The sequence below is a fragment of the Oceanispirochaeta sp. M1 genome (assembly GCF_003346715.1).
GTDB lineage: Bacteria > Spirochaetota > Spirochaetia > DSM-2461 > DSM-2461 > Oceanispirochaeta.
This window is the reverse complement of sequence record NZ_QQPQ01000025.1, coordinates 1-57,671: the sequence shown is the minus strand read 5'-3', so window position 1 is coordinate 57,671 and position 57,671 is coordinate 1. Positions and strand designations below refer to the sequence as shown.

Genomic DNA, 57,671 nt, shown 5'->3' with positions numbered 1-57,671 from the left:
AACAACTTCTCCCATCAGTGAGAAAGCCGGAACTGCCAGTATTGATGTCAGAATCAGGAATAAAGTGATTTTTTTCATTCATTTACTCCTTTCCATGCTGCGATCTGTACACCGGTTTTAGAGGGGCGAAGCACCATATGGAGTTTACCAGCGGCACCCTGAACTTCTACATATGTATCATTCTCAGTCAGAAGATTCTTGAAATAGGTTTTGATTTCCCATGTTTCAGAGAAAATAGAAGCATCTTCAGCCATTACAGGTCTCTGCTGAAGAATAAGCGGATTATCGAGGACATATCCTGCTTTATTTAGTCCTGACCACAGAAGATTGATCTGTGTTTCGGATTCTAGAATTTCTCCATCAAAAACAAATGGCAGAACTGAACTCTCAACAAGTGCTTCAGTCTGTCCTGCATTCATCATTTCAATGACTGCCAATACGTCATCATCTTTGACTCCTGAGCCTAAACCTGCACATGAGGTCATCAGGGCTACCAGAAGCAAAAGGGCAATAAATTTAATACTTTTCATGTTTTTAATTATATCTCCGTGGGTGTAACAAAACAATTAAGAGTTGATATTTTTAAAGAAAATCGTGATTAGGGTAGAGAAGCACTGTAGCTGCTCAGCATATTCTGAAACAATTCTACCTCTTTACCGGCCAGAGTTTTTCCGGGAGGGAATTTCATCATGGATGGATTGATATGTGTTCCGTTGTAACGGACTTCGTAATGAAGATGAGGTCCCGTAGACATTCCTGTAGTTCCGACATAACCGATGGTCTGCCCCTGATCAACAATTCGTCCACGTCTGATTCCTCTTCCGAAGGCCGACATATGGGCATACATGGTTGTATAACCGTTTACGTGGCGGACCCGAACATGGTAACCGAAAACATCGTTGTATCCGGCATATGTTACAGTTCCGTCTCCTGAAGATTTAATGGGAGTCCCTTTGGGTGCCCCGAAATCGATTCCTTTATGTACAGAATTGAACCCTGTGATAGGATGAGTTCTGCGTCCATATCCGGATGTGATATAGGCACCGTTTATAGGTGTTTTTAAAAGGGTTTTCCGTACGGTCTGTCCGTTTTCATTATAAAAATCGGCTTTTCCATCGGTATTCTCATAGCGGAAGATCTGCAGATCCTGATTGCCTGTTTTCATTGATGTAAAAAGAATATTACCCGTATCAACAACATTACCCTCTTCATCATAAATTACTTCATAGGTAACGGAAAGCTGGTCTCCTTTATGAATATCTCTCTGAAAGTCTATATCAAAAGAATAGAGCTGAATCAGATCCATAATGACATTATCCTGCATACCGCTGTCCAGACAGGAGGCATAGAGGCTTGAATCAACGACAGTATCAATAGAGACAGGATAGGCATTCAGTTCTTTGTAGTTTTCTGTTACCTGAAAACCGTCTCCTCCACTGCGTGAGACAAGAATATCACGGTCTATGGAGAAAGGAAGCATGATGCCTGAAAAGTAGTTGTTCTCATAGCGGAGTTCAACTTTCTGTCCCGCACGGAGTTTTCTGAGGTTGACCACATCCTTTATGGCATCGATAACACCGGAAGTATCAGTTGAGCTGATTCCATTATCTTCCAGATGGAGAGATAAGGTACTGCCGCGTCTTAAAAAAGTATCATTAATTTCAATTGTAGAAACAGCAGCTTCTATCACTGCTGTGGGTATAATATCGGAATCAGCAATGACTGCTGCTGTAGCCGAAGTATTTCTTGCAACATTGATCACAAAAAAGAATGTGGAGATAATTAATATTGTAAAGACAGCAGACCGCCATCCCTTCATTTTTTTCATCGTTTTAAATAGTCCCATAGATTTACCATCGGCAGGATCGGACAAAGGTATTACTCCGCTCAGGTCAATCTTTTACATAATTTGCAAGCATTTTCTGATCTTTGACACTGAGGATGGCTTCCATATAAATACCCTCTTCCTCGTATTCTTCCTTCAGTACAATACTGTTACGCCTTACATATGCAACTATATCCCACTTATCAGCTGGAATCAACAAAGATTTAACCGGGAGCTCGGCTTCAAGGACCTGCTGAATTCCATCTTCGAGCTTTTCACGTCCTGCTCCTGTTTTTGCAGAAAGCATGACCACTGTATTTGCTTCATTAACTAGAAAGTGAGCCATCTCATCTGGATCATCAATCATATCGCTCTTATTGAACACCAGAAGAACCGGTTTGTCTCCGGCACCAAGTTCTCTCAAAACCTCTTCGGTCACCTTTTTATGTTCTCTCCACTCTGGATTACTTATATCCAGGACATGAATAACGGCATCGGCCATTACGGCTTCTTCAAGGGTGGATTTAAAAGCTTCTACCAGATTATGGGGCAGCTTTCTGATAAAACCTACAGTATCGGTAACAACAACCTGTCTTCCACCAGGGAGATGAACCCTTCGTGATGTGGGATCAAGAGTTGCAAAAAGCTTATCTTCGGTCAGAACATCAGCTCCAGTCATCATATTCAGAATTGAAGATTTACCGGCATTTGTATAACCCACAATGGAGAGGGTCGGAACCGGGAGGGAACGTCTTCTCTTTCGCTGAGTCTCTCTGTTCTTTCTGACATGGGCCAGCTCTTTCTTAAGGGATGCTATTTTTGCCAGAACCATACGTCTGTCAGTTTCCAGCTGGGTTTCACCCTTACCCCTGGTACCCTTGGCTCCCCCCCTCTGTCTGGACAAATGGGTCCATGCACGGGTAAGACGGGGCAGACTGTACTGCATTCTGGCAAGAGCTATCTGAAGAACAGCTTCTCTGGTGGATGCCCTTTCTGCAAAAATATCCAGGATAACTTCTTCCCGGTCAATTACAGTGATGTTCAAGTCTCGTTCGATATTTCTCTGCTGAGACGGAGAAAGGTCATAGTCAAAGATTACAAGATCGGCGCCGCAGTCTGCTGCAGCCTGTCCTATCTCTTGAATCTTACCTGTACCCACAAGGTAGCGGGGATTTGTTTTTCTCAGCTTGACCATCATGGTATCCACAGGAGGAATTCCCATGGTTTCGGCCAGACTCGCCAGTTCTTTTAAATGATTTTCGGACTCTTGAGCCGATTCTCCCTCATCCTGAATGCCCACCAAAAAAGAGCTTTCACATTTCATTGAGAGAATATCCCGATCTTCCAGACGTTCAAATACAGGTTCCACTAATACCTCCGGGTTAATTGATTATGACTTTTTATCATCCTCATTGTCCAGAAGGCTGTAGGGCATATAGCGGTGGACTGGATTGCACATGGCTTCAAAAATATTATCCTTGATATGGGAGCCCTCTTTTGCCGCAATCTGATCAATGATACTTCTGGCATCCAGTCTATTGGATGTTGTTCCATACTGACAGGTTGTTGCGGCTTTCAATAGATCCTGACTCTCTGCAAAATCGATAATCTCCTGCTCTTTGACATAGGCCAGAGGTCTTATTACTGTAAAAGGATAGCGGTCATATTTAAGAAGAGGAAGCATTGTAGAGAGCTCTGACTTATACATCATATTCATAAAAAATGTTTCAAGGATATCGTCCATATGGTGACCCAGAGCGATTTTGTTATACCCATTATCACCAGCATAGCGGAGGAGTTCCATTCTCCTCTGAGTAGAGCACCAGTAGCAGTTCATAGATTTCCCAGGTTTCAGGCGCTCCATTATGGGGACTTTTACCACTTCAAAGGGTATGCCCCACTCTTCCATAAGTTCTGCCATGACAGGAGATTTTCCACAGCCCGGGAAATCACCTTCAATATGAATAGCACCCAGTTCATAGGGAATGGGAAAACCTTTCTGTTTGTGCCCCAGAAAATAGGCCATGGCAAGTGAATCCTTACCGCCCGAAATTGCCAGTAGGATCTTGTCTCCGGGTTCAACCAGCTTAAACTTCAACAAAGCCTTATCAACCTTGCGGGACAATGTTTTATTGGACATTCAGAAACTCCTTATAGGAAACAGTATCAATACTGATTCACTCGCCTATTCTATTCAACGGACTATTCTAAAGATCTGATCCCGGAACCACAATCCCCGCTCGGCTCTTCTACCAAAGGTTGTAGTCAAAATGAAGGGGATCTGATATTTTCAATAAAGTTGAATATCTATCTTAGATTCGAACTGAGATGAGATCTGAGGAGCCCCTAATGTATGTAGGTGAAATTGCCGCTTTACTGACTACCATATGCTGGATGATTTCAGCTCTCTCATTTGAAGCATCAGGTAAGAGAATAGGCTCCCTGCCTGTTAATATTATCAGGCTTGTTCTGGGAATCATCTTTATGGAGATATATCTTGTAATCAGCCGGGGTGTTTTAATACCCGGCATTGCCCCGGACGGCTCTTTCTGGTTTATGTTCGCATCAGGATTTGTCGGTTTCTTTATCGGTGATATGCTGCTGTTCCGTTCCTATGTTGAGATAGGATCAAGAGTCGCTCTGCTGATTTTAAGTTTTGTCCCCCCCATCACAGCTTTCCTTGAATGGATAGTAATGGGACAGGTGTTAGCTGTTCAGGGCTGGATCAGTATGGCAGTCGTACTTACGGGAGTTCTTCTTGTATTACTGAAGAAAGAAGAAAATTCCGTAGTTTTGAAACATCCTGTAAGGGGTATACTTCTGGCCCTCGGTGGAACTATCGGCCAGTCAACAGGAATGATACTCAGCCGTATGGGAATGGGCGCATCCGATCCTGTACAGGCAACTCTGGTAAGAGCCTTTGCCGGATTATGCGGGTTTATTCCTCTTTTTTTTATTCTGGGTATCTGGCCAAAGGTGTTTAAAGGTCTAAAAGATAAGACAGCAATGAGCCAGCTCTCCCTGGGAGCCATGTTCGGCCCCTTTATCGGAGTAGCCCTTATGCTCTATGCCATGCAGCATACAACAGCCGGAATAGTCTCCATCATCACGGCTCTTGTACCTGTAGTGGTTATCCCCGCAACTATGATCCTCTTCAGAGATAAAATTACTATCAGAGAAATTATCGGATCATTTATAGCTGTGGGAGGAGTTGTAATACTCTTTCTTTAACAGATGATCTTAATCAGACCTTAGTAAGAAATTGAGGCTCTTCATCAGTTTTACCGGTATAAACACCGTGATATTCTTCAGGCATAAGACGGGCAATTTGAATCATCACCTCATCAGCAATCTGCTGACGTACTTTTGCATCTGACTTAACACCTTCAGGAATGGTAATATTTACAGGCTCCCCTACTTTTATGGTAATGGGAGTTCTTTTCAATTTCTTAAGATTAGATGAGAGATTTTCACCACCCCAGTGTCCCAGAGGGATTATAGGTGCATCACCTTTCTGTGCAAACATGATTACGCCGGCTTTTCCACTCAAAAGTTTACCATTGCCGCTTCTTGTTCCCTCAGGAGCCAGACAGAGGAAATCTCCATCTTCCAGAACCTTGATACAGTTTTTCATTCCCTGTATATCAATGGCACCTCTTTTAATGGGAAGAACTTCCCAAAGATTCATCAGGAATCTTGTAAAAGCCTTGTCCCAGAGCTCCGTCTTACCTACTGCAATGGTTCTTCTCGGTCTGAGAAAGAGATATAGAAAGGGGGCTTCCAGAAAATTTATATGGTTAGTCACCAGAATATAGGGACCTTTTGTAGGAACCTTATCCAGTTCAGTAGAATCAATACGACATACGGCCTTCAGTAATATCTTAATAAATCCATTCACCAGCCTGTAAAATAATTTCACAAATTTCTCCTCAAATATCCAGTCAGACAACAGCGGAACAATTACGACAAAAGATATGCTTATGCCGAGCACTGTACACGGTCTGTACTTCAACAATCTCATCTATATTTTCAATAAAACAATCTACAAGCTCCGGGTCAAAGTGTCTTACGCACTCTTCTTCAAAAAGAATCTGAATCTTCTCTAATGACCATGGATCTTTGTAAATCCTCCGATTATACAGAGCATCAAAGACATCCACAATAGCCGTAATTCTTCCTTTCAGATATATTTCCTGACCTCTTTTCCTATAGGGATAACCGGTGGCCATATCGGGGTTCATGTTCAAGGAGTACCTGAGTATTTTTAGAACTTGCCATTAAATCAATTTTAAAGCGCTAAAAGAGGAATATCTATTTTTTTGATGATTTTAGATGGTTTTCGAATAATTCTTTATTTATTGAATTATTTAACAACCCGGCCCTTCCAGCTGATTCCCGGAGTAAGGCGGAATTTAATTGTATAGAAAATAGCCATAATAAGTAGATTCGTATACTGCAGAGGATAGAGAACAGGATTATACCAGGGGAGCTTGTGGAAAATTGTAACAATGGTCCACGCCAGTGTAAAGATTGCTGTAGGAAGAACCAGAAGGGGACTGAGAGTCCCTTTAATCAGTGATGCTATAAAGACACCGAAGGGAAAGTTCACGGTCATAAAGATAAGAATTGCGGTCAATGAAAAAATTATAAGGTTGAAGCCGACGGAAGAATAGATATTTTTACCAAAACCTTTGAAAGATTCAATATAACTACTATACATGTGACAATCCACATACTTCTGTCCGTCAAGAAATAGAGTCTTATATCCTCTACGCTTAACTTCTTTTCCGAATGCAACATCTTCAGTAATAAGATGCCTGACATGTTCAAAACCATCTATATCTTTATATACATCCGCTTTGATGCAGAAATACTGTCCCAGACAATAGGATGCTTCTTTCCATTTCATCAGATCTATAGCCGGAAGGGGCATTATAACCGTAGTCATCACATACAGAGCCGGAACATTGATCAGCTCACCGAATGTTTTGATAATCTCATTAGGAAGAGCCGATATGAGGTCTGCCTTATGATGAAGCATATTTGTAACAATAAAAGAGAGGCTGTTTGTCTTATGAACTGTATCCGCATCGGTAAAAAGGTAATACTCCCCGGTAGCATAATGGCTTAGCTGCTGCAGAGCCCAAGGTTTGCCATACCAGCCCTCAGGCAGCTTACTTCCCGTATACACAGTCAGACGATCATCTCTTTTTGAGAGTTCTTTTAATATGGCCGCAGTGTTATCTGTGGAGTTATCATCAATTACCATGACCTCAAAATCAGGATAATCCTGGCTGAGCAGAGATTCCACACAGGCTCTTATATTATTCTCTTCATTCCTGGCAGGCACCATGACGGTGATTTTAGGAGTATTTTTCAGAGATGGTTTTTTTGTACGGATCATCATATAAAGGACATTGACTATAGTGAGAAGTAGATAGTATGAGCAGATTATTATAGAAATAATACTCAGTATTTCGATAGGAGTAAATCTTTGCATGCCGTCCATACTTCTATTGCATTTAGAACCTTATGTCAAGAAATATTCCAATTGAATAGATCGAATATTCTGAGAAAACACTCAGGTGGCTCTGCTGTTATTGAAAGGGCCTCTCCTGTCAGGGGATGAACCAGTTCTATCCTGCCTGCATGAAGCAGCAGACCATCTACTTTAAAGTGCTCGCTGAAATGATGATTACAGTATGTATCTCCATGAGATGTATCACCCACAATAGGATAACCTATACCTGCAAGATGGCGTCTTATCTGATGAAAACGGCCTGTTCTAGGTCTTATCTCTACAAGAGAATAACGGGAAGTATCATATTTACGTGAAGGGATTGGAAGCTCTGCTGTTCCAATACGTCTGTAATCACTGAGCGCCTCTTTCACAGCTCCTGTTTCATAATTTTTGAGGGCAGTATCTATTTGTCCCTCTTCAGGAAGATAACCTCGTACAACAGCCCAGTATATTTTCTGTATTGATGAGTTTCTAAAGCATTCAGAGAGTGCAGCTGCCGCTTCTGTTGTAAAGGCTGCGGCCAGAACTCCCGAAACAGGCCGGTCAAGGCGGTGTACAGGCAGCGGAGGATTCTCAAACTGGCTATAGAGCCTTTTTACCATTGTATCCCTGTCTGAGGAGAAAATACTCCTGTGTATCAGAACTCCTGCGGGTTTATAGAGAAATGCATAGTGGTCATCCTGCCAGAGGATTTTAATTTCTTCATTCATAGATGGGCTGTGATTTTAATATCTGACCGTTTAAAAAACAAGATACCTCTCTGATTCATAAAAATAAACTGAGATTATTTTCAATTTATTTGAATCACCAGATCAATTGGCTCCGTTCCTGAATTAGTTCATATTTCGGAGGCGGCTGATTGAATACGGGCAGTGTCAAACCTATATCCATCCTGATGATACTTCTTCTATTCAGGAATCTCCTCCTTTTACAAGCTCAGGAGACAATGGATTTAAGAGACTGCATAGGTCTGGCTCAGCTCAATAATGTTGGAATAATATCCAACAGACTTGAGCGTCAGGATGCGTGGAAGAGACTCCGTCTTCAGCTGAGAATGTTCTTCCCGGAAATCTCTATGGCTTTTTCTAAATCTGACTCTGTCAGTGCTCATGCTCCTGACAGCAGAATCAATAAAATTGGACTCTCATTCAACCAGCTCCTTTTCAACGGAGGCCGGGATTTAGCAGACTACCGATCAGCAGCAAGAGAACTGAAGCTGAGAGATCTGACAGCAGAAGATATGCTACATAAGATTGCCCATCAGGTCAGTCTGGAATATGTGGAGATCCTGAAAAACAGAGAGATCCTGTCAGTACAGAAAGAATCACTGAAAAACCTTGAAAATCAGATTGAGATTGCCGAGCTGGAATACAGTCTTGGCGGACTGACTGAAACAGATCTGCTGGATATAAATATCCGTGCAGTACAGTATTCCCTGAACATACAGGACAGTGAAGAAACCCTGTTACTGAGTCGATTCAATCTGTCTGAACTGATGAATGTTTCTATTACAAAACTGCCCGAACTGAAGGGAAAGTTGAATCTTGATTATCAGGGATTATATACAGATAAAATTATAGATGACGACTCCTATGTCACTCACTTGTCAGAAGATGCAGAGGAATTTAACAAGGAGCTGATGTCTCATTATCTCAGAGAATTAAACGCCGAGAGGGATCTTCTTGATTCAAAAATCAGCTGGATACCGAAAATTGCAGCCAGTGCCGACCTTAATATTGCAGGCCGCGATTACCCCCTGAATGAAACATCCTTCTCTCTGGGACTTAATTTCAGCTTTGATACCCCCCTGTTTCCCGGCAGCATGAGCATGAGTACAGGAAAGACAAACCCTGATGAGCACAATGCATCAATCAGCTCGGAAATATCTGCATTTGATAATATGGAAGGTCTTATAACTCCCTCCATAGCAAGGAATGAACTCTATACAGCACATTTGGAAACCGAAGAACTGAAACGTTTAATAGCCTTCAGGGTGGAAGCCCTCTCCAAATCAATAATCCTCAACTATCGGCGCTGTTCAATCAGCAGAGAAAAGATATTTCTGGAAACCGAAAAACTCAATATCGAAAAAATCAGAGTAGAAATGGGAGAACTGACCAGACTGGACTATGTCAAATCAGAGATACGACTAGCGAATCATAGAACAGAACTGATTGAAGGGATTGCGGCGCTCTACAGTAATGAAATTGAACTTGAGATGAGCTGTGGAATAAATGCGGAACATGAGGATTCTCTCTTAAACAAGCTGATCAGAACGGAGGTAAACAAGCAATGACCTATCGAATGATCTTACTTATCCTGAGCACTCTCTTTCTTCACTCATGCAGTGACAGATCAGAGACGGAGGATACTGTCAGCACCCTTCCCCGGGTAGAAGCATACATCTGTGAAACATCTGAATACAGCCCGGATATGAGCAGTTTTGGTGTCATAAGCCCGGTTCGCAAGGCAGATATTCTTCCCCCCTCAGAGAGCATTATCCGAAAGATGTATTTCCATGAAGGAGATGCGGTCTGTGAAGGAGATATTCTGGCCGAGCTCGATCTTCAGCAGATAGATCTTCAGATAAAAGAAGCGGAAGCCTCATTACAGAACAGAGAATCCTCTCTGGAGCTGAGCCGCAGGAAACTTGCTGAAAGCCGGCGCAATGTTGAATCCCGATTCCACACAATCAGCAGTGCCGAAATTGAACTGTCAAAAAAGGAAGCGGAACTGAATCGGATGAGCGACATCCTGAGTAATAAGAGAAAACTATTTGATCTTGGAGGGATAACGGAAGATGAACTCCTCTCTTTCGAATTGAACTATCTTGAAAAGGAAACCCTCTTTAAACAGGCCCGCTTCAGCCTGGAAATTAAAAAGATAGGTTACAGAGAAATTGACCTTATCAACGAAGGATATCCTCCATCATCTGATTCACAGCAGCTGAAGTTGAATTTTACAGACCTGAATACAAAAGTAATGCAGGCAGAGACAGAGATGGCTGTTTCCGAGCTTGAATCGGCACGTAACAGTCTTGAATCTCTCAGGCTGTACAGAGAAGAAAACACAATCCGCTCCCCTTTGAGCGGTATAGTTGTCCGCCGTTTAATGGATGAGGGAGAAAAGGCATCCAGTGAGAAACCTATTTATCATATCTGCTCCTTCGATCAAGTTTATGCCAGCTGCAGAGTCAGTGAGAAAGACCTCATATCTCTCAGACTTGAACAGACTGCGCTTATAAGCAGCCCCGTAAGCGATAGGCAGAGCATTGGATCTATAAACAGGATTTCACCCTGGATAGAAAGTGACTCGGGAAGCGGAGAAGTTATGATTCTTCTGGATAACAGGGATGGATTTTTTCGTTTCGGACAGTTTGTACAGGTCAGTATAGATCTTGAAAAATCTGTACAGGAGATTGTAATACCTTCAGACTCAGTTTTTGAAGGAGCTGCATATCTCCTCCGGGATAACCATATATTCCGGACTGATCTGACAACCGGTACTCCCCGTGACGGAATGATTCCTGTATACGAAGGACTTACTGTGGGTGACCGGATTGTATTGTCTCCTCACAATGGTTTTATAGATGGAATGGAGGTGAGTCTTCCATGAAAGCATCTCTACTTGTTTTCCTTTTCTGCCTTTTTCATTCATGTACAATTATCGATCTGCAGCCTGGTAAACTGTTCAGTACCACTCCGTCTGTTGAATATGAGATTCTAAATAAAGAAGATTCTATTTCAATCTGTTTTTCTGAAGATGTGGATCAGCCCTCTGTTCAGAGCATAAGCTGTATCAGAAGAAACGGTATCAAAGCCGAAACAACCTTTGACTGGGAAGATGGAAAAAAACTGATAATTATTCCAGCTGAAGAATTGTACAGAGGATTGGAATACCGCCTGGAGTTCAAGGGAATATACCGCAATATTTCCGGAACAGAGAGGGAAGCATCCCTGTCTCTCCCCTTCTACATTCATAGTTCAGAATTCACCCCGCTGGAGATTATGGATTTTTATCCTGCTGACGGCGCTGTACTCAACAGCGCCGGCCCGGTGCGGATTTCTTTTAATAAAGCGGTTGATACGCCATCACTCAGTAATGCGCTGAAGATAAGTCCGCCAGTGAAGATAAGTAAAACCTGGAGCGCCGAATCAGAGAATACTTTGATTATAGAAGCTGATGATGACTGGGACAATCTGACAAACTATAGAATCAGCCTGGATGAAAACCTCTGCAGTACTGACGGCGATCCCCTCTATCCCGACTGGGACCTGAGCTTTTACATTGAAGACGGCAGCAGCTCTCCTTCTGTAATCCAGTGTGGAAGCTGCAGGAGGGACAGGCTTTCAGATTTCCCATGGATCTCTGAGAATCTGGAAAATCTACTCGCCTCACAGGCTGTCAGGATAAGGTTTTCTGAAGCCATGGATCAGGAAAAGACCGAATCATCCTTCAGCATAACGCCCTCAACAGCCGGAGAAATCTACTGGATAGAAGAGGATCTTATATTCTGCCCCGACCTATCTTTCAGATCCTCCCAGAGTTTCAGGTTGAAGATCACTAAGGATGCAGAAAGTAATAATGGTATAAGGATGACAGACAGTTATATTCTGGACTTTGTTCCTGCAGTTGCTCCTTTAACACTTATCAGCCTGGAATGCAGTTCTCCCGGCGGTTTCATACTGAATGAGTTCAGTTCAACTACTTTTTATGACCTGCCCGTACAGCCTGTCTCTCCCTTTGATTTGAGTTTTCATTTTACCTTTTCAGCTCCCTTTACCACTGATAGTGAAAAACAGAGGGTACAGGACAGTCTCAGCTTTTATGAAGTATTCAGCTCGGGCGGCAGTCCCCGGACAGGCCTCTATTCATGGAGCAGTGACTACAGAATGACAGCAATATTCAGCGGATTCACTGCCGATTCGGATTCAGATTATTACTACCTTATGGATTTAAAGGGTGGTACACAGGGAATTTTCAACAGTGAAGGAAGTTATATGGATGAAACAGTCAGTCAGCTGTTCAGGACGGTTCGTCAATGAAAAAGATATTACTCTTCACGGCTCTGGTTCATCTTCTTATAAGCCTGTGGGCCTGCCGTTTTCTTGAGGAGATGATACATACAAAAGTCCCTGAAGTAGAAAACTGCAGTCTTGAAACGGATCACACCCTTCTACAATTCACCACCCCTATGAACTGGAACCTTACTGAACAGGCTTTCAGCCTCACAGAGGAGGACAGTGAATTGGAAGGCCGTTTTATCTGGGATGGAAATAAGATGTCTTTTTATCCCCATAGGGGAATCATGGAAAATCGTAACTATACTCTGAATCTGGAGAACTCTGCGGAGGATGGTTACGGTAATTCTCTGGGTGAAAACCGAAGCTGGAAGTTTTATACTGGTGAAGATAATACTCCACCTTTGATTCAATCTGTTAATCCGGTTGATAAATCAGAAATAAGCAATCTCCGGCAGTCTGTTTCCTATGATTTCTCAGAAACAGTTGATCATATGAGTTTTCGAGAAGCCCTGGAAGTCAGTCCGGCACTGGAATACCACCTGGAGTGGACTGAGGGGAACACATCTGTCCAGGTACAGCCATTGGAAGATTATTCAGAGGGAGAGGACTATACATTTACTGTCAGCACCCGGCTTAAGGACCTGGCGCAGAATAACCTGAAGCAAAAACATGAGCTTCATTACCTGATAAGCAGCAATGATGAATTGCTCCTTGAATCCATCATTCTGGAAAGCAGTTCTGCAGAGCTGGAAGAAAATGGAATAACTGAATACGTAGAGAAGGATGACATTCTGAATGGCAGACTCAACCGTCGTATTTATTCTGATGAAATCTATGGACTGATCAGGATTCAGCCCGATGTTTCATTTAGTCTTGATTGGGATATTGAATACAGGGAATTCACTCTGAGCTTTGATGAAGATCTTCGTTATGGTGAGAGTTATGATCTTTATATACTGGACCGCCTCTATACAATTCAATGTACTGGTTCACACAGTATTCCCCTCAGCATTGAATCTATCTTTTTCTGTTCTCAAGATGGTGCGGCTCCACAGAAACAACTGGTACTTAATGAATCCCTGGGTGCATATGATTCAGATACGGCAACTCTTGAATTCATTCTGAATCACAGCCCTTATGGGGTAATCAGTGAGAGTTCCTTTATGAAGGCATTCTCAATTGAGAGTTCTGTTCTCAGCTTCAGATTACTCTCATTGGAGCTGGAAGCAGCTCCTCCTGCCACACAGTCACTTATCAGGATCTGCCTCGATGTTTCAGACACAGGGTTTCCCGGTACGGTTCGTTTTTCACTTGATGATTCTCTATCTGACAGCCTTGGAAACAGTCTTGAAGAGAACTGGACAATGATGGTCAATCAGCCTTGAATTTGTATGACTGGAGCAGAGATCACCCACTGTCTGTTCTCATGGCATGGGGAGCACTTCTTTTATTTGGAATACTCTCCTTTTTTGAATTGGAGATGGAGGAACTTCCTGAGGCAGCTAGTACGGTCATTACAGTTGTCAGTGAACTTCCGGGTTTTCCTGCTGAAGAAATAGAATCTCTTATTACAATCCCCATGGAAAACACACTCTCAGGTATCCGGTATATCAAAGATATGGAATCTGTCAGCAAACGGGGATATTCAAGGGTTCTTCTCCATTTCGACTGGGGAGCCGATATGTATCAATCTTCAATATCTGTACGGGAATGTATCGACGGACTCTACCCATACCTTCCGAGGGGGATGAAAAAGCCTCTGGTCATGAGTAATGACCTGGCTGGAGATCCTGTTATAATGCTTGCTGTAAAGGCTCTGGAGAACAATGATGAAAAAGATTTCTATTCAATTCTGAACAGTGAAATAAAAAACAGATTACAGGGACTCGATGAAATTGCCTATGTCAGTATTCGGGGGCTGAAAAAGCCTGAAATACATGTTGAACTGGATATGGATGCCCTTTCGGTCAGAGGAATATCCATTGCAGAGACTGCTTCAGCCCTCTCCTCTTTTCTAATAAAGAAAACTGCCGGGAAAATCACTGATAGAGGGATACAGCGCCTGGTCACAGTGGAAAGCGGAATCAACACAGCCGCAGAGATTGAAGAGCTTCAACTCTTTCCCGGTATCAGACTAAAGGATATTGCAGAAATCAAAGAAGAGAGTGAACAGCAGGGCTCTATTTTTCTCTCTAACGGAGAACTGGCCTGGGGATTCTGTATATATAAAAATGCTTCTTCGGGTACTGCAAAAGCCGCCGATGCTGTAAAAAATATTCTTCCCCTTCTGAAAGATGAATACTCGGGCAGATTGGGTTTTCAGATCATTGATGATGAGTCTGTAAGAATCAAAAAAAACATCAGCTCTCTTTTTTTATCCCTCTTCTGGGGGCTGACAGGAGCCTTTCTGGTTCTCCTTCTCCTCTATAGGCAATTGTCTCCGGCACTTATAACAGCAGCCTCTATCCCCTTTACTCTGATTCTGAATTTCTTTTTTCTTTATATCTTCAAGATCAGTCTCAACACAATCTCTTTGTATGGAATGATAGCAGCCATAGGTCTCATAGCCGACAACAGCATTATAGTGCTTCATGAGCTTGAAAAAGGTGAAGATATACAGAATATAAACTCGGCCCTGTTCACCTCTACCCTCACAACGGTGATTGTCTTTTTGCCTCCTCTCTTTATACCGGGACCTACATCTGTTCTTTTTGGAGATCTTGTTCTGACGGTTGTATTTACTGTGGGGCTCTCACTTCCTGTATCCCTGTTTTTTACTCCAGCCTGTTACAGGCTCCTTAACAAAAAGCTGACGGTTTCTTATGTTCCATTGCATGTAAATCCTCCCTCTAGTCATTGTAACAAAGTCAAATCCTGCTATTTTAAAGTTCTGAATACATTTCTTTCGCAAGGAAGATTTTCCGCTAAGGCTTTATACATTTTTATTTTGATCTTCCTATCCGGAATGGTTCTTCTGAAAGTTATTCCATTTGAACTTTTTCCTGACAGGCAGAGCAATAAATTACTCCTGTCCCTATCACTTCCCCCGGCTTACAGTCCCGGTCGCGTCATCGCCGAAGCTTCATCTATCTCAACAAAAATACAGGCAGAATTTCCACTGAATACAATAATAATGGAATCTGAAGGATCTGATCGTAATAACTTTTCTTTTAGCTCCTCCAATATGAATATTGGAGATTCGAACCAACTAAATATTCTTATCATTAATGAAAAGAGAATATCTCCAGAAATGAAGAAGGCAATTCATAATTTCTGCCGGAATACTCTTTATCTGCAGAATTGCAGAGTAGAACCTCTCCCTGGAACGTTTCAAAAGCTCTACCCCGAAGACAAGGGGATAAGTCTTGCCAGTATTGATTCTGACACTCTATATGAATTACCCCTTCCACCGGGAACATCTGAATCCGGGGACAGTAAGATGGAGCTATACTATCTTGAAACTGATCCTCAGAGACTCATAGCCTCAAATATTTCACCCCTCACAATCCATACCGAATTAACAGCCAGGATAAATGGTCTTTCCGCAGGAGAAGTAGAAAGGGCAAAAGACAAAATTAATATCCTTGTAAGAGCGGCGGAAAGATACAGATCCGACTTTAGCTCCCTAAGTAGAATGATCACTGCAGAAACGGCAGCCCCACTGGATTTACTTGGGAAATTCATGAAAAGCAGTCACAGAGACGCTTTCTACAGGAAAAATCAGCAGTATATACGCAGTATTTCATCAATCCGGACTGAAGATAAAGGAGTTCTTGAGGAGGAGCTGAAATCATATCTGCCACCGGAGATTTCAATTCTGAAGGATGAGGAAACTGAGATGCATCAGCTGACATACCTGTATGCATTGAGTCTTGTGTTTCTTTTTCTGATTTTAGGAGTACAGACCGGGTCCCTCAGGAAAACATTGATTCTTTATTCATCTCTGGTCCCGGCAATATGGGGCGGATTGATTTTCCTTTTGATATTCAGGCAATCTCTGAATATCTACAGCTTTCTCGGTCTACTTATTCTGCAGGGAACCATTGTGAACTCAGGAATACTTCTGCTCTCCTCTCTGGATGGATCATTTAAACAGGGACGCAGTATACAGCAGGGAGCTGCATGCCGCTTAAAACCCCTTTCAGGCAGCTGCCTCAGCACAGTGACAGCATTAATCCCTGTGCTGATCACAGCACTCCTTTCAGAAAACGGTGAAGCTGGAATGGCGCTTTCACTTATAGGAGGCCTGCTCTTTGGAACGATGCTGGTTTTGATCCTCCTGCCGGCCTTTTACCAAAACCTGGTACTCCTGAATGGGAAATAGGAATATTTTTCTTCTTTTAATCTTCTGCCTTCTAATCTGTCACTTTTTGAAAGACCTGCAGTTTTCCTATTATCCGGATTCATCAAAAAAAGTTATCTCTGTGAAAATAGAAATGGAGGGAGCCGGACCTGAGGAGATTGAAAACCTGCTCTGCAATCCCCTGGAAGAAGAGATACTGATGATGCCGGGAATCAGCCATTTTTACTCAAGATCAGGATGGGAAGAGACTGAAATAACACTTTTTCTGGATGAACTGAGTGATCTAAATAACTGCTATCTGGATCTGAGAGCAATAATTGAAAGAAAATCAGCCTTTTTCCCGCCATCCGCCGGAAAGGCAGTAATAAGAAAAAGCAGCAGTTTAAACAGTCCTGTTTTCATATTTGTACCCAGGCTGATGAGTGATAAGAAGAATATGACACCCACTGAATCCTGGACTGAAGAGAGAATCCGGTCAGAACTGAAAGGAATAAGCGGAATATCTCAAATTCATCTGAGTTCCTCCTCCGGACAGGATATAAATATTGAGTTTGAAGAGGATATGCTCAGTTCGATTCAACAGAATGCTCTGGACCTGGCAGGCATTATTCATCAGCATAACAGCATCTCGGCCCTCAGTCTTGATGATTCATCAGAACTTGTTCTTGATCAGAGACTTAAGTCAATCTCTGATTTTGAAACACTGGCCCTCAGCCCGGCCCTGGAGCTCTCAGAAACAGCTGATATAAATATTGAAAGTTCGGCAGTTAAAAGTCTTTCCAGATTAAACGGTCGTAGACAGAGCATTTCATGGATCTATGAAAGTGGTGATGCGAACACTATAGACCTATGCAGGAAGCTGCGTACTGCAGCTGAAAAAATACCCGGAAGTCTCATACTCTATGACAGAGGAGAACTGATCGAAGAAGCTCTGAAAGAGCTATTTCAAATACTCTGCCTTTCGCTTACTGCAGTAATATTGATAACCCTTCTGATTTTAAAAAACTTCAAAGCTGCCCTTCCGGTCTGTTTGAATATCCCGTTCTCCATAGGAGGAACAGTGGCAATATTCAATATGCTCTCCTGGGAGATAAATATCCTTGTACTCTCGTCACTTGCCCTTTGCAGTGGAATGATCATTGACTGCGGTATCATTGTTCTTGAACAGGGATTTGAAAAATCAAAAAGAGCCCTCTGGTCATCTCTTGTTTCAACCCTTATTGCACTCACCCCCTTTTTATTTGCATCACCTGGTCTGAAATTCCTCTGTACACCCCTTATCAGGGCACTCTGTATCTGTCTGACACTATCAGTACTCTTTATCGTACTGACCATGAAACAGTACAATGGCAGATCATTACAGGGAGAATTATCTGTACGCCGTCAGCAGATAAACCGCATTGCAGGATCATATACAAAATATAAGAAATACGCTGTTTTGGTTTTAATTCTTATCACCATCCCATCACTGTTACTGATGAAAAACCTGAATTACTCACAGGACTTTAAACTGATAAATGACAGCATCCGCTTCTCGGTAGAATTCCCGGCAGGCAGCAGTAAGGAGTGGATAGAAATACAGCTTATGGATATGGAAGAGTCTCTTGGAGAAATTAATGCGGCGGAATACTACAGCTCAGAGTACAAGGATGAAAAGGCTGGCTTTCATATAAAACTTTCTGATATTTCAATGAAAGATGAACTGGAAGAAAGTATCAAAACACAGATGATGTCCCTCCCGGGTTTTCTCTATTTTGATGACAGGCCGGCGGGTGATTCATACCATATACGGATACTCGCTCATATGCGTCCACTGTTATACAGCGAAACAGAAAAACTGGCTCAATTTTTTCAAAGGACTATGAATGAACAGAATCTGACTCTCCATTACAAAAAACAGCAGCCCCTTCTCTGTGTTCAGACAGATAACAATATTTGCATGGCAACAGGGATAAGCCCTTTAATCACGGCCAGGAGTCTGGGAAAGAAGCTTTCACCACCTGTTCTGGGAAAATGGGTTCCGGGAGACGGCATAATCTATGACATCAGAATTTTCAATAAAGAGGCAAATGAATTGGAAACAAGTGAAATTGGAAAATTGAAAATCGAGGGAAAAGGCTCTTATGCTCTGGAAGATCTGGCTGTTTTGAGTAATAGAGAGGACTACGGTCCAATTGAACATTTCAACTCTCAGCGGAGCACTTCCTTCTCCTTCTCTACTGAGGGTCTGGGTGGAAAACAAATTCATAAGACAATAAATAGAGCCCTGAATGATTATAATCTTCCCGAAGGAGTCAGAGTTATTCACGGTGAAGAATATAGAATCCGCAGAAACAATATCAGAGAATTGATCAAACTCCTCACAGCATCAATTCTTCTTCTATTTATTCTCCTCATTTTTATATTTGAATCACCATTCCTACCACTCTGTTTGATGGGGCAGATCATCTTATGTCACATTTTTACCCTGGGCTTTCTGAGACTGTTAAAAGTAAATCTCTCTGTTCCGGTTTTCTTTGCTCTGATACTGAATACGGGTCTCTCTATCAATAACGGCCTCATAGTATTTTCCCGCTTCAGGAAAAAAAGGCCCTCTCTGGAAGAGGCGTTAAACTCATTACTGCAATGCAGAAGTACAATCGTGACAGCAGCCCTTACAACATTGACAGGTTTCATCCCCTTTCTTGGTGCAGGAGAAAGCTCTGCAGAACTTTTAAAGGCATTGTCTCTGACCGTTGGAAGTGCTGTTATTATTTCAATTCTGCTTTTAGTGGGGAGTCTCTTTATTTTCAAACCAGATAAATCCTCTTGATCTATCAGTAATCTCTATTCCTGAAATCACTGGGTGAAAATCCGGTCTCACGTTTAAAAATTCTGGAAAAGTAATGCTGGCTGTTATATCCGACCCGATATGTAATTTCTTTGATACTGAATAATTCCTCTCTCAAGAGCTGCATTGCTTTGTTGATTCTGAACTTATTTAGAATTTCAGGAAGATTCTGCCCTGTTGTTTTCTTGATGACTTTACTTATATGTGAAGGAGAGAGATTCAAAGACTCCGCAAGATCTTCCAGAGAGATTGTATTCTCATATTGATCCTCAACATAAATCATGACTCTTTTAACAATCAGGTCCTGCCGGCTCTCTTTCCTATCCTTAATCTTATCAAGAAATTGTTCTAATATCGAAAGGAAATGAAGTTTTAAAGATGCTGTATCTCTATTTTCCAATAGTTGGAGTTTATCTGTAAGAATCTCTTCCCAAAGACGGTAAAAACCGGTTTTTTCAGATATTTTCCGGGAAATCTGTATGAGAGCCTGATAAACATAGGTCTGCCGTCCCATCAAATCAATTTCATCTCGTCCACTCAGATCTGAAAAGAAGAGTTCAGATAATGAGATAATCTCATCACGGTCTCCCATCTGAATCTGAGAACAGAACAGATCGACATAACGATCAACAGGAAATCTGTCTTTCTTATGATTCTTAATCTCAGTGAAAAAAAATATCCTTTTGTTATCACGCCTCCCCTCCTGCAAGGCAGAAACCGCCTCCTGATAAGACTGATAGAAAAGATCTACATTATCTACAGAACTACCACAGCCCAAGTAGAAGGATCCAGAGCTGTCGGCCAGTAATTCAATGCATCCTATCTGCTTCAAAGATTCATGTTCCGATTGACTGAAGATAAGCAGGTCAATCATGGAAGAGTGAATCCTGGATATAAAATGAATGCCATTAGAATTCAGGATTCTACAGATACGGCTATATAGAATATCCCCATTGCTGCCGGAATCGATAACAGCGACAAATGCCTCTTTGGGATGGAACTCCAACAGCTCAAACATATTACGAACATCTTTCTGTTTCTCACAAATGGCACGGAAAATATCTGATTGAACAACCGGCTGCATCTCATTGATCTTATCTTTCATCTTTTCCTGAGTCATTATCTGAATGCTCTCGGTTTCAATGCTGTCAATGACTGTGATGATAGTATTGCGAACCGTATCAAGATCTGCAGGTTTGACAAGAAAATCTTCAACTCCGAGTCTGAGAGCTTTCCTTGCATAATCAAAGGAACTGTAGGAGGTAAGAATTATGAATCGAGTCTGCAACCCCATCTGCTGCATTTTTTCAATGGTGGCAAGGCCATCCATTCCCGGCATATTGATATCAAGTAGAACGATATCCGGCTTAAGCTCTGCGACCAGGCTGATGGCATCAAAACCATTCTCAGCTTCTCCACAGATTGCTATCCCGGGAATGTTCTTTGTAAGAATGAGTCTCATTGCCTCTCTTTCAAGAGGTTCATCATCTACAATTAAAAGATTATACATTTGAAAGAGATCTCCCATTTTCCAGCAGCCGTATCCTGATAACTGAACCTCCCTCATTGCTTAATGACATTGAAAAATCGTTCTTATAGAAAATTCTCAGACGCTCCCGTACATTGGAGAGACCGATACTGGAAGATTGAAGAATATCTTTGTCATTTGAGAATCCATCCAGGATATGTTGGGGGAATCCAGGACCATTGTCTTGAATCTGAATATTGATTTGGGAAGGAGAAACAGTAATTTTTACTGAGATTTCAGCATCTCTGATCAGATCCTTGACTCCATGAACAACACAATTTTCAACAAGTGGCTGCAATACCATACCTGGAATCTCGATGCCCTTAAGATTCCCGCAACTCTCTGTAATAAATAAAATCCGGTCACCCACTCTAGGTTCCTGAATCTGAATATAATTTTCAACACAAACCATTTCCTGATCAAGTGAGGAGGTTTTTCCGCACATATCCAGACTATACCTGAGAAGACTGGCAGTCTTTACCATCAACTCACTGGTCTTTTCGGCCCCTTCAACATAGGCCATTTTGGAGATCAGACTAAGTGTATTAAATAGGAAATGAGGATTCATCTGCCCTTGTAGAGCATTGAGTTTTGTCTCCGCCAGTACACTGGTTATTCTAAGATTTTCATTTTCCTGTTTGATCAATTCCTTTTCAATACGTGATTTTTCATGAATCTGCTCAATATGAGTCTGAAGCTCCTCAGCCATAGTTTCAAAGGATTCCAGCAGTATTCTGATCTCCCTGCTGTCACTCTGAACATTTCGAATATCAAACTGTCCTGTCTTTATCCTATTTATATTCACAATCATTTTTTCAATCGGGCTCGTGATACTCCTGAGAGACTGAATGACAAAAACTGAAGTCAGGAGAATCAGGAGACAGAGGATGCACAAAGTAATCAGTAATTGAGATTTCCAGCTCTCCAGCATTCGTTCTTTTTCCAGGTTCATCTCATTGGTTACTAAAAGTGCATACTGAGGATAAGTCTCATCAATAAGCATAGCCAGTCGATCCTGGCTATCGTAGGATGATTGTGAATATAGTTCTTCATTTTCCTTATATGTCTGAATCATATTTCTGAGAAGGCCATAACGGAATTGCAGTTCTTCGTCTTCATAATCCATCAGCTTATCCAAAGAGATTGAAGCCGCATCATAATGATTTTGAAATACTTCAACATCTAGAGGATCATGGGAGTAAATATAGTTTTTCATGCTGTAATTCATTAATTTCACTTCAGCGTAAAAGTGGGACAGTTCATCAAACTGAGTGAATGTTCTTCGATACTCCTGCCAAAATTTAAAACTCTGTAAATTACTGTATAAAGCAATAATGAATATGAGAATAAAAATGATCAGGACAAATCGAGTAAATCTAGAGCGCAGTGATCTGTCTTCCCTTTTTTTCATCAGTCCTTCCGGATTATCCATAAAAATTATTATACTCTGGAAATAAGTGGTATTTTCTCAAAATCCAAAGAAAAAAATCAAGAACTTACGGCCCTGCAAAAAGCCCTTATATTGTCTTCTCCAACTCCTTGTGGAAGTGCACAGCCGGCACCTATAACAAGACCGCCTTCAGGAAATAATCTGAGAACATCCTTTGTAATTTTTTCTACTTCTTTTGGTGAACCAAAGTAAAAAGTACCAGATGGATCGATGGGACCAAATAAAACGGATTTTCCCTTCATGATTTCTGCTGCTCTTGCAATATCTGTTTTATAATCAACCTCCACGGCAGCAAATCCAGCAGAGACAACATCCTCAAGAATCAAATCCAGGTTTCCGCAGATATGGCAGACTGTTGTAATATTCTGAGCATCTAGTCTTCTTACGATCTCTTTATGCCAGGGCAATGAGAACTCTCTATACATAGCAGGGCTTATAAGATCCGGTCCGCATGAGCTGTCACCAAAACTGGTGATATCCGCACCCGCTTCCTTGATCAGCCTATGGTATTCCAGATGCAGTTCAAGCGCCCGGTCCAGAAGTAATTTGATCTTTCCTGTTGAATCCTCATCCAGAAGTGCCATCAAAAACTCAGAAATGCCCATAGACAGCATGGCCAGGGAAAATGGTCCCTGATCAGCATTACCACGGATTAATAATTCCCCCCCGACTTCTTTTCTCATCTTGAAAATCGCATCCAACATAATATTAATGCGGTCATATTTCAGAAGGGAGTCTTTATCCATTGCCTCTATGCATAGATCCAGATCAGTACTCAGACCTTTAGTCACACGTGCCGGTTCATTATCAGGCAAATCTACTTCAATCCCTATTGCTCCGGCTTCCATGCATGTATCAACATCAACAAGAATACCATCAAGGTCATATTTTCTTGCAAAATCGATATGCGCTCTGGCAATATTATCCGCATTACTTCTGTATTCTCTCTGGTTCAGCCCTTTTTCCGCGGCAGCAGGCATAAAGCTGTGCAGCATGGTGGGAACAGGATCAGCAGCAGATCCATTTAAAACAGTTGTAATTTTATCATATCCATTCATAAATTTTTCTATCCTCATAACGAAAATCGGGCTGTTCCCTGACAATTGATGAAACAGCCCAATTCGTAAATACAGCCTACAATTTAAAGATCTTTTTTGACTTTCAGCTGAGGCGCATAATTATCTACATTACTCTTATTGATCATGATAGTTCCTGCATCATTGCTGATGGCTGCAGGAGTCTTTCCTTCCATAACATTCTGATATAGCCAGTAAGTAGCCTGATATCCATAATTGTGAAAACTTGTTGCAACAGTTCCGTCAAGTTCACCATTCCTGACAAGATCCAATGTTTCATCAATATCATCCACACCATAGATAAGGATTTTATCCTTGATTCCCAAATCCCGTACAACAGAGGCACAGGCAGGTCCAGCTTCGGCAGCAAGGTTGATGGCAAGATTGATTTCAGGATACGCCTTCAGTGTATTTTCCCATTCCGTAGTAGCCTTCATTCTATCTGACTTGGATTCAGATATATTTACAACATTAAAGGAACCGCCATAGTTGTTGAACTGTCCCTTAATGGCCTCAATCTGGTCAACTGCAATCTGATAATTCAAGGCAGCAACCTGAATAGACATATTCAATTCGGCATTATTTCCATATTGAGTAACAACATCATCATAAAATGCTTTAGCCTGTACTTTTACGTCCTTTCCAAAATAAGCAAGTTGTCCTTCCAGATCTATGGGTGAATCCACAACAAGTACTGCGATTCCTGCATCAATCGCTGCCTGAACAGGGGCCGCCGGAACTAATCCCTGGGTGATGATGGCATCCACTTTCTGTGCCACTGCTGTTTCTACCAATTTCGCCATTTCTTCGGGAGAAACACCCTGTGGACCTACCCAGTCACCCTTGATATTAAGCTCTGAAACTGCCTGATCAAATCCGTCTTTTGCAAGGAGCCAGACAGGATGTGCCAGAAGGGGTGATACATACACAAAGTGCAGCTGCCCATCATCTTTTGAGTCTTCCTGACTTCCCGCCGCAAAAGCAGCTCCCATGCACATGGTGATCAATAAAACTGTTACCACTAATCTCTTCATAATAAACCTCTCTTTATATTTAGCATGTTTTGTTCACAAATGAAAAAACATACCGGATTCCAAACTATAAATATTCCTGATTCAGGTATTGGAAGAAGCTCTCAGGATAGAGACCTCATTAGCCTCTTCTTTCGACATGACCGCCTGAACACGCCCCTTCCCAAGGACAACAAATCGATCACAAATTGCCAGCAGTTCTGAAATCTCAGATGAAATGACGATGATGCTGACACCACTCTTTGCAAGATCATTGATGATTTTATAGATTTCTGACTTTGAACCCACATCAATACCACGGGTCGGCTCATCCAGCATCAGAATTTTAAGATCTGTCAGCAGCCATTTTGAGAGAATAACTTTCTGTTGATTACCACCGGATAAATTGGAAACCAAAGTATCCATATCCGGTGCTTTAACACTCAGTTTGTCAAAGAAAAATCGGGCTTGTTCCCGTTCTTTACTCTGATCGATCAGGAAGATTCTCTTGATTCTTTCAAGGATTGTGAGAGTCATGTTATGACAGATACTCATTGTCCCGATGATACCGTTTTTCTTTCTATCCTCAGTCAAAAGACCGATTCCATGTTTCTTGGCATCCTGAGTTGTTTTGATAGAGATCTCTTTCCCGGCGACGTAGATCTTTCCGGCACTCCGGGGAATGCTTCCGAAAATGGCGTTAATGGTTTCTGACCGTCCTGAACCGACGAGTCCACAGAGTCCCAGTATTTCACCTTTATTAAGATGGAAACTCACATCTTCAATAATATTTTTTCCATAGGCAGAAGTGTGAGGAACCATCAGATTCTCAATTCTCATTACCTCTGAACCAATGCTCTTTTCTACGGTGGGATACATTACATCCAGTTTCCGACCAATCATATCTTCAATGATTCTATGACTGTCATAACCCTCGTCTTTTTGGTATTCGCTGATATAAAAACCATCCCGGAGAATTACCATCCTGTCACAGAGCTTAAAGACCTCATCAAGTTTATGAGAGATGTAGATACAGGAAATGCCCTGATCTTTCAGATGTTCAATAATCCCCATAAGGTTATCTGTTTCAGAAGCAGTCAATACCGATGTAGGTTCATCCAGAATCAGAATACGCGGATTCCTCAATAGAGCCCTTGCAATACAGATCAACTGCTGCATGGATGGGCTTAGATTACGAACTGTGGCCTTCATATCAGTGACCAGATCCAGTCTGGCTAAGGCCTCCTCAGCAATCCTCTCGGCTTGTTTCCAGTCCACAAGACCCATGGATCTCAGGGGCAGTCTCCCCAGACAAATATTCTCTGTCACTGAAAGATCAAGCTCAAGATTCAATTCCTGATAGATCATAGCAATACCGTGATTCTCAGAATCAACAGGAGAATTAAAACGAAGCTCTTCGGAACCTGATAAGATACGCCCTTCCACTTCAGATGAGGGATACAAACCTGATAGAATTTTCATCAGGGTGGATTTCCCCGCTCCATTCTCCCCCATGACAGCCAGGATTTCATTTTCATAAAGCTCCATGGATACATTTTTAAGTGCAACAGTACCCAAAAAACGTTTTGTTATATTCTCAACCGAGAGAACTGTCTGTCTTTGCTGCATAGCTCAGTCCCTCCTGTTTATTAGTAACTCCGGTGGATCGGATGGAGCGTTTCAGCATCAGGTTTCTCTTATACTGATCAAGCATTACCGCGAGGATAAGAATTGTTCCTACTACCAGTTGCTGCCAATACACTGATATGCGCATCAGAGTAAGAGAGTTTGTCAGTATTTCCATAAACAGACCGCCTAGAATGGCACCCAGTATCGTACCTGTTCCACCCAGAACTGATGTTCCTCCGATAATTGACCCACAGATAACAGTCAGCTCATATCCAGTCCCTGCAGCTGCCTCTCCTGAACCGAGACGGGCAGCCATAAAGACACCAGCCAGACCAGCCAACGCAGAAGTAATCAGATAAACATAAAATTTTGTTTTCCCGGTATTGATTCCGGATATCCTGGCGGCCTCTTCATTTCCTCCGACGGCATACACAGCGCGTCCGAATGGAGTATGAGTTAAAACCACATGAAAGAGGATCGCAATGGAGATGGCTACAATAACAACCGTGGGAATAACACCAAAAAGTTTAACCTGTTCAATGGCTGTAAAATTCTTGGGGAGAGGGTAAACCGGAACACCTCTGGTTATGACGGAAACCAGACCTCTTGCTGCATATTGCATTCCCAGGGTAACGATAAGCGGCGGTATTCCGACTTTAACGATGATATAACCATTGATACAGCCGATAGCAGCACCCACCAGGACACCCGAAAGAATTGCAACAGGAACAGGAGCACCCGACTGTGCAACCATTCCCGAAACGACCCCTCCCAAAGCCAGTACAGAACCGACTGAGAGATCCAGCCCTGCTGTAATAAGAATGAGTGTCATTCCAGGAATGGCAATGAGAGCAAAACCTGATGAACGGAGAATATTAAATATATTCCCGCTGGAAATAAAATTACTGTTAATACAGGAAACGAAAACTATATAAACGGCTAAAGCCATTATGATACTGCTTTCCTGCCGATTTAGAAATTTTCTTATAGCACTTTCTATTACTGTTGAAGCGCTCTTCTTTTTGTTCAATGTCCTTCCTCCAGGATTTTTCATTCATTCAGCCTAATCCTGTTTTTGGAAGTTTAGAGTCTTAGAAATTGGTACATTCCTGTCATTCTTTGCAATTTATTGTCAGAAACTGGAGAATCATAAACAAATCCCCTCATAAAAATGAATAAATATTCTGGATTGCATTATTTTGATTTAGCAAAAATAAAGGCTGAACTCTTCAAAAGAAAAGTTCAGCCTTTATAATTGTGCCGGTGACGGGCATCTGGAAAATTCGACTATAAAAGGTAGTCAACCGCCTATCAACCGGCAGCTGATTCCAAGTTAAAATGAATTATTCAGAAGAGAAAAAATCTCAACACGTGAATGGACCTCCAGTTTTCTATATAGATTGTAGAGATGTGTATTTATTGTTCTTATTGAGATAGAAAGACCCTCAGCAATTTCATCATTAGTATATCCATTAAGTATGTACCTGAGAATTTCTTTCTCCCGGGGTGTCAAATCATACTTATCAATAAGGCGGTCCTTCTTGTTATGCTCATTTAACTTTTCATTTGCTTTTACAAGTTCTCGACTTCTCTCCTGTACAAGAGATTCCAGATTAAGATTGATCTCATCGATCATATTTCGATCTTTTACAAACTCATGAGCCAAAATGATGTTAGTTGTCAGAAGAAAAAGTGGGAGTCCTGCTCCTGAAATAAAGATTGAGTATCCCTGAATCAAATGAGGCAGTGTTAAATCATGGAGAATGGTTATCAGAGCAGGAATGAATCCAAAGGTGATGAGCGGAATAATTCTCGCACTCTCTTTTCGATTTAAATAGAGTCTGAATAAAAAATAGATAAGTGGAATGAGAAGAGTTATTTCAAAATATCCCAGACTCTTTCTGAGCATTCCGTATTCCTCAATGAAAAATGTAATAAGAAGAGAGAGAACTGGTATGACAAAGACAAGTAAGACTCTCCCCTTTTTCACTGGAAATCTACCGAAGGATTCAAAAAATCTCAAAGCTGAATATGTCAGTGAAAACTCTACGACAGCATAAAACTTCATCCACTGCATGGGAGAAAGAATCTGATAATTGAATCCCGGGATGGAGGTATGAAAGAGACTGCTCTGATTCAGGGAAAAAATAAATAAAAGAACTGCAAACCAGAAGAACTCGCTGTCTTTTTTTCGCCTTAAATAAATGAATAGATTATAGAATCCGAAAAAAAGAAAGATCACTGAGATGAATGCATTGATATCCTGATGAAGAAATCGCCTGGTAAGATAAAACTGCTCAATAATATTATATGATCCAAAGATGAGAGGTCCGTCTATGAGACCCTCTTTATTGACAAATATTTTTAAGCGGATAGTGTTCTCTCCTCTCTGATTGAGAAGAGGTGCCGGAATAATATAGAACCTGTCTTTGTTCCAGTCATTATGCCAATCCGGTGGAAATTGACCAGTCCTGCCCAAGAGAGAATCATTAACATATAATTCATCGGCAACTATGATTCTTCCACCATAGAATGCAAAGAGATTATCCTCCTCAGGTTCTGTCATTAATGTGAACGTAGTAGATATCTCTAAAAAACCTTTACCATCATCAAGGAATACTGTCAGATCACTAAACTCTTCTTCAGATATAGTGATTATCTTTTCAGTTCCATCCGCTTTCAACTCCCAGTTCTGATCACTGAGTTTAATAAATATATCTCCCGAATCTGTATCCCTGTTGCTGCAGGAAAAAAAGCTAAATATAACAATTAAAAATAATATGACTCTCTTCATCATCAAATAATAGCATATTTCCCAGAATCTACGCATATTTACATAGAGATTAAGCAAATCTGTGTAATGTACAGATAGAAAATACGGCCTTACACTGAACCCGATATGAAGATAATCAATGTAAATAATTATGGGATCAGTCCTGAATCAGAAAATAATACAGAAAAAATAATTCTGATTCTCAATCAAATCAGAGCTGATGCTTCATCTGAAAAATGCAAAATCATATTTCCCAGTGGAATCTTTCATTTTGACTTTAATGAAAGCCATTCATTTTCTCTTCCCATATCCAACCATTCAGAAGCCCCGAGAAGATCGGTATTCTATCTGGAAGATATGCATGACCTGACATTACAGGGAGAGAAAACAACCCTTCTCTTCACGGGAAACCTGATCCCCTTCTCCATAATAAATTGCAGTGGAATCCAGATAAAAGGCTTTGAGATTGATTTTACAGATCCATTTTGCCTACAGGGAACCGTCATTAAATCATCTGCTTTTTCATACACCCTCTCAATGGATGAAACATTGCCTATTTCGTCTGCATCTAGAGGCTTTACTCTAATGAGTAGTGAGGGGGAAATTGGAGGATCAGAAAGCATTGAGTGGGATGGTGATAAAAAGAGACGGGTTTTCCAGGCCAAAGCCCCCTGGATTATGGCAGGAAAGTCCAGCCATCTTCAAAACGGCTCCTTCAGAGTATTTTCTCCAGGACATCCCGCCGTAGGAAATAAAGTTATTACCAGAATCGGTGACAGAACACAACCGGGAGTACTCATCCATCAGTCAGAAAATATCTCACTCAAAGAAATAGAGATACGACACTGCAAAGCAATGGGTGTACTGGGACAGATGTCAGAAAACATTGATCTCTATTCAGTTTCTATAGCCCCTGGAGAAAACTCCGTCAGATTCTATTCGGCCCGGGATGATGCCTTCCATTTTTCGAACTGCCGCGGATTTATCAACATGAACAAATGTAGAGCTATTGGACAGATGGATGACGGGCTTAATGTTCATGGGACCTATTTAAAGGGAGAAAAACTTACAGCTTCCACCCTCAGATTGACATACGGGCATAAGCAAAGCAAGGGATTCAATCCTTTTAGAAAAGGAGACCTCATTTGCTTGCGGGACAGGGAAACATTGAAAGAAAATGGAAAAACACTTTGCCTATATGTGGAACAGATAAATGAGAAGACTATCGAAATACTCCTCCAGTCAGCTTTATCAATTCCCCGGTACAATATTGTTGAAAATCTGAGTACAGCTCCAGATTTAAGGGTGGATAATTGTGTATTTAAGAATAACCGTGCCCGGGGGGTTCTTGTAACAAGCCCGGGCAAAGTAAGAATAAGGAATAGCTATTTTGCCCCCACAGGAGCCGCTATTCTGATCGCAGCTGATTCGCTCTCGTGGTTTGAATCAGGGGGAGTCAGAGATGTGCTTATTGAAAACAATACAATGGAGCACTGTAATACTGAGTCATACCAATATTGCAAAGCTGTAATATCCATTTACCCGGAATTAGTGAAACCAGATAAGTCTCAATCTTTTCACAGAAATATTCGTATAAAAGGCAATCATATAAAAACTTATGATGCTCCGATTCTCTATGGACGTTATACCGACGGCATAACTTTTGAAGACAATACACTTGAAAAAACAAATGAATATAGAGCCTGGCATAAGAATAAGAAGGCCTTCTATTTTGAAAATTGTAAAAATATAAACATTCGAAATAATGATCTGGATAAGAACCTGATCAGCTGTGAAATAAGGGAGAAATAATGGATCTAAGCAGAAGTGACTACACTCTGAAAGAAAAGATATTCATAGGATTGGCACCTACAAGTGCAGGGTTGGTGGGGATTCTGGTGAACTCTTCATTTATGAAATTTTATACCGACTTCATCGGTCTCAGTCCTGCCTGGTATGGTGTTGTATTTACAATATTCACCATATGGAATGCGATAAATGACCCTATCCTCGGATTATGGGCTGACCAGCGGCCCTATATAGAGGGAAAAGGTAAATATATTCCCATTATGAGGAAATCCTTACCTATTCTGGGGCTTTCGACTTTTGCAATGTTACTGGCTCAACCGGATTGGCCAGAGCTTCTTATGGCAATTTACCTCCTGATCGGACTGATTATCTGGGAAGCCGGTCAGACCCTTTTCAATGTCAGCTTCCGCGCCTTCCACATAAATGCTTTTATCTCTATGGATGAGAGGACGGAAGTTCAGGTTATCCAGAATTATATCGGAATGATACCAGTTTTCATTGGAGGGATGATTCCCGCATGGTTCCTTACAGGATCTTTTAAGCTGAAGACCATCGTCCTCATATATACCGGGGGTGTTGTGATCAGCATGTTTATCGGATATTTGAGTATTCGTTTTATGGAAGAGCGTCCAGAGTTCTATAAAAATCTCGAAGTGACCAAGGGGATAAAAGAACTTTGGATACTTCTTAAATCTCTTATTGTTGACAGATCTTTCCTACTGTTTGTTATCGCCTTCTTTATCATAAACGGAGTCGCAGGTAGTTATTTCACAGCCTATCTCTACTATATGGATAATGTACTTCTAGTTTCTGGAATCTGGAGTGTCATCCCCGATGTTGGAACAGGTATTGTTCAGATGATCTTCTACCCCGCCGTTATATGGTTAGTCACAAAGTACGGGGGAAGAGACAGTCTTTCCAGTTTTCTCATTTTTGCTGTTGCCGGACATTTGATACTGACATTTAATATTTCCTACTGGGCAGCCGTTGCCGCCTATATGATTATGTTTGTCGGCTATGCTGTCCTCTATTCCACTAATGGCCCTCTGGAGGGGATTCTGGTTGATCATCTGGAATTAAAGACTGGAAAAAGACAGCCCGGTGTTGTCAGGGGACTCATGTCCGTGATTATGACCCCCTCCATCACCATTCAGACACTCATATTCTCATCTCTTTTAACAACAAGTGGTTATGACGGTTCTGTCAAAGAGCAGACTGCAGAAGTTGTCAGGGCCATCCGTTTGGGAGCTGGAGCCATTCCCGCTGCATTCCTTATTCTTGGAATCATAGCCCTTCGCTTTTTCCCCATTGGGAAAAAAGAGGAATTGAGAATTCAAAAAGAAATCACAGAAAAACATCATAGCCGCATCAACGGAACAGAGGCCGAATGACCAACAGACATACTCTTCGATCATATAATCCAGCAGGACAATGGACTGAGGCCTACCCTCTGGGCAATGGAACCCTTGGAGCCATGGTTTATGGTGATCCCCGGAATGAGATTATTGAACTGAATATTGACACTCTCTGGTCAGGATGCATCACGAAAAAAGGAAATACCCAAGAGAGCAGGAATTGGACTGGTTCTTTGAAAAAGGTAAGAGAGCATATCTCGAATAAAAAGTACCATCAGGCCGACAGAGTCATCGAGAAAGAGATGGGAGGGATGTGGACTGAGGGATATCTCCCTGCCGCTTCCCTAAGTATTAAAAAAACGGTTCAGGGCGATGTAGAGAACTACAATCGAGAACTTAGGATGGATCAGGGTATTGTTGCTTCAAGTTCTTCCTCTGCACTGTCCAGGGATAATCGAACAGCATTTGCGTCCCTCCCCGGGAATGTAATTATCTATAAAATTGAAACTGACCAGGAGAGTGAAATTATGATTTCTCTCAATTCACTTCTCAAACATAATAGGTCGTTCGGAACAGAGATTATCCTCAATGGACGGGCCCCAAGCCATATGGATCCACCCTATGACAAGACCAGCGATTCTCTCCTCTATGATGAAAAAGACCGGGGCATGGATTTTTCAATAGCCGTCCTTCCCGTAGGTGCCGAAACAATCTCTACATCAGCTGAAAGCATGACAGTCAGCTTTAAAAAAGAACTCATCCTTTATATAGCAATGTCTACAGAATACGAGGAGATGAACGGACTTGAAAGATGTTTGAAATCTGTAAACGAAGCGGCTCTTAAGGGTTATGAAAAAAATCTGGAAGAACACAAAAAAGATTTCAAATCTCTTTACAACAGGGTTGAGCTGGATCTGGGTGGGAGAGATTCCTATATAGGAATTGATGAAAAACTTAAAAGGATGAAAGGACCGGCCGCGCTGCGTATTGAAGAACTGCTCTTTAATTATGGCAGGTATCTCCTTATTTCCTCATCACGTCCGGGGAGTCGTCCCGCAAATCTTCAGGGAATTTGGAATAATACACTGTTCCCTCCCTGGAGCAGTAATTATACATTAAATATCAACACTCAGATGAATTACTGGCCGGTAGAGGTGTGCAATCTTTCGGAGTGTCATGAACCCCTCCTGAAATTTATCGAAGAACTCTCGGACAGGGGTGAGAATTCAGCCCGAAGCCTTGGATGCAACGGTTCAGCCTCTCACCACAATTCAGATTTATGGGCCTCGGCCCTGCAGGTAAAGGGTTCTCCCGCATATGCATTCTGGCCCATGTCGGGAGTCTGGCTGACAATGCATCTCTGGGAACACTACCTGTACTGTGAAGATGAGATTCTACTTCAGGAGAAAGTAATTCCCATAATGGAAAAATCAATTTTATTCTGTCTTGACTGGCTTGTTGAGAACGAAAAAAATGATCTTACGACGTCTCCCTCTACTTCACCGGAAAACAGATTTCGTTTTGGTTTTCGTTTTGGTTTTCGTACTGGGGCAGCGAGCTCCGGAACCACAATGGATCTGTCACTGATCAGAGAACTTTTTAACAACTACCTTGAGGCCTGCAGGAGAGCAGGAAAAGATAAGAATGAACTCTTCATTAAGGCTGAAAAGGCTTTGGACAGGATTCACCCCTTCTCAATTGGAAAAAAAGGGCAGCTTCAGGAATGGAATGAGGATTTTTATGAATCTGCAACAGGCCATCGTCATTTAAGCCACTTAATCAGTCTTTTCCCAGGTAAGGAGCTTACGGACAAGAAGAACAGCTCTTTCCTTCAGGCCTGCCGAAAAACCCTGGAGCGAAGAACTCGCTGGGGCAAGGGTTGGACAGGTTGGAGTATTGCCTGGCATTCGGTTCTGAGGGCGAGACTCGGTGATGGAAATGAGGCTGAGGAGAATATCTCCTACCTCCTGAAGGAATGCTCATTTCCCAACCTTATGGGTAAACATAAACTGAGTCCCCTTCCCTTCAGCAAAGCCGGTGTATTCCAGATTGACAGTAATTTAGGTATCACAGCTGCTATGGCTGAAATGCTCCTCCAGAGTCACAACGAATTCATCCACTTACTTCCGGCTCTTCCTGAAAGGTGGGAATGCGGGTCTGTCAGGGGATTACGTGCTCGTGGTGGTTTTGAAGTAGATATCCAGTGGGATATGGGTAAACTCCTCTCTGCAAAAATCATGAGTGCTGAAGCTAAGGACTGTGCTGTTAAATCTAAAGACCCTCTTGAGCTTCGGTCTGGAGAGAAAGTGATCTCAGTATCTGATGAAAATGGAATCTTAAGATTCCAGGCGGAAAAAGGATGTGAATACAGAATAACAGAGAGAAAAGGACAATTATTATGAGAAAATTTTTAAAAGCTCTACTATTTACTGAGGTTATCTTTGGGACTATTTCATCAATGGGCTGTTCCACTATTGAAGGAGTCAAAAACAATGATCTCTGGCACCACGAAAATGAACTGAATAGAGAAGACTATCCCTCAATGGTTCTGCCATCTGACAGAGATTTCAAAATATTGGTTCTAGCAGATATTCAATTGGAATCTCTACCTCATAAGGATTCAAAAGCCCTGAAGACCGTACGGGAAATGGTTGAAAAAACCATGCCCGATTTGATTCTGACTGTGGGGGATAATACATCCTGGAAATTTGATCACAAACTGACACCCAGATTAATTAAGACATTTGAAGAGTTTGAGATCCCCTGGGCCGTAACTCTGGGAAACCATGATGCCGAAGGAAGAGCTGACAGATACTGGATCGGGAATCTTTATGAAAATGCAGAGAATTCTCTCTTCAAAAGCGGGCCATCCAATATTCACGGAGTCGGTAATTCTGCAATTCAACTGGTGGATAATGAAGGAGAACTACAGCAGCTCCTGGTACTCATTGATTCCAATGCCAGCCGGGTTCATCCCCGGGGAGAGACTTATGATTACATTTACTACGATCAGATACAGTGGTACCGATGGCTGATCGAAGGGTTTGCTGAAGTACCAAGCCTTGCTTTCTTCCATATCCCCCTGGTGGAGTTTAAAGAAGCAGTGGCTGAATACAATGAGGGGAAAATTTCTGATAAAGAGGTGTTTGGTGAAAACAGAGAAGATGTATTCTGTGCACATCTAAATACCGGACTCTTTGACGTCATGAAGGAACTGGGAAGTACAACTCACATATTCAACGGTCACGATCATGTAAATAATATTTCAATTCCCTTTGAAGGAATCAGGATGACCTATGTTCTTAAAACCGGACCGGCCAGCTATTCGGATAAAGATATGCGAGGAGGGACCCTGGTGACCATAGCCCGGGAAACAAATGAAATCTCAATCGCACATATTTTCTCCGACTTATGATCTTTTTTGAGGAATAGAAAATGAGAAACAATCAGATACACTGGAGAGATTTAAGTGGAGAATTTTATGATGGAGATAAAAAAACCGTCATGGAACGTCCCTCCATACACTCCTACGACAAAACCCTAACAATGAAAATCCTCTTATCCCGTCCGGATCTGGAAAATGATGGAGAATCCATTGTGGTCTGTACATTTAAGCGTCTCCGGACATTTATTAGAGAACTGGATACACAGACTAAGGGTATTCCGAAGATACTCTATCTGGTGGGATGGCAGTATGAGGGGCACGATACAGGTTATCCTGCCTTTTTCCAGGTAAATTCACGCCTTGCAGAGGAGGGAGAAGATGCGACACAACTCCTTAGGGAGATCATGGAGGAATCAACGGCTTACAATACGACAGTCAGCCTTCATATCAATATGACCGATGCCTATCCCGGAAATCCCCTTTGGAATGAGTATGCAGAGGAAGATCTGATCAGCAAGAGACGGTCCGGCCGTTATCTTGTAACAGGCTGCTGGTATGGTCGAAAAGCATATCAGATCTGTTATACACGAGAGTGGGAATCAGGAAGGGCTGTAGATCGGATTAATAAATTAATGGATCTTCTTCCCTTGGAAAAAGCAGGTACTGTTCATATAGATGCATTTTTCTCCCGACCAAGCCGTTTTCATGGAATTTCTGTGGAACAGGAGCAGGCTGCAAGAAGAAAGATCATTCGCTACTGGAGAAGCCAGGGAGTCGATGTAACCAGTGAGTTTATCTACAGAGAAAAGGGTCGTGATGATCTGATAGGACTTGTCCCCATGGTCTGGCACCTGAATCAGAAGAAAAAAGATTACCTGAATAGACCGGCCCGATTACTAAGTGGGGGTAATATCAATAAAGATCTCCGGGGGGATAAAAAACTGAACCGGCTGTTTGGCGGGTCCACCAGAGGGGAAAGCCATTTCTCAGACAAAGAGATGACAGCCTTTAACCATCGGTGGCAGCAGCCTTTTATGAAGGATTTTTTTACCAACACCCTCTCCTGGTATTATCTTAACAATTTCAAAAGGCTCTCAGTCGATCCACTCAGTCGATTTGCCCTTCTGGATCATAATATCCGGACTGAAAAGAAAAACTCCGTCATCAAAGAAAATGATTCCTGCATTTCATACAGGGGAGATCTTTGTATTCCCGCACTTTGGAGTAAGACTCCTCTACTTGGTGTTTTCAGCCGGAAAGGAACTGCAGACAGGGAATGGGAGCTGCCCGAAACCTGGGGGGAGATAAAGGAAGTCCATTATGAACCTGCCTGCGTAGGGAGCAGGAAGAAAACAATTCCCGTAAAAATGAGAAAAATAAAGATTTCACTCAGCAAAGGAGAAGGTGGATGGATATTCCCGTAGTTTACAGCAATGCTCAATACCCCTGGGAGGAGAAACTGGGAAATCACAGGGTTCACATTGAGGTTCCCCAGCATTCCCTGGATAGGAAATATGCAGCATTGAGGATTCCCTGGAGACGAAGGGATAGTCACCCGGAACGGAAAAAACTGATAATAACTGATCACACAGGTCAAAGGGTTAAGACAATTCATCCCATCAGTATTAACCGTGAAAAGGCTGAAATTTTATTCAGACAGATCCCGGGTTCTCATGAATATTACCTCTATTACCTCCCCTTCAGACCTCAGAAATCTCACGGTTATTACAATAAGGATTATTTCAGGAGAGATCTTCGCCCCTCGACTTTAAAGCTCCCGACAATAGGAATTCCAGGTCTTGGTAAATACTCATTGGAGCAATATCTCAATAATACTCAGGTTGGGGCGGCCGAAGTGAAAGCCTTCGAGGCCAGAACAGAATTTGACAGTTTCTATCCTATGGAACTCCCTCTCCATGATTCGGAAAAAGAGATTTTTTTAGGGAAACACATGGATGACTTGATAACTGTTATTGAAAAACGGGAATATCCCATAAAAATGACAGGTCACTTCCCTCTCCGTTGGCTTGAGAGAAAAGAATTGAATCGAATTGAGTCGACAGCCAAAAAGAATGAATATTTTGCCTTTCAGCTTGCTGTTTCTCCACAGGAAAAAGATCTGAAAAATGTACAAGTCTCGATCATCGATTCCGGTCCTTTTTCTAAAGAGTATTTCTGTTGCTACAATACAGATGCTGTGGATATCGATGGTATTCCATTTACAAAAATAGTAAATGTATCCAAAGGTAAAATCCAAGCCCTCTGGATGGGACTTGATATTCCGAAGCAGGCTAAGCCCGGTAAATACAATATAACCCTTAAAGTATCCGCTGAAAATTATAACGGACAGACAATGAATCTGGAACTGACAATTCTAGATGAGATCATTGAGGACAGAGGAGACTCCCGTCCCGAGCTTTTTTCACGTATCCGCTGGATGAACTCTACAATCGGTCTGAATAATTCCCTTATTGCACCCTTCCCTCCACTCAAACTCAATGAGCGGTCAATCTCAGTTTCAGAAAAGACAGTAGAATTAACTGAGCTGGGACTCCCGGCACTAATTAAATCAAAAGATTCCCTTCTCACAGGGCCACTCCGTTTTTCAGTAAAATCTGAACACTCCGGCATAGAGGTAAATAATTCTCTGAGCTTTTCTAAAGTTGAAGAGGGAATTATCTGCTTTGCAAACAAAGTAGTGACAGACAAGTATATGATCGGGATAAAAGGAAGTTGTGAACCAGACGGAACACTCTCCTATAAGATGGAAGTAAGAGCATCTGAAGACCTGGATTACGATGATATTTCTCTCATCATTCCCATGAATAAAGGGATTGCACAATATGCAATGGGAATGGGACTTAGAGGAGGAAAAGCTCCTGAAAATTATATAAGCCACTGGAAAGGTCCCTGGAACAGCCTCTGGATGGGTAACGATAAAATAGGATTGCACTGCACCTTTCTTGGATCGGATTATGAGGGACCTATGCAGAACCTCTACAAACCAGCACCACCTTCGTCATGGAGCAACAATGGTCGTGGAAGAGTAGAGCTGAAAGAGAATGGAAAGGAACTCACCCTAAAGGCAACAACGGGAAAGGGGAATCTCAGAAAAGGAGAAACACTTTCTTTCCGTTTCTCCCTCCTCTTAACACCTGTTCGTCCACTGGATACTGAAGCACAGTTCCGGGACCGCTATTTTCATAATCCCCGGCCTGAAGCTTCTGCAATAGAAGGGAACTGCCGGGTGGCCAATATTCACCATGCCAGCGATGTAAATCCATATATAAATTATCCCTTCCTCAGATTTGAGGAGATGAATAAAAGAATTGAAGAATTCAGAAACCTGGGAATGAAAACAAAGATCTACTATACGGTGAGAGAGCTGACCAGCCGAGTCTGTGAACTCCCATTTCTACTGAGTCTTGGAGATGAAGTATTAAGCCGAAAACCCAGGAAGGGATTCTTCTTTAACAGCGCCAAAGGATATCCCTGGTTGAGGGAGCACATAGATGACGGTTACGGCCCTGAATGGTATGCCCCATTGGATGACAATACAATTGATGCGGCACTGTTAACAAGCGGAGAATCCAGGTGGTTCAATTACTATCTGGAGGGTTTGAACTGGCTGATAAAAATACAGGGAATAGATGGACTCTATCTGGACGATGTAAGTTATGACAGAAGGATTCTCAAGAGAATGCGGCGAATCCTCAACCAGAAAGAGGGAACAATGCTTGATTTACATTCCAATACGGGATTTTCCAAAGAACCGGCTGTCCAGTACACAGGATTCTTTCCCTACCTGAATAAGCTATGGTTTGGCGAGATGTTCCGCTACAACCGAATGTCCCCTGATCAATGGTTTGTTGAAGCATCGGGTATCCCCTTTGGACATATGGCCGATATGCTTCAGGGGGGAGGAAACCGGTGGAGAGGAATGGTCTATGGAATGACAGTACGTCTTCCATGGGTGAGTGATAGAAATAAAGCCGATCCCAGACCAGTCTGGAAAATCTGGGATGATTTTGGAATTAAGGATTCACAAATGATCGGCTATTGGGATTCAGAGTGTCCCGTCGTATTTGATAATGATAAGATAAAGGCAACTGTCTACCGGAAAAAAGAGAGCGTTCTTATCTCTGTTGCCAGTTGGGCTTATCTTCCCCGGAGATGCAGAGTTACTCTGGATTGGAAGAGTCTGGAGATTGAAAAAAAGGATGCTGAATTCTATTTCCCGGAAATTAAGGACTTTCAAAAGAGTCGTACAATGAATCCTGATGAAGCCATTATGTTCTATCCCCGGAAAGGGTATCTCATCATCGTAAGCGGTAATTCTTTCCATCTTGCGTAATTTATATTTGGATTTATATTTAGATTTATACTTCATTAAAAATCATAAAGGAATATCGTTTTTTTCTGAAACAAGGGACAACGAACCAGAGAAAAGCAAATAATGGTTTGTCAGTTTTTTATCCAGAATGTGATGCATTTAAGATATCCCTGAGATGGAAGTTGTAAATTCTGTTGAGGAGCTAAAAAGATAGTCTGCAAAAGGGGCGGGAATGATTAATTAAAGAAGGGCCATCCAATAATTATTGGATGGCCCCTGTCATTTTATTTAATCTGAATTTATGGAATCCAGATAGTAACTACGTCTTTGTTCTCGGCTAACCAGGCACGAGCGGCATCTACTTCACCTTCGTCTGATTCCCGGATAGCAACCATCAAAGAACCTAAATCGTTATTGCTGATATTCATATTTGTAAGAAACTGAGCAAGTTCCGGTTTGTCAGCAGTCAGTCCTTTTCTTGCAGTTATGTGAATATCACCTGAACCCCAAATTTGTTCACCATCCTGCTCGAGAAAAGTCAGGTCATAATAACCGAACATAGAATGAGGTTTCCAGGCGGTTACGACAATCCACTCTTCATTAGAATAAGCATCTTTCATGGCTGCCATCATTGCAGGACCAGAAGAAGCAAGCAGTTTATAACCTGCATCATCAAGACCATATGCCGGTATAAGATCACCTTCAGTTGTTTTCATGATACCAGCTCCGGCATCTATTCCGATAATGGTTTTATCTAACTTTTTCATAGCTTCCGGTTTTTTAAGGTCAGAAACAGTTTTAATGCCGGCCTCATTCATGTATGTTGGAATAGCTAATCCACTTTGAGTACCATCGTATACATTACCAAGATCGACGAGATCGTCACCGAACTGTTCAATATAATCCTTATGAAGAACGGGCAGCCATGTTTCCATAAAGGCATCCTGATCTCCAGCAGCGACACTTGCGTATCCGGGTGCTACATCAGCAGCTGTAATAGTTACTTCGTATCCCATCATGTCTTCCAGTATAACTTTTGCTAAATTGGTATAAGCAACACCTTCTTCCCAGTTGGCATAGACCAGGTTAGCGGTCTTTACGTCTGCTTTTGATTCCTGTTGTCCCGCTGCGAAAACAGCTGTTGCCGCAGTCGAAACCATAAGAACGATCATTAAGATCTTTCGTAAATTGTTCATTTTTTCTCCTGTTAAAATAGTAATATAATGATTCCGGAAATGTATTCCGAAAAAATCCAATGTTAATTCTAACGCGTCTGCGTCGTCGAGAAAGCCTGGGTAACCCTATCCAGAAAAATAGCCAGAATTACAATACAAATTCCGCCTTCAAAGCCCATATCAATTTTTAATTGAGTTATCCCCTTGAGAACCACATTTCCCAAGCCTCCTGCTCCAATCATTCCTGAGATCACTACCATGGAAAGAGCCAGCATGATGGTCTGATTGACTCCTGCCATAATGGTCGGAAGTGCGACTGGTAATTCTGCTTTGAAAAGCATCTGTTTAGGGGTAGCGCCAAAGGCTCGGCAGGCCTCGTGGATTTCAACCGGAACTTGTCTGATGCCTAAATTTGTCAGCCGTACTACAGGGGGCAGTGAAAAGATCAAGGTTGCGATAACACCTGGAACCGGTCCCAATTTAAAAAGCAGTACAGCAGGAATTAAATATACGAAAGCCGGAAGAGTCTGCATGAAATCCAGTATGGGACGCATGATTTTCCAGACAGAGTCCGATCTCGACGCCCATATCCCCAGGGGTAGACCTATGAGTAATCCAAAGATTACGGCGGAAAAAACAAGGGAAAGAGTATCCATGGTTTCCGACCAATATCCCATATAGAGGATTAGGAGAAATCCAATCAGGGTAAAAAGAGCAACACCTTTTCCCGCAACTTTCCAGGCCAATAAGCTAAAAAGTCCTATCATTACGAATGAGGGGGGGAAGTGAAACAACCAATTCACTCCATCTAAAAAGCCTTCAACTACAAAAGCAATGAAATCAAACAGCCAATCAGCTTCTTCGGTCAGCCATTCAATAATTTTTTCAAATCCTGCACCAATATCAAAAATCTCTCTTATCCTGTTCATTTAACTTTATTTCCTTTATTCATTCTGGGAGGTCTCTGTTTCTTCAAGTATTTCGCTGAAAACAGTTGGTGTCTCGGAATCGTCGACACCCTCATTGACCTCGGCAATAATCATCTCTCTACTAACAATTCCCAAAAACTTATTATCTTCATTGATAACGACTATAGGGTGTTTTGTTTGGAGAGCAGTGCCAAGCAAATCAGCAATGGCTGTATCTGGAGTTGTAGTATAAAAATCGTGTCTAACTATTTTGGAAAGATCAGTTTCTTTATTTTTCTTCAGTTCTATGACATCCTCAATGTGAATGATTCCTTTCAGCCTTCTTTGGGAATCCACCAGATAAGCGTAGGATTTACTATGCTTTTCCATCAAATGCAGAGCAGCCTTGGGGCCGTCTTTAGAACTATTTAAAAAAGGGCAGCTCTGTTTAATGGAGCTTGCTGTTATTGTCTTTGTCCGATCGACATTTTGAACAAATTCTTTTACATAATTATCAGCGGGATTTGAGAGAATGTCCTCGGGAACCCCTATTTGTCTTATGCGCCCCTCTGGTCCCAGGATGGCAATACGATCACCAATCTTCAAGGCTTCATCAAGATCGTGAGTTATAAATATAATTGTCTTATGCATTTTGTCCTGGAGGTCGAGCAGCTCATCCTGCATTTGAGCCCTGATGAGAGGATCTAATGCACTGAAGGCTTCATCCATGAGCAGTATTTCCGCATCATTTGCCAAAGCCCGCGCAAGTCCAACGCGTTGCTGCATACCACCGGAAAGTTCGCTGGGAAAACTAAACTCAAAACCTTCAAGACCAACGAGCTTTATGGCCTCCATAGCCTTCTCCCGTCGTTCTATTTTTTCCATACCACCCAGCTCCAGACCGAATTCAACATTGTTTACAACGTTTCTGTGGGGAAGGAGTCCAAAATGCTGAAAAACCATGGACATTTTGTAACGGCGAAGCTCCCGGAGCTGTTCGCTGTCCATCTTAACAATGTCCTGTCCATCAATCAGGATCTGACCGGCAGTTGGCTTTATCAGCCGGTTTAAACATCTTATAAAGGTTGATTTACCGCTGCCGGACAGTCCCATAACGACAAATGTTTCTCGTCTATGTATCTCAAAGGTTGCATCATTGATTGCTACTGTGCACCCGGTTTCCTTTTTTATTTCCTTTTTCGATTTCCCTTCCTTTATCAGCGAAATCGCGTGTTTTGGATTTGTACCGAATACTTTATACAAATCCTTTACTTCTACTAAAGCCATTTATAGTATCTCCTTAAGATAATTGTTAATTTTGATAGGAAAATAATTATTTTTGATAATCACAACCTGAAGATCATATCTCTGTGAGAAGGAATTGGATGATAATCTTATGTAAACAGGTCTTCAAACATATTGGATTACTTATGAGTATCCAAACCTGGAATAAATCCTTTTGATTTCGAGAGGGAAGTTGTCAATGCTCCTGTAATCGCGCGGACTGCAGATTCAATGTTTAGCTTGCCCATCTCAATCATAAATGCTGTTTTTATATTCAGTTCCTTGATATATTTTTCAACGGCTATGTTGAACCGTGATTCCAGCTCCTTGCCAGTCAAGGCGTTTTGCCTTTTAAAGAGCTTTAAAAATTTCTGTTTTTTAACATCTGAAAGAACATCAGCAACAATAGTTTTCAGGACTCTGATAACCTCAGCTATAGAACCTGAAGAAGGAACCATAATAAATTTATATTTATTTCCATTAAATGCAAAAGGACTGGTCCTGTTACGGTCTGTTGAATCTTTAAACAAGCGAGGAAGATTGGATGTACCCATTCTTACAAAATCAACGTTAGTTGTTTTTGTTTTTTCCCCCGCGGCATAATTATCTAATATCCCAGTAAGGGTGTCAGCTAAATAAACCCTGATGATTGAGGGTGAACCTTCATGCCCACCTAATCTCAGGTCGTGACGCTCTGCAATCCGTCCCATCAATTTCATGATATTTTGATTGTTGTCGGATGCAATATTTGCGGTGCAAAAGATTTTCGCCATTTCAAAATGATTGGGACCTACATAGCCCCGCGCTTCAAATGTCTCTTCCAGATCCCCTGAAGGGAAAGATGAAGCATCAGATTCTCCCTGTAAAAGAGATTTACCGGAAAACTCCATTAGGACGTTTCCACCGATAGTCGGCTCCATCTCAATGGCCCACTCTTTCATTGCCACTGCGTTCTTTTCTTTCCCTTTCTGCACACGCTTTGTTCTTTCGAAGTATTTCTGGGAAATCCTGTCCTGCATGACGGAGTTACTGAAAAAGTTGATTCCATTTATTGATGTAATTGAAATAAATACTCTCCTTGTTTTTTCCTGTTCCTCCTTGATCGGAGGCAAAAAATCTTATTCCCATTTATATGGGGAGTCTTCAATGTTATTTTTTATCCTGCTTAACATTTCTGTCCATTGAAACAAACACCCTATTACCGCAGACTGGACAACGGACATAACCTGTAGTCCACAACACGGTCGTCTTCATCCTCAGCTTTCCATCACAAGACGGACAGGTAGTAATTCTCTGTTCACTCATATTATCTCCTTGTTTTGCTTTTATTAAATTTCTGGTAAATCTTCCAACCCACTACTTGTTTGATAAAGGTCGCGGATTCTTGTAGCAGGCATACACACTGCTAGAGCTAATAAGGATTGACTCCGATGGGAACTCAGCCATTCATTAAGTCCTCCAAATCATCTACCCTGTCATTCACTCCCTGCAAAAACTCAGCTTGATTATTCACTGTCACTCTAGCGGAACGAATACGTTTTACTGCCGCGGTTGAAATGCTGGATACTTCATTGGAATGGTTAAAATGAGTAGGAATGTATTCGACGGCCTTTTTAAAGTTATCCACTGATTGCACATCAGGCAGACCGACCATTCTTTTTCGGAAATAGTGAGGGCAGTACATTGCACAATATTCGATTGTCATAATCAAAGCGGAATAGGGATTTATATAAAGAATCCTATTCACTTTGTCGTGCTTATCTCCATAGGAGTCCGATGTTCTGACTCCCATAGCCCCATCTTCTATTAGCGTTTCTTTTGAGGGTATTGCCAATTTTCGAATTGGGTCATTTGGATTTTCAGGATCTATTATTGACAGGTCGTACTTGGGAATAATCATAGCTTGGAGCTTCACAACTCTACGATTGTTCTTATCTTCAACCGGATTCAATGGAATGAGCTGTTTGAGTTCTTCCACGGTGGTTATGTTTTTTTTAAATTTTGCAAACCATTTAAAATTGCTTGTAAAATTCAACTCTTTAAAATTTTGCTGTAACGGTTGAATGCTTCCTCCCGGAAATAGGTAGGAAGTGTATAAAAGAACACGCTCCACCTCTATAAATTAATTTATAGAGTTAGAGTGTTTAAGTTTCGCCTAATGACTCACTTTATACCACAAGTGTAGTATAATCCATTGCCTTTGAGAGACCCTAGATAAACCCCAGTTCTAAAAAAATTTTTCTTTCATAGTTTCCTTCTTCCTTTCTGCTTGTATTGCTACTACCTAAGGCATCAACAAACTCACAGAAAAAGTAATGCTATGATTTACTTCATTTAAATCAAATATAACAAGCCAAAAGAAGAATGTCTACCCGCAGAAGGAACAACACCCGTGATTGAACCTTTTTCCTTTGGACACAAAAACGCTCTATTTTTTGACATCCAAAGTCTCGTGGATTACTATTTTTACATCTCTAAGCACTTGAATGAAAAGAATGAAAGTGCATACCTGATAATTTTTTATCTTCATAATTTCTCCGGTATTTTCTACAATTTCAGCATCAGGATTTTTTTTGATTTCCTGATGCATTCTCTGTTTTATATAATAGGCATGATATTCAGAGATGATGTTTCTAACCTTTTTATTAAAAAATTATCAGACAATGATCGAGAGCTTTTCCTCTGAATGAGTCGTATAATATTTCAACAAGTGCACGACTGTTGAATGACGAATAAGATGGGGGGTTATAGAGGTTCAAGTCCTCTCTACAATCAACCTTTATCAGCCAATACCAAAACTCAATAGTTCTATTTTACCAGCTTCAATTCCGGCAGAACCCAATCACCATTGAAATAAGATTCTGTAGGTTCGTATATTCAAAGAGTCAAATTCCAATCTTTAAAAAAAACCATACAATTTACCTCATTTTTGTCACCACAATAATGAATAACGTATGAACCGTCATCATCAAGTACAGGATATTGACTATTGATATTTTAAACGTAACCCTAAGGGTAACCTTCTTCGTCATATAGAGTAATAGACCAGAAATCTGATGTTGGTACATCTTTGCGAATCAGTAATGAAGTAAAATATTCCCTTTTGTAAACTGCCTTTTTCATCTATTTGCTCCTTGTTTAAAAACTTAAGCTGATAGAGGATTTGTCAATATCAGGAGTGATGAGTAATCCCTGATCAATAAGTAACTGTGAAGCACCTTCAATATTACATTTCTTATCAAAGCCACGCAGTAAAACTTTCCAATTCTGCCCCTGACCCTCTTTGTTTATCTGATAAAAATTATCTGATCGGCTGATACGGACTTCCATGACCCTGTCTGCTTTCTCGTTGTAAATTACTGCTTCAGTAGTTTCACCTTCACCAAGTACAAATAAATGAAAGAGAACACCATCTGAATAATCATAATCCGGCTTCTCAATATTATTTCCAACAGGTATCAGTGAGCCTTGTTTTACCATGACAGGGAGACTGAAATAACTATGATTTTCACTGACCCACCGGCCGCCGATGCTCACAACACCAGTTATGAAATGGGTCCATTGACCCTCAGGCAGATAATACTGAATAGATCCCTGATCATTGAACAGGGGGGCAATAAGAAGAGAATCACCAAACATATACTGCTGATCCAGAGAATCACAGCCTCTGTCTTGAGGGAATTCCATCATCATAGCTCTCATTACAGGAACACCGGTATGAGCTGTTTCACATGCTTTTGAATAGATATAGGGCATTAGAGAACACTTGAGGTTGATAAAAAACCTGAGAACATCGTTTGATTCTTCATCAAAGTTCCAGGGGACACGATATGACTCATTCCCATGGAGCCTTGTATGAGTCGTAAAGGCACCAAAGGCAGTCCAGCGTTTAAATAGATCTGCTGTAGCCGTTTTCTCAAACCCGCTGATATCATGGCTCCAGAAGCCGAATCCCGATAGTGACAGGGATAAACCGCCTCTTAAACTTTCGGCCATGGACTCATAAGTAGCAGAACAGTCACCACCCCAATGAACAGGAAATTTCTGCCCTCCAGCTGTAGCCGATCTGGCGAAAAGCAGTGCCTGGTTTACACCCCTCAGTTCTTCAACTACCTCAAAGACTGCTTTATTATAAAGATATGTATAATAATTGTGCATTTTAACTGGGTCAGATCCATCGAAATATCGGACATCCACGGGAATGCATTCACCGAAATCTGTTTTAAATGTATCAACACCCTGTGCCATTAATTGTCTGAGCTCATTCTGATACCAATCAACAGCTTCAGGATTAGTAAAATCCACCAGAGCCATTCCCGCCTGCCACTGATCCGTCTGCCAGACATGACCATCAGAATTCTTCAACAGAAATCCACTCTTCATCCCTATATCAAATAATCTGGATTTTTGGGCTATATATGGATTAATCCAGACACAGACTTTGAGTCCCTTATTCTTCAAACGCGAAATCATGGCTTTCGGATCTGGAAACTGATCCCTGTCCCAGGAAAAATCCATCCACTGATATTCTTTCATCCAGAAACAATCAAAATGAAAGACATGCAGGGGAATCCTCCGTTTTTTCATACCATCAATAAAATGACTGACAGTCTCCTCGTTATAGTCTGTTGTGAAAGAGGTTGTCAGCCATAGGCCGAATGACCATTGAGGAGGCAGAGCCGGCCGGCCGCTTAATAGTGTATACTTTGAAATAATATCCCCGGCATCCCTGCCGGCAATTATATAATAATCAAGTTTTTCACCAGGCACTGAAAACTGGACACTGCTGACAAGCTCTGACGCTATCTCAAATGAAACAGGTCCCGGATCAGCAATAAAGATACCATAACCCCTGTTTGTCAGGTAGAAGGGAATATTTTTATAGGCCAGTTCACTGCTTGTACCACCATCTTCATTCCAGATATCCACAACCTGTCCATTTTTTACCAATGATGTAAAACGTTCACCCAGACCATAGACTAATTCACCTACTGACAGCTTCAGCTGTTCACTCATATAGGTCTGACCGTCATCTAGACTGACATGACCTGAGAGCTTTGGAAGAACTTCAGTTAAATCTTTTCCATTATATTTATAGCGAATGGACAAATCATTTATACGGGAAATTTCCAGGCTGAGATCCCCGGTGTTGACTATGAGGGAAGTTTCATTTTCGTCTACTGTAGTACCATTTTCAAGATCTTCGAGGACCTCAAACTTCGGGCCCGATTCAAGACGGCCTTTGTGGTGGAAGCTGCAAACATGTATGACATCTTTTATAGGAGATGAATAAGTCGTTGTAAGAAGCGCAGTATTGAGAGTGTCGCCTCGGTGCTTCACTTTTTTTGTTGAAAAATAAGTTGTTAAACCCTTTCCAGAGATTTCATAGCCCCTGATCTCTGTAGGATTATTTAAGGTCACTTCCGGTTTTGTTGTCCAATAACCATCTCTGAATTTCATTTAGTTCTCCGATTCGTTCAAGTACTCATTGCTTTCTCTGAGCCATAAAATACTAGTAACTCCCCGGGGATAATATTTACTTCCAAAGGCAACGCCGCTTCTCATCTGATCACTCCAGGCAAAAAAGAGGTTTTCCTCTTTCAACAACCAGCTTTGATGAGCTCTATCTGCAAGAGACTTTGTCTCAGGGGTGACAATTCCAAAGATCTGTCTGGCCACAAACTGACTAAGATAGACCTTTGAGAGCCATGAGTTATCGGTAGAACTGGAAAGTTTCCATCCATCATCGGGATAGAGACAACGACCCTTTTTCAAAATTGTTTGAAAGTGTTTTTTCAGGGCCTTGATTAAATGTCCATAGAGGCCATCTTCCTTTAAGGCTTCATCAAATCCCATAAACCAGGGAAAGACTAAACCCTCAATGGCCGGAATAATCTGAGCATCGCAGCCCTCCCCCATAATAGCAGGAATATATCCCTCTTCATTTTGGAATTCGCAGATTGATTTTGCCGTCAATACGGCCTGGTTTTTAGCAAGCAGGGCATAGTTATCATCCAATAACTCTGATAGAGATATGTATGAAGCCCAACATTTAACTGCCATGTACAAGTTATTTCTTGCCTGCCCGAGGGATTCATCCAGACTGTCATAAGTTGTAATTTCAGAACCTTTGATTGTTCGGGAACTGTCCAGTGCCATCAGTCCATTTCGCTTGTCACTGTCGGGATTGTCTCTATTCATCATAGAAATAAGACATTGTTTAAAAACATTTTTATTATCAGCGAACCATTCTTTATCTCCGCTCCCTCTTACATAAACCGAGGCACAGAGTATCCAGTTCACCAACTGTTCATGTGACATATGGGAAAAACAGGCATCTGATCCGAATTTTTCATAACTCGAATACTGAGCAGGGGAAATATGGTTGCGAACTCCCATATCATGAGTGAAACTGATACCTCCCTGATGAATATTATCTTTATCTGGAAAATGTGCATTATCAAAATAGCTGTATCTCTTTATAAAGAGATCCAGTACATTTTTTACAGTCCAGGGATTCTGTCTCATCTCAAAAAACAACTGATCGACAGTCAGATCAAATGTGTTCATCATCCGGTACTCACCTTCATTGACAACCCAAAAGGGTTCATCATTCCAGTCAAGCAACTGTGTGGAACCGTAATAGCTCCTTATTGCATGGTACATCTGAAATCTTTGAGAATCGTTCAAAAGAGGTGAATCGAATTCCTTGTTTACATCAAGGGAAACCTTACGGTACCTTTCGAAATTTTCCAGGGCAAAAACACCAACATCATAAATTGATTTGAAAAATCGATTATACCAGTAACTTGTTTCGACTCCTGTTGTCACGATACCGTCTCTGAAAAAACAAATCGAAATATGGAAAGATTTCCTTTCTCCTGAGGGAACTTTGAAAAGGAGTAAAGTTGTGCAGCCTAATCCGAAATTGTAATTCTGTTCATAATCTTCCGAAAGAATATTCTCGACACTGAAACCCTGAGCCGCCATGACTCCCTCATCATCTGTAATCATAGATGTGGAACGCCCGCTGGCGATTCCCTTATAACCTTGAGGCAGATTTTCTATTATATTGGGGCTGTCAGAATTATTTGCCGGATCATAACCAAACAAAGCTGTTCGATCCATACTGCAATTTCTGTTATCAATAATGAATTCTACGGTAACTGCCGGACAGAAAGAGAATTTCTGATCTTCTTCAGTACTATTTGAGGGATCCGGTGCAGAATAGGGAGTGGAGTAGATAGTACATTCCAGATCACCGGCACACCATGTGTCAGTTCCCATTCTGAATTTACGCTCTATTTCTTCATCCTTGAATAGGAAGATTTTGGATCTATTATTGCTTTCTTCAATAACCTGGTCATGATCATAACGAAGACTCTCGTCGTCGTCCTCACAGAAAAAAGGAAGAAGTGAATAATGGTGATCAGAGCTGTTTTCAAGACCGATGTATACATTTTCACATGCAGGGCCACCCTTCTCCAATCCCAATCCTCCCGATTTACCTTTACAGCCTAGTGTAAAACTGGAATGAGCTCCCAGGGGAGAATGAAAGGCATTAAAAAACTTAGACATGTTTCTTCCTTATGATTTATATCGTAATTTAATTTGTTCGTTTTACATTATTCAGGACATTTATTAAATTTAAATACCACGGACAATACATAATGATGTATTGCCCATGGAAACGATAATGCTATTAAACTAGAGAATGATTCTATTTATTTTGCCCAGGCATCAATCTGTTTTTGAGTTTCTGCAATTATCTTGTCAACTCCTGAGTTGACAAGAGTAGTGTTGAATTCATCAAGCATTTTATCGAGATCGTCTGCATAAAAAACTGTAGATTTATACTCTTCAAATATTGCACTGCAAGCAGCAATTTCATTACGTACAGGTGTAGGATCAAAGACAAAACCGAGAATAGGTGATAATTCTGCAGCCTTGTCGAGGGCTATAGTCTGATCCCATACATCAACATCCTGACCGGGCATAAGGTATGCGTTGAACTGATTTCCGAACTGCCATGCTGGAAGACCATATGCTTTTTCACTATTCTGTGTAACGTATCCGTCAGCTCCAAGAGTGTAATGAACACCTTCGATTCCGAATACGAGAAGGTTATAGAGGTAAGGATCGCTGTATACAAGGTTATAGAGCTCCATTGCTTTTTCAGGATGCTTACTGTTGATGCCGATAGCAGTCATAGTCGATTGTACTGAATCTGTAGATACATATGGTTTGTGAAAACCAAATACAATTGTGTCTTTTCCATATCGAACTCTATTCTCACCTTCAACACCCGGTTTAATTCGAGTCATTACAAATGCCGCATAATCCTTACCTTTAACTTCTTCGTCCAGATTAAGGGTGGCAAAATCTGAGGGGATATAACCAGTATCAAGCATATCTCTGACACTTTTTATATTTTGCTTATATTCATCTGTTATTATCGTATTGATTACAGTTCGGGATTTATCATTCATCCTGACACCGATGTATTCGGCATTTTCCCCAAGAATGGCATCCCAATACTTTGATTTTTCATCAGTCAAATCCGGGTAAATCCCTTCTTTGTTGCTGAAGTATGGTATTACATCAGGTTCATTTTTTTTGATCTTCTCAAAAAAATCAAAAAGTTCTTGATTACTTGTCATTTTGGCAGGATCAAAATTATATTTATCTGCATAAGTTTTCAGAACAGCCACACCTCTCTGATTAGACATGATCTGCAGATTGATGATGGCATTGATTTTACCATCTATTGTAGATGCCTTCCAATAATCAGCAGGAAGTTTAGCAAGAATGTCTTTTCCATATTCCTTCAGAAGATCATCGAGAGGATAATAGGCACCTTTTGAAGCAGTTGGGACAAAAGGATTGGCCCAGGGAGCAGTAAAAGCAAGATCAAAGGGCTCTCCAGCAGCATGCATGGTTTGCATCTTAGTTGTGTAATCACCCCATCCATGAACAGTAATATCCAGCTCTGCACCAATTTTTTCAGCTAAATATTTATTTACTTCTACCATAACCTCAGGTAGTAATTCCTGGGGATTACCAATCTGGTGCCAGGATATCTGAACCAGTTCATCTGACATATTTTCCTCATCCTTCTGACCACTGGCCATTAAGGAAACAAAGGAAAATACTGTTAAAAATAATACCAATAACGTCTGTTTAGTTCTCATTCAAGAACCTCCTTTTAAAATATAAACTATCTCCGCTATTAAACGGAATAAGTTTCTAACCTTTAATTGATCCCACAGCTATTCCCTTAACCAGAAATCGCTGGAAAAAAGGGAATATCACAAGTATGGGACCTGCTACCAGCAACGCTGTAGCCATCCGGGCTGTTTCACCAGGCAGTTTGGCCAAGTCTATTGCAGTACCCGAACTCTGAAACATGGAACTGCGCAAGAATTCAGCATTACTCAGTATCCTCTGAAGGAGAAGCTGAAGCGGCATTTTAGCAGTACTGGAAATGAATAATAGGGACAGCCACCAGTCATTCCAGTAAGCCAGCAGATAAAACAGACCCACTGTAGCCAGGGCTGATTTAGACATGGGAGCAATTATCTTGAAGAATATGCGAATCTCTGATGCTCCATCGATCCATCCAGATTCAATAACACTCCTGGGAATCTGAGTCATGAATCCTTTGAGGAGCAGGACAAGCCAGGGAATAATAAGATAGGGAATAATAAGAATCGTCAAAGTATCTTTGAGATGCAGAACTCTCACAACAAAAATGTAGAAAGGAACAAGGCCCGCTTGAAACATCAACGGAAAAAATATCAGAAATGTAATAGCCTTTGCTGCTTTAAAATCGCTCCTGGTCAGTACATAACCGATCATGGAAGAAATGGTCAGGGCAAGTAATGAACCACAAACTGAAACAAAGATTGTAACTGAATAGCTCGTGAGCAGCTGTTGAGGATCTTTCAATATCATCCGGTATGCTTCAAGAGAAAAGACTCTGGGAAATACGGCATATCCGTTTCTGGTAATATCTATTTCATCGGAAAATGATATGGAGAGAACAAATATTAGTGGCAGAACACAAAGTAGAGCCATTAACCCAAGGACAAGGTGAATGAGTATTTTTGAACCGGTTGAACTGGTCAGAACTTTATTTTTTGTTTTCATATTAAAAGACCCTCGATTCTCTATCAAATTTTGTCACTAGTTTATTGCTCAACAACACAAGAACCAAAGCTACTACAGACTGGTATAAACCGGCAGCAGCAGCCATTCCAGGATCACCAAGATTAATCAGAGACCTATAGACAAATGTATCAATTACATCGGTGACAGGTAAAAGTGCCTCGGAATGTTTGGTAAACTGATAAAACAGCCCGAAATCTGATCGGAAGATACGACCGATATCCATCATAATCAGAATGATCACCAAGGGTTTCAACTGTGGGATAGAGATTTTAAATGCTTTCTGAAGTTTTGATGCACCCTCAATATCTGCAGCCTCGAAGAGCTGTGGATCCAGTGCGATCAGTGCCGTATAATAAATGACCGAAGCATAGCCGAATTGTTTCCATAGGTGCGCCAGGGGTAAAATGATCTTCCAGGGCTCAGGGTGTCCATACCATATAATCCTTTCCCGGCCAAATAGCTCCAATATACTATTCAAGATTCCTTTGTCTCCACTAAACAGGGCGACTCCCAGATAAGCAGCAATAACCCATGAGAGGAAAAATGGGAAGAAATAAACCGTCTGGTAGAATTTTACCACTCGCCGGGATACATCATTCAGCATCAGGGCAACCATCATGGCGACACTATGAGTCAACACTATAAATGTAAGATTCCATCGTATTGTATTAAAGGTAATACGTGCGGCAATTCCTGAATTAAATAAATAGGCGAAGTTGGAGAAACCCGACCACGAACTCTTCCACATACCTAAACCGTAATTGAAGTTTTTAAATGCTATGATCAGCCCGGGGAGCGGCATATACTGAATTACAATTGTAATAACCAACGCGGGCAGTGCCAGCAGCCATAGGCCCTTATGATCGACCAGACTTTTTTTCTTTTTATTCAACAAACTTAACATGATTTGATGATCCCCCGGGAATATGGGAACCGCAACTGTCAATCCTATTGATCACTATCAATTGGACTGCCAATTCAAAGGATTCCTGTCATATCATCTAAATTCGAGTATGGGTGGTGTTTTTTTGTGTTGTTGTTATCGGATAACAGACGTAATATTGTCTTAGAAATGAAAATTCACAGCAGACTTCAAACATGGTATATGGTTACCATTCTTTTTATATTATTCGCCCTTATTGCCCTCTCCTTCTCAATCAGCGTGCAGGTGGAAAACCTTTTTGCCGATTACAGGAGTTCGGTGGATAAGATCGGTCTGGACCAGGCGCAGGAAACATTCAATTTTCTTGATTCAACAGCTCAGGATATCGTTCTTAAAATTCATAGCAACCCGCCCACAACTTTACTGTCTTTAGCTCCGTCGATTGAAAAAGTCTCGCCTATGTTCATCCGCAGCTTTTTGCAGATGCGGGATATGGTATTGCCTTTCGTAAAATCCATTAATGTCATCCATGTACCGACAGGAAAGATCATAACAACAAATCAGGGATGGACCAGAGTAACAGGCAGTCTGATAGAAGACCTGGAATCGGCGTACCCCGATCTTCCCCTCCTTACACCTCTCCCCCTGGAGACAATAACTTCCGTTGATAATAAAAAAGAGCTCGTTTTTGCATATCTTTTCCGCGATAAACTGCCGGGTGATAAAGGTCTGACCAGGGGAGTCATCCTGCTGATTGATCCATCCTGGTTTCTCAACGCCGTATCCCGTACCGATGATGAGAGGACGGGAACAAAGTTCTTCATTTATCATCCCAGCCTTGGTGTACTTGGAGAAGATTCAAGTGATCCGTTTATCAAAAGTTTATCTAAAAACATACGATTTACCATTGATGATAATCCTCATTCCGGGAGTATTACAGATTCAACAGAGCCGGATAAATATGTAATTGATTACCAGGTTCTTGGAGATTCGGAACTGTATCTTTTAAGACTGAGGGATGAGACGATTCTACAGAAAGAATTATTTTTATTAAGAGTAAAAATATCAGGAATTGCAGTTGTTTTTCTCATAATAGTAATTATCGGTGCCCTGTTAGTGAATAAGCAGGTATACAACCCATTCAATTTGGTTGTTTCAGAAATTAGAGAATCTATGGGAGATCGCCTGTCTATTCCTGAGAATGATCTGGACCTGCTGAACGCCCTTTACGGGACTTTGAGAGATGAGTATTCCGACTCGGGAGAAGACCGAATTATCAACAATTGTCTGAGGTCCCTGACTCAGGAAGATCTGGAAACCCCTATTGAGATTATTGAAATCTTGAAAAAACGGGGAATAAATCTGACTGAGGAGAAACCGGGATGCCTATGTCTTATTTCTATAGATGATATGGATGAAGAGTTCACTATTCAGCCGTCTGAAGCTATATCGTCTTATACTTCCTTGAAATTCCAACTAAAAAACAGCAGTTCCAAGGCTCTCTCAGAATTGAGATTAGGATGGACAGCCGTGTTCCTCAGGCGTGGAGTTATGCTGCTTTTGCTCTATTCAACAGAGAATGGAATATCTCCAAATAAAGCAACGGTTGCAGTTTTTCACAGAATGATCTGCGATTTTATGGATGTGTCGATCTCTATGGTCCAATCAGAACAACTGGTAAATCTTGAAGCGCTCCGTCAAAAATATCTGATATTATCCATGTCTTTACGACGCAGATATCTTTTGGGCAGGGGGGTATATCTTAATGAGATCAATGAACAAAAAGCACCTGACAATGAAGAAAGAAAAGATATCAGGAAACTCCGTTTACTTATCATTAAGAGCATTTCTGATCAGATGGAGTTTCCCGCAGAATTCAAGTCCTATATTAATAAATTGAAAACATGGTTAGTTTCTGCGGTTCAGGATGAGATTAATGCCTTTTCATTAAACCTGACCAGACAGCTTTCTGATAAAGATGCCGATTTTCAGACACAAGATCTGTTTAAGAGTCTTATAAACCAGCCGACATTAGATGACTTTTATACAATAGTAGAAGCTTTTGCAGCAGAAAATGAAGGAAATTTTCAGCATACAGAATCCAGACATTCTGCTTTGATAGACCTGGCCCGTAACATGGTAGAAACAAATTATTCTGATGTTGGGCTCTGCTTAACATCTGTTGCAACAGAATTGAAAATGAGTCCAACATATTTCGGTATGATCTTTAAAAAGGCCGTAAGTACGACTTTCTCTGACTATCTCACCATGGTCCGTATTCAGGAAGCGGCGAGATTACTGAGATCCAGCCAGGATTCAGTTCAGGAAATCATGGTTTCTGTAGGAATACCGAGTGAAAGCACTTTCTATAGACGTTTCAGAGAGATTTTTAACCTGACACCTCAACTTTACAGACAAAAGATCATTCTTAAACCCGGTGAGATAGGGAAAAAAAGTTTATAGAAATGGCAGCTCAGCAATTTTCAAACCGAACTTCTCTGCCAATCTGAATCCATCTCCAAAATCACCAACATATTCAGGATCATGGGCATCAGAGTTAATGATGACCGGGACATTATATTCAGATGCCAACAACCAGAAATCATCAATTGGATAGGGTCTTCTCTTCCCGCTGGAAGTCTCCAACAAATCCTTTCTATAACCTGATCCATTTATTTCAAGTATTCTATTCTTTTGTGAAGCCGCTTCCAGTATGGCTCTGCTGCACACTTGCGCATCATCATCCCACACATGATAAAAATGCGCAAAAACATCAGGATGAGCAATGAAGCTGAACAGATCACAATCAATAACTTTTATAATAAAATCAGTATAAGCATATAGATTTTTTTTACTGTTCTCAGCTTGAAAGCAATTGAGCCAATCCCCATCAACCGGTATATAATGTACTCCGGCCATAAGGTAGTCCATATTGTATTCCCCAAGGAGCTCTTCTTTAAAATAGTTAAGATACTCAGGTTTATAGTCGCATTCGGCACCTTTGTAGATTTTAATTTCACTGTATGTATTCCGGGCCTGTTCCATATCAATGTTATAATCAGCTAGCTGGCTGTAGGGCATTCTAATATTCCAGGAATCATCAGGCAGAGGAACATGGTCAGAAAATCCCAGATGAGTTAAATTTCTTTGAATAGCAGCCTGTACATATTCTTCAACGGTACCTGTGGCATGACCGCATCGCGCAGTATGTGTATGAAAATTTTTCATTGGTAGATAATACTTATTAGATAATTATTTTACAACTTATTATTGAGTTCCTTTAAATAATTCATGGAGTATATCCATAACAACTAGACAAAATTATCGAATTATTTTCAATTACCGGATAACACTATAATAAAAAAACAGTTGTAGATTTATATATTGAGATATATTATCT

The 57,671-nt window shown here is 41.3% G+C and carries 42 protein-coding genes (1 of these 42 running past the window's edge); 14 read left to right on the top strand and 28 right to left on the bottom strand.

Going from position 1 to position 57,671, the window contains the following annotated elements; translation table 11 throughout:
- From DV872_RS17130 to DV872_RS17110, 5 genes are all read right to left on the bottom strand, one after another.
- Window positions 1-78: the 5' portion of a FecR domain-containing protein gene (locus tag DV872_RS17130; protein WP_114631174.1), read on the bottom strand. The gene continues 936 nt to the left of window position 1, outside the view; only the first 78 of its 1,014 coding nucleotides appear in the window; it begins with the start codon at window positions 76-78; the stop codon falls past the left edge of the window.
- The gene (locus DV872_RS17125; protein ID WP_114631173.1) at window positions 75-530 is read right to left on the bottom strand and encodes a hypothetical protein; all 456 of its coding nucleotides are present in this window, start codon (window positions 528-530) and stop codon (window positions 75-77) included. Before DV872_RS17125 ends, DV872_RS17130 begins: the two co-directional genes overlap by 4 nt.
- A 68-nt stretch (window positions 531-598) precedes the next feature.
- Window positions 599-1,873, bottom strand: a complete 1,275-nt coding sequence (locus DV872_RS17120; RefSeq protein ID WP_114631172.1) for a M23 family metallopeptidase — start codon at window positions 1,871-1,873, stop codon at window positions 599-601.
- Between the two features lie 19 nt (window positions 1,874-1,892).
- Window positions 1,893-3,194 (bottom strand): GTPase HflX, encoded by a 1,302-nt coding sequence (hflX, locus tag DV872_RS17115; RefSeq protein ID WP_233516433.1) that lies wholly within the window; start codon window positions 3,192-3,194, stop codon window positions 1,893-1,895.
- Window positions 3,195-3,215: 21 nt separating this feature from the next.
- On the bottom strand, window positions 3,216-3,965 hold the full coding sequence (locus DV872_RS17110) for an ATP-binding protein (RefSeq protein WP_114631171.1): 750 nt from the start codon (window positions 3,963-3,965) through the stop codon (window positions 3,216-3,218).
- A gap of 209 nt (window positions 3,966-4,174) precedes the next feature.
- Here DV872_RS17110 and DV872_RS17105 point away from each other — a divergent pair, with 209 nt between their 5' ends.
- Window positions 4,175-5,056: a DMT family transporter gene (locus DV872_RS17105; protein WP_158547025.1), complete on the top strand. Its 882-nt coding sequence runs from the start codon at window positions 4,175-4,177 to the stop codon at window positions 5,054-5,056.
- Between the two features lie 13 nt (window positions 5,057-5,069).
- On the opposite strand, the gene DV872_RS17100 is transcribed toward DV872_RS17105, so the two are convergent.
- The 4 genes from DV872_RS17100 to DV872_RS17090 form a co-directional block, all read right to left on the bottom strand.
- Window positions 5,070-5,744, bottom strand: a complete 675-nt coding sequence (locus DV872_RS17100) for a 1-acyl-sn-glycerol-3-phosphate acyltransferase (RefSeq protein WP_158547024.1) — start codon at window positions 5,742-5,744, stop codon at window positions 5,070-5,072.
- A 22-nt stretch (window positions 5,745-5,766) separates the two neighbouring features.
- Entirely contained in the window at window positions 5,767-6,066 is a 300-nt protein-coding gene (locus tag DV872_RS26405) for an HD-GYP domain-containing protein (RefSeq protein WP_147283197.1), read from the bottom strand.
- A gap of 122 nt (window positions 6,067-6,188) precedes the next feature.
- Window positions 6,189-7,229: a glycosyltransferase family 2 protein gene (locus DV872_RS17095; RefSeq protein ID WP_158547023.1), complete on the bottom strand. Its 1,041-nt coding sequence runs from the start codon at window positions 7,227-7,229 to the stop codon at window positions 6,189-6,191.
- Between the two features lie 131 nt (window positions 7,230-7,360).
- Window positions 7,361-8,056, bottom strand: a complete 696-nt coding sequence (locus DV872_RS17090; protein WP_114631167.1) for a pseudouridine synthase — start codon at window positions 8,054-8,056, stop codon at window positions 7,361-7,363.
- A gap of 149 nt (window positions 8,057-8,205) precedes the next feature.
- On the opposite strand from DV872_RS17090, the gene DV872_RS17085 reads away from it, so the two are divergent.
- Genes DV872_RS17085 through DV872_RS17060 form a run of 6 tightly spaced genes read left to right on the top strand, consistent with a single transcriptional unit; the run spans window position 8,206 to window position 19,485 of the window.
- On the top strand, window positions 8,206-9,642 hold the full coding sequence (locus DV872_RS17085; protein ID WP_114631166.1) for a TolC family protein: 1,437 nt from the start codon (window positions 8,206-8,208) through the stop codon (window positions 9,640-9,642).
- Complete coding sequence (locus DV872_RS17080) at window positions 9,639-10,961, top strand: efflux RND transporter periplasmic adaptor subunit (protein WP_114631165.1); 1,323 nt, start codon at window positions 9,639-9,641, stop codon at window positions 10,959-10,961. The genes DV872_RS17085 and DV872_RS17080 overlap by 4 nt, the downstream gene beginning before the upstream one ends.
- Window positions 10,958-12,391, top strand: coding sequence for an Ig-like domain-containing protein (locus DV872_RS17075; protein ID WP_114631164.1), 1,434 nt, complete (start codon window positions 10,958-10,960; stop codon window positions 12,389-12,391). Before DV872_RS17080 ends, DV872_RS17075 begins: the two co-directional genes overlap by 4 nt.
- Window positions 12,388-13,755: an Ig-like domain-containing protein gene (locus DV872_RS17070; protein ID WP_114631163.1), complete on the top strand. Its 1,368-nt coding sequence runs from the start codon at window positions 12,388-12,390 to the stop codon at window positions 13,753-13,755. The genes DV872_RS17075 and DV872_RS17070 overlap by 4 nt, the downstream gene beginning before the upstream one ends.
- A complete protein-coding gene (locus tag DV872_RS17065) occupies window positions 13,752-16,694 on the top strand; it encodes an efflux RND transporter permease subunit (RefSeq protein WP_147283196.1) in 2,943 nt (980 codons plus the stop codon). Before DV872_RS17070 ends, DV872_RS17065 begins: the two co-directional genes overlap by 4 nt.
- Window positions 16,684-19,485: an efflux RND transporter permease subunit gene (locus DV872_RS17060; protein ID WP_114631161.1), complete on the top strand. Its 2,802-nt coding sequence runs from the start codon at window positions 16,684-16,686 to the stop codon at window positions 19,483-19,485. Before DV872_RS17065 ends, DV872_RS17060 begins: the two co-directional genes overlap by 11 nt.
- A gap of 4 nt (window positions 19,486-19,489) precedes the next feature.
- On the opposite strand, the gene DV872_RS17055 is transcribed toward DV872_RS17060, so the two are convergent.
- The 7 genes from DV872_RS17055 to DV872_RS17025 form a co-directional block, all read right to left on the bottom strand.
- Window positions 19,490-21,013 carry a response regulator gene (locus tag DV872_RS17055; protein ID WP_158547021.1) on the bottom strand — a complete coding sequence of 508 codons (1,524 nt, stop codon included), beginning with the start codon at window positions 21,011-21,013 and terminating at the stop codon, window positions 19,490-19,492.
- A complete protein-coding gene (locus DV872_RS17050) occupies window positions 21,006-22,463 on the bottom strand; it encodes a histidine kinase (protein ID WP_114631159.1) in 1,458 nt (485 codons plus the stop codon). The genes DV872_RS17055 and DV872_RS17050 overlap by 8 nt, the downstream gene beginning before the upstream one ends.
- A 56-nt stretch (window positions 22,464-22,519) precedes the next feature.
- A complete protein-coding gene (locus DV872_RS17045) occupies window positions 22,520-23,539 on the bottom strand; it encodes a uroporphyrinogen decarboxylase family protein (protein ID WP_158547020.1) in 1,020 nt (339 codons plus the stop codon).
- An 83-nt stretch (window positions 23,540-23,622) separates the two neighbouring features.
- Window positions 23,623-24,591 (bottom strand): substrate-binding domain-containing protein, encoded by a 969-nt coding sequence (locus tag DV872_RS17040; RefSeq protein WP_114631157.1) that lies wholly within the window; start codon window positions 24,589-24,591, stop codon window positions 23,623-23,625.
- A gap of 81 nt (window positions 24,592-24,672) precedes the next feature.
- Window positions 24,673-26,196, bottom strand: a complete 1,524-nt coding sequence (locus DV872_RS17035) for a sugar ABC transporter ATP-binding protein (RefSeq protein ID WP_114631156.1) — start codon at window positions 26,194-26,196, stop codon at window positions 24,673-24,675.
- Window positions 26,165-27,226 (bottom strand): ABC transporter permease, encoded by a 1,062-nt coding sequence (locus DV872_RS17030; RefSeq protein ID WP_114631194.1) that lies wholly within the window; start codon window positions 27,224-27,226, stop codon window positions 26,165-26,167. Before DV872_RS17030 ends, DV872_RS17035 begins: the two co-directional genes overlap by 32 nt.
- Window positions 27,227-27,529: 303 nt before the next feature.
- Entirely contained in the window at window positions 27,530-28,990 is a 1,461-nt protein-coding gene (locus DV872_RS17025) for a LuxR C-terminal-related transcriptional regulator (RefSeq protein WP_158547019.1), read from the bottom strand.
- 105 nt (window positions 28,991-29,095) lie between these two features.
- Between DV872_RS17025 and DV872_RS17020 the strand changes: the two genes are divergently transcribed.
- From DV872_RS17020 to DV872_RS16995, 6 genes are read left to right on the top strand one after another with little or no spacing between them, the layout of a single operon-like run.
- On the top strand, window positions 29,096-30,781 hold the full coding sequence (locus DV872_RS17020; protein ID WP_114631154.1) for a right-handed parallel beta-helix repeat-containing protein: 1,686 nt from the start codon (window positions 29,096-29,098) through the stop codon (window positions 30,779-30,781).
- Complete coding sequence (locus DV872_RS17015) at window positions 30,781-32,169, top strand: MFS transporter (protein WP_114631153.1); 1,389 nt, start codon at window positions 30,781-30,783, stop codon at window positions 32,167-32,169. The genes DV872_RS17020 and DV872_RS17015 overlap by 1 nt, the downstream gene beginning before the upstream one ends.
- Complete coding sequence (locus tag DV872_RS17010; protein WP_114631152.1) at window positions 32,166-34,535, top strand: glycoside hydrolase N-terminal domain-containing protein; 2,370 nt, start codon at window positions 32,166-32,168, stop codon at window positions 34,533-34,535. Before DV872_RS17015 ends, DV872_RS17010 begins: the two co-directional genes overlap by 4 nt.
- Window positions 34,532-35,548, top strand: coding sequence for a metallophosphoesterase (locus DV872_RS17005; protein ID WP_114631151.1), 1,017 nt, complete (start codon window positions 34,532-34,534; stop codon window positions 35,546-35,548). Before DV872_RS17010 ends, DV872_RS17005 begins: the two co-directional genes overlap by 4 nt.
- Before the next feature lie 20 nt (window positions 35,549-35,568).
- Window positions 35,569-36,942, top strand: a complete 1,374-nt coding sequence (locus tag DV872_RS17000) for an endo-alpha-N-acetylgalactosaminidase family protein (protein WP_114631150.1) — start codon at window positions 35,569-35,571, stop codon at window positions 36,940-36,942.
- Window positions 36,927-39,872 (top strand): glycoside hydrolase domain-containing protein, encoded by a 2,946-nt coding sequence (locus DV872_RS16995; RefSeq protein ID WP_114631149.1) that lies wholly within the window; start codon window positions 36,927-36,929, stop codon window positions 39,870-39,872. The genes DV872_RS17000 and DV872_RS16995 overlap by 16 nt, the downstream gene beginning before the upstream one ends.
- A gap of 278 nt (window positions 39,873-40,150) precedes the next feature.
- Here DV872_RS16995 and DV872_RS16990 read toward each other — a convergent pair whose 3' ends face one another.
- The 11 genes from DV872_RS16990 to DV872_RS16940 form a co-directional block, all read right to left on the bottom strand.
- Entirely contained in the window at window positions 40,151-41,047 is an 897-nt protein-coding gene (locus DV872_RS16990) for a glycine betaine ABC transporter substrate-binding protein (RefSeq protein ID WP_114631148.1), read from the bottom strand.
- A gap of 68 nt (window positions 41,048-41,115) precedes the next feature.
- Window positions 41,116-41,955 (bottom strand): proline/glycine betaine ABC transporter permease, encoded by an 840-nt coding sequence (locus DV872_RS16985; RefSeq protein ID WP_114631147.1) that lies wholly within the window; start codon window positions 41,953-41,955, stop codon window positions 41,116-41,118.
- Window positions 41,956-41,970: 15 nt separating this feature from the next.
- Window positions 41,971-43,221, bottom strand: coding sequence for a glycine betaine/L-proline ABC transporter ATP-binding protein (locus DV872_RS16980; RefSeq protein ID WP_114631146.1), 1,251 nt, complete (start codon window positions 43,219-43,221; stop codon window positions 41,971-41,973).
- A gap of 137 nt (window positions 43,222-43,358) precedes the next feature.
- Window positions 43,359-44,330, bottom strand: a complete 972-nt coding sequence (locus DV872_RS16975) for a glutamine synthetase III (RefSeq protein ID WP_158547018.1) — start codon at window positions 44,328-44,330, stop codon at window positions 43,359-43,361.
- A gap of 37 nt (window positions 44,331-44,367) precedes the next feature.
- Complete coding sequence (locus DV872_RS26625) at window positions 44,368-44,523, bottom strand: hypothetical protein (protein ID WP_158547017.1); 156 nt, start codon at window positions 44,521-44,523, stop codon at window positions 44,368-44,370.
- 133 nt (window positions 44,524-44,656) lie between these two features.
- The gene (locus tag DV872_RS16970; RefSeq protein ID WP_147283194.1) at window positions 44,657-45,331 is read right to left on the bottom strand and encodes a hypothetical protein; all 675 of its coding nucleotides are present in this window, start codon (window positions 45,329-45,331) and stop codon (window positions 44,657-44,659) included.
- A 1,025-nt stretch (window positions 45,332-46,356) separates the two neighbouring features.
- Window positions 46,357-48,678 carry an alpha-xylosidase gene (gene yicI, locus DV872_RS16960; protein WP_114631143.1) on the bottom strand — a complete coding sequence of 774 codons (2,322 nt, stop codon included), beginning with the start codon at window positions 48,676-48,678 and terminating at the stop codon, window positions 46,357-46,359.
- Window positions 48,679-50,796 carry a glycoside hydrolase family 52 protein gene (locus tag DV872_RS16955; protein WP_114631142.1) on the bottom strand — a complete coding sequence of 706 codons (2,118 nt, stop codon included), beginning with the start codon at window positions 50,794-50,796 and terminating at the stop codon, window positions 48,679-48,681.
- Window positions 50,797-50,942: 146 nt separating this feature from the next.
- Window positions 50,943-52,409, bottom strand: a complete 1,467-nt coding sequence (locus DV872_RS16950) for an ABC transporter substrate-binding protein (protein ID WP_114631141.1) — start codon at window positions 52,407-52,409, stop codon at window positions 50,943-50,945.
- A gap of 55 nt (window positions 52,410-52,464) precedes the next feature.
- A complete protein-coding gene (locus tag DV872_RS16945; RefSeq protein WP_114631140.1) occupies window positions 52,465-53,367 on the bottom strand; it encodes a carbohydrate ABC transporter permease in 903 nt (300 codons plus the stop codon).
- Window position 53,368: 1 nt separating this feature from the next.
- Window positions 53,369-54,292 (bottom strand): ABC transporter permease subunit, encoded by a 924-nt coding sequence (locus DV872_RS16940; RefSeq protein ID WP_114631139.1) that lies wholly within the window; start codon window positions 54,290-54,292, stop codon window positions 53,369-53,371.
- 168 nt (window positions 54,293-54,460) lie between these two features.
- On the opposite strand from DV872_RS16940, the gene DV872_RS16935 reads away from it, so the two are divergent.
- Window positions 54,461-56,734: a helix-turn-helix transcriptional regulator gene (locus tag DV872_RS16935; RefSeq protein WP_114631138.1), complete on the top strand. Its 2,274-nt coding sequence runs from the start codon at window positions 54,461-54,463 to the stop codon at window positions 56,732-56,734.
- Here the strand turns inward: DV872_RS16935 and DV872_RS16930 are convergent.
- Window positions 56,729-57,499 (bottom strand): histidinol-phosphatase, encoded by a 771-nt coding sequence (locus DV872_RS16930; protein ID WP_114631137.1) that lies wholly within the window; start codon window positions 57,497-57,499, stop codon window positions 56,729-56,731. The genes DV872_RS16935 and DV872_RS16930 overlap by 6 nt on opposite strands.
- Window positions 57,500-57,671: the final 172 nt, after the last annotated feature.

Excerpts from the sequence above, each read along its gene's own strand:
- DV872_RS17000 (WP_114631150.1), top strand. The coding sequence starts at position 35,569 with ATGAGAAACAATCAGATACACTGGAGAGATTTAAGTGGAGAATTTTAT.
- DV872_RS17040 (WP_114631157.1), bottom strand. The coding sequence starts at position 24,591 with ATGAAGAGATTAGTGGTAACAGTTTTATTGATCACCATGTGCATGGGA.
- DV872_RS16955 (WP_114631142.1), bottom strand. The coding sequence starts at position 50,796 with ATGTCTAAGTTTTTTAATGCCTTTCATTCTCCCCTGGGAGCTCATTCC.
- DV872_RS17105 (WP_158547025.1), top strand. The coding sequence starts at position 4,175 with ATGTATGTAGGTGAAATTGCCGCTTTACTGACTACCATATGCTGGATG.
- DV872_RS17050 (WP_114631159.1), bottom strand. The coding sequence starts at position 22,463 with ATGGATAATCCGGAAGGACTGATGAAAAAAAGGGAAGACAGATCACTG.
- DV872_RS17055 (WP_158547021.1), bottom strand. The coding sequence starts at position 21,013 with ATGTATAATCTTTTAATTGTAGATGATGAACCTCTTGAAAGAGAGGCA.
- DV872_RS17070 (WP_114631163.1), top strand. The coding sequence starts at position 12,388 with ATGAAAAAGATATTACTCTTCACGGCTCTGGTTCATCTTCTTATAAGC.
- DV872_RS26405 (WP_147283197.1), bottom strand. The coding sequence starts at position 6,066 with ATGAACCCCGATATGGCCACCGGTTATCCCTATAGGAAAAGAGGTCAG.
- DV872_RS17080 (WP_114631165.1), top strand. The coding sequence starts at position 9,639 with ATGACCTATCGAATGATCTTACTTATCCTGAGCACTCTCTTTCTTCAC.
- DV872_RS17095 (WP_158547023.1), bottom strand. The coding sequence starts at position 7,229 with ATGATCCGTACAAAAAAACCATCTCTGAAAAATACTCCTAAAATCACC.
- DV872_RS17090 (WP_114631167.1), bottom strand. The coding sequence starts at position 8,056 with ATGAATGAAGAAATTAAAATCCTCTGGCAGGATGACCACTATGCATTT.
- DV872_RS16980 (WP_114631146.1), bottom strand. The coding sequence starts at position 43,221 with ATGGCTTTAGTAGAAGTAAAGGATTTGTATAAAGTATTCGGTACAAAT.
- DV872_RS17110 (WP_114631171.1), bottom strand. The coding sequence starts at position 3,965 with ATGTCCAATAAAACATTGTCCCGCAAGGTTGATAAGGCTTTGTTGAAG.
- DV872_RS17015 (WP_114631153.1), top strand. The coding sequence starts at position 30,781 with ATGGATCTAAGCAGAAGTGACTACACTCTGAAAGAAAAGATATTCATA.
- DV872_RS16930 (WP_114631137.1), bottom strand. The coding sequence starts at position 57,499 with ATGAAAAATTTTCATACACATACTGCGCGATGCGGTCATGCCACAGGT.
- DV872_RS16985 (WP_114631147.1), bottom strand. The coding sequence starts at position 41,955 with ATGAACAGGATAAGAGAGATTTTTGATATTGGTGCAGGATTTGAAAAA.
- DV872_RS17075 (WP_114631164.1), top strand. The coding sequence starts at position 10,958 with ATGAAAGCATCTCTACTTGTTTTCCTTTTCTGCCTTTTTCATTCATGT.
- DV872_RS17005 (WP_114631151.1), top strand. The coding sequence starts at position 34,532 with ATGAGAAAATTTTTAAAAGCTCTACTATTTACTGAGGTTATCTTTGGG.
- DV872_RS17035 (WP_114631156.1), bottom strand. The coding sequence starts at position 26,196 with ATGCAGCAAAGACAGACAGTTCTCTCGGTTGAGAATATAACAAAACGT.
- DV872_RS17125 (WP_114631173.1), bottom strand. The coding sequence starts at position 530 with ATGAAAAGTATTAAATTTATTGCCCTTTTGCTTCTGGTAGCCCTGATG.
- DV872_RS17025 (WP_158547019.1), bottom strand. The coding sequence starts at position 28,990 with ATGAAGAGAGTCATATTATTTTTAATTGTTATATTTAGCTTTTTTTCC.
- DV872_RS16950 (WP_114631141.1), bottom strand. The coding sequence starts at position 52,409 with ATGAGAACTAAACAGACGTTATTGGTATTATTTTTAACAGTATTTTCC.
- DV872_RS26625 (WP_158547017.1), bottom strand. The coding sequence starts at position 44,523 with ATGAGTGAACAGAGAATTACTACCTGTCCGTCTTGTGATGGAAAGCTG.
- DV872_RS16990 (WP_114631148.1), bottom strand. The coding sequence starts at position 41,047 with ATGAACAATTTACGAAAGATCTTAATGATCGTTCTTATGGTTTCGACT.
- DV872_RS17010 (WP_114631152.1), top strand. The coding sequence starts at position 32,166 with ATGACCAACAGACATACTCTTCGATCATATAATCCAGCAGGACAATGG.
- DV872_RS16940 (WP_114631139.1), bottom strand. The coding sequence starts at position 54,292 with ATGTTAAGTTTGTTGAATAAAAAGAAAAAAAGTCTGGTCGATCATAAG.
- DV872_RS17045 (WP_158547020.1), bottom strand. The coding sequence starts at position 23,539 with ATGAATGGATATGATAAAATTACAACTGTTTTAAATGGATCTGCTGCT.
- yicI (WP_114631143.1), bottom strand. The coding sequence starts at position 48,678 with ATGAAATTCAGAGATGGTTATTGGACAACAAAACCGGAAGTGACCTTA.
- DV872_RS16935 (WP_114631138.1), top strand. The coding sequence starts at position 54,461 with ATGAAAATTCACAGCAGACTTCAAACATGGTATATGGTTACCATTCTT.
- DV872_RS17060 (WP_114631161.1), top strand. The coding sequence starts at position 16,684 with ATGGGAAATAGGAATATTTTTCTTCTTTTAATCTTCTGCCTTCTAATC.
- DV872_RS16945 (WP_114631140.1), bottom strand. The coding sequence starts at position 53,367 with ATGAAAACAAAAAATAAAGTTCTGACCAGTTCAACCGGTTCAAAAATA.
- DV872_RS17020 (WP_114631154.1), top strand. The coding sequence starts at position 29,096 with ATGAAGATAATCAATGTAAATAATTATGGGATCAGTCCTGAATCAGAA.
- DV872_RS16995 (WP_114631149.1), top strand. The coding sequence starts at position 36,927 with ATGGATATTCCCGTAGTTTACAGCAATGCTCAATACCCCTGGGAGGAG.